This is a genomic window from Arthrobacter sp. 08Y14 (assembly GCF_002929455.1).
GTDB lineage: Bacteria > Actinomycetota > Actinomycetes > Actinomycetales > Micrococcaceae > Arthrobacter_B > Arthrobacter_B sunyaminii.
This window is the reverse complement of the sequence record NZ_PJIX01000002.1, coordinates 574,282-631,952: the sequence shown is the minus strand read 5'-3', so window position 1 is coordinate 631,952 and position 57,671 is coordinate 574,282. Positions and strand designations below refer to the sequence as shown.

50 protein-coding genes (2 of these 50 only partly in view) are annotated in these 57,671 nt (G+C 63.8%); 27 read left to right on the top strand and 23 right to left on the bottom strand.

The annotated features are described in order from the left end of the window. Together CXR03_RS09495 and CXR03_RS09485 are read left to right on the top strand one after the other, a co-directional pair. A protein-coding gene (locus CXR03_RS09495) for a trypsin-like serine protease (protein WP_104054282.1) crosses the window boundary here: on the top strand, window positions 1-540 show its 3' portion. 291 nt of this gene lie to the left of the window's left edge; 540 of the gene's 831 nt are visible here — the last part of the coding sequence; its start codon lies beyond the left edge, outside the window; its stop codon occupies window positions 538-540. Between the two features lie 279 nt (window positions 541-819). Continuing rightward, window positions 820-1,716: a DUF3626 domain-containing protein gene (locus CXR03_RS09485; protein ID WP_104054284.1), complete on the top strand. Its 897-nt coding sequence runs from the start codon at window positions 820-822 to the stop codon at window positions 1,714-1,716. Window positions 1,717-1,740: 24 nt separating this feature from the next. On the opposite strand, the gene CXR03_RS09480 is transcribed toward CXR03_RS09485, so the two are convergent. Genes CXR03_RS09480 through CXR03_RS09450 form a run of 7 tightly spaced genes read right to left on the bottom strand, consistent with a single transcriptional unit; the run spans window position 1,741 to window position 9,005 of the window. Beyond that, window positions 1,741-2,841: a Gfo/Idh/MocA family protein gene (locus tag CXR03_RS09480; RefSeq protein ID WP_104103573.1), complete on the bottom strand. Its 1,101-nt coding sequence runs from the start codon at window positions 2,839-2,841 to the stop codon at window positions 1,741-1,743. Between the two features lie 26 nt (window positions 2,842-2,867). Beyond that, on the bottom strand, window positions 2,868-3,566 hold the full coding sequence (locus CXR03_RS09475; RefSeq protein ID WP_104054286.1) for a ThuA domain-containing protein: 699 nt from the start codon (window positions 3,564-3,566) through the stop codon (window positions 2,868-2,870). A gap of 13 nt (window positions 3,567-3,579) precedes the next feature. Then, window positions 3,580-4,584 carry a sugar phosphate isomerase/epimerase gene (locus CXR03_RS09470; protein ID WP_104103571.1) on the bottom strand — a complete coding sequence of 335 codons (1,005 nt, stop codon included), beginning with the start codon at window positions 4,582-4,584 and terminating at the stop codon, window positions 3,580-3,582. Continuing rightward, window positions 4,581-5,828, bottom strand: coding sequence for a Gfo/Idh/MocA family protein (locus tag CXR03_RS09465; RefSeq protein ID WP_104103570.1), 1,248 nt, complete (start codon window positions 5,826-5,828; stop codon window positions 4,581-4,583). Before CXR03_RS09465 ends, CXR03_RS09470 begins: the two co-directional genes overlap by 4 nt. Window positions 5,829-5,843: 15 nt before the next feature. Next, window positions 5,844-6,734, bottom strand: coding sequence for a carbohydrate ABC transporter permease (locus tag CXR03_RS09460; protein ID WP_104103569.1), 891 nt, complete (start codon window positions 6,732-6,734; stop codon window positions 5,844-5,846). A 1-nt stretch (window position 6,735) separates the two neighbouring features. Continuing rightward, complete coding sequence (locus CXR03_RS09455; protein WP_104103567.1) at window positions 6,736-7,683, bottom strand: carbohydrate ABC transporter permease; 948 nt, start codon at window positions 7,681-7,683, stop codon at window positions 6,736-6,738. Further along, entirely contained in the window at window positions 7,680-9,005 is a 1,326-nt protein-coding gene (locus CXR03_RS09450; protein ID WP_104103566.1) for an ABC transporter substrate-binding protein, read from the bottom strand. Before CXR03_RS09450 ends, CXR03_RS09455 begins: the two co-directional genes overlap by 4 nt. A 234-nt stretch (window positions 9,006-9,239) precedes the next feature. On the opposite strand from CXR03_RS09450, the gene CXR03_RS09445 reads away from it, so the two are divergent. From CXR03_RS09445 to CXR03_RS09425, 5 genes are all read left to right on the top strand, one after another. Beyond that, window positions 9,240-10,283, top strand: coding sequence for a LacI family DNA-binding transcriptional regulator (locus CXR03_RS09445; RefSeq protein WP_104054292.1), 1,044 nt, complete (start codon window positions 9,240-9,242; stop codon window positions 10,281-10,283). 61 nt (window positions 10,284-10,344) lie between these two features. Beyond that, entirely contained in the window at window positions 10,345-11,493 is a 1,149-nt protein-coding gene (locus CXR03_RS09440) for a zinc-dependent alcohol dehydrogenase (protein WP_104103564.1), read from the top strand. Window positions 11,494-11,507: 14 nt separating this feature from the next. Then, on the top strand, window positions 11,508-12,095 hold the full coding sequence (locus CXR03_RS09435) for a hypothetical protein (RefSeq protein WP_104103563.1): 588 nt from the start codon (window positions 11,508-11,510) through the stop codon (window positions 12,093-12,095). Between the two features lie 32 nt (window positions 12,096-12,127). Further along, entirely contained in the window at window positions 12,128-12,862 is a 735-nt protein-coding gene (locus tag CXR03_RS09430; protein ID WP_104103561.1) for an AAA family ATPase, read from the top strand. A gap of 83 nt (window positions 12,863-12,945) precedes the next feature. After that, a complete protein-coding gene (locus CXR03_RS09425) occupies window positions 12,946-14,010 on the top strand; it encodes a tartrate dehydrogenase (RefSeq protein ID WP_104104079.1) in 1,065 nt (354 codons plus the stop codon). Here CXR03_RS09425 and CXR03_RS09420 read toward each other — a convergent pair. Further along, window positions 14,007-15,140, bottom strand: a complete 1,134-nt coding sequence (locus CXR03_RS09420) for a tartrate dehydrogenase (RefSeq protein WP_104054296.1) — start codon at window positions 15,138-15,140, stop codon at window positions 14,007-14,009. The genes CXR03_RS09425 and CXR03_RS09420 overlap by 4 nt on opposite strands. Before the next feature lie 107 nt (window positions 15,141-15,247). Here CXR03_RS09420 and CXR03_RS09415 point away from each other — a divergent pair, with 107 nt between their 5' ends. Then, complete coding sequence (locus CXR03_RS09415) at window positions 15,248-16,876, top strand: DASS family sodium-coupled anion symporter (RefSeq protein WP_104054297.1); 1,629 nt, start codon at window positions 15,248-15,250, stop codon at window positions 16,874-16,876. Window positions 16,877-16,949: 73 nt separating this feature from the next. After that, window positions 16,950-17,792, top strand: coding sequence for an alpha/beta fold hydrolase (locus CXR03_RS09410; RefSeq protein WP_104103560.1), 843 nt, complete (start codon window positions 16,950-16,952; stop codon window positions 17,790-17,792). Between the two features lie 42 nt (window positions 17,793-17,834). On the opposite strand, the gene CXR03_RS09405 is transcribed toward CXR03_RS09410, so the two are convergent. Continuing rightward, complete coding sequence (locus CXR03_RS09405; protein WP_258073580.1) at window positions 17,835-18,644, bottom strand: 1-acyl-sn-glycerol-3-phosphate acyltransferase; 810 nt, start codon at window positions 18,642-18,644, stop codon at window positions 17,835-17,837. Between the two features lie 144 nt (window positions 18,645-18,788). Here CXR03_RS09405 and CXR03_RS09400 point away from each other — a divergent pair, with 144 nt between their 5' ends. Then, window positions 18,789-19,733 (top strand): alpha/beta fold hydrolase, encoded by a 945-nt coding sequence (locus tag CXR03_RS09400; RefSeq protein WP_104103557.1) that lies wholly within the window; start codon window positions 18,789-18,791, stop codon window positions 19,731-19,733. Here CXR03_RS09400 and CXR03_RS09395 read toward each other — a convergent pair. From CXR03_RS09395 to CXR03_RS09380, 4 genes are all read right to left on the bottom strand, one after another. Further along, entirely contained in the window at window positions 19,715-20,488 is a 774-nt protein-coding gene (locus CXR03_RS09395) for a glycosyltransferase family A protein (protein ID WP_104104078.1), read from the bottom strand. The two genes, CXR03_RS09400 and CXR03_RS09395, sit on opposite strands and share 19 nt — an antisense overlap. A 114-nt stretch (window positions 20,489-20,602) precedes the next feature. Next, the gene (nhaA, locus tag CXR03_RS09390; protein WP_104103555.1) at window positions 20,603-21,970 is read right to left on the bottom strand and encodes a Na+/H+ antiporter NhaA; all 1,368 of its coding nucleotides are present in this window, start codon (window positions 21,968-21,970) and stop codon (window positions 20,603-20,605) included. Between the two features lie 101 nt (window positions 21,971-22,071). After that, window positions 22,072-23,094: a non-homologous end-joining DNA ligase gene (ligD, locus tag CXR03_RS09385; protein WP_181034547.1), complete on the bottom strand. Its 1,023-nt coding sequence runs from the start codon at window positions 23,092-23,094 to the stop codon at window positions 22,072-22,074. 91 nt (window positions 23,095-23,185) lie between these two features. After that, window positions 23,186-24,409: an MFS transporter gene (locus tag CXR03_RS09380; protein WP_258073579.1), complete on the bottom strand. Its 1,224-nt coding sequence runs from the start codon at window positions 24,407-24,409 to the stop codon at window positions 23,186-23,188. A 273-nt stretch (window positions 24,410-24,682) separates the two neighbouring features. On the opposite strand from CXR03_RS09380, the gene CXR03_RS09375 reads away from it, so the two are divergent. Continuing rightward, a complete protein-coding gene (locus CXR03_RS09375) occupies window positions 24,683-26,416 on the top strand; it encodes an alpha-glucosidase (RefSeq protein WP_104103554.1) in 1,734 nt (577 codons plus the stop codon). Here CXR03_RS09375 and CXR03_RS09370 read toward each other — a convergent pair. Both CXR03_RS09370 and CXR03_RS09365 read right to left on the bottom strand, forming a co-directional pair. Then, complete coding sequence (locus CXR03_RS09370; RefSeq protein WP_104103552.1) at window positions 26,413-27,054, bottom strand: response regulator transcription factor; 642 nt, start codon at window positions 27,052-27,054, stop codon at window positions 26,413-26,415. The genes CXR03_RS09375 and CXR03_RS09370 overlap by 4 nt on opposite strands. After that, a complete protein-coding gene (locus CXR03_RS09365) occupies window positions 27,051-28,343 on the bottom strand; it encodes a sensor histidine kinase (protein WP_104103551.1) in 1,293 nt (430 codons plus the stop codon). Before CXR03_RS09365 ends, CXR03_RS09370 begins: the two co-directional genes overlap by 4 nt. A 180-nt stretch (window positions 28,344-28,523) precedes the next feature. On the opposite strand from CXR03_RS09365, the gene CXR03_RS09360 reads away from it, so the two are divergent. From CXR03_RS09360 to CXR03_RS09325, 8 genes are all read left to right on the top strand, one after another. Further along, window positions 28,524-29,612 carry an ABC transporter permease gene (locus CXR03_RS09360; protein WP_104104075.1) on the top strand — a complete coding sequence of 363 codons (1,089 nt, stop codon included), beginning with the start codon at window positions 28,524-28,526 and terminating at the stop codon, window positions 29,610-29,612. Window positions 29,613-29,614: 2 nt separating this feature from the next. After that, the gene (locus CXR03_RS09355) at window positions 29,615-30,364 is read left to right on the top strand and encodes an ABC transporter ATP-binding protein (RefSeq protein ID WP_104103550.1); all 750 of its coding nucleotides are present in this window, start codon (window positions 29,615-29,617) and stop codon (window positions 30,362-30,364) included. Between the two features lie 80 nt (window positions 30,365-30,444). After that, entirely contained in the window at window positions 30,445-31,356 is a 912-nt protein-coding gene (locus CXR03_RS09350) for an aldose-1-epimerase (RefSeq protein ID WP_181034546.1), read from the top strand. Between the two features lie 83 nt (window positions 31,357-31,439). Continuing rightward, window positions 31,440-32,465 carry a LacI family DNA-binding transcriptional regulator gene (locus tag CXR03_RS09345; protein WP_258073578.1) on the top strand — a complete coding sequence of 342 codons (1,026 nt, stop codon included), beginning with the start codon at window positions 31,440-31,442 and terminating at the stop codon, window positions 32,463-32,465. A gap of 115 nt (window positions 32,466-32,580) precedes the next feature. Continuing rightward, window positions 32,581-34,293, top strand: coding sequence for a ribulokinase (araB, locus tag CXR03_RS09340; protein ID WP_104103547.1), 1,713 nt, complete (start codon window positions 32,581-32,583; stop codon window positions 34,291-34,293). Further along, window positions 34,290-34,967, top strand: a complete 678-nt coding sequence (locus CXR03_RS09335; RefSeq protein WP_104103545.1) for an L-ribulose-5-phosphate 4-epimerase — start codon at window positions 34,290-34,292, stop codon at window positions 34,965-34,967. Before araB ends, CXR03_RS09335 begins: the two co-directional genes overlap by 4 nt. A 35-nt stretch (window positions 34,968-35,002) precedes the next feature. Then, a complete protein-coding gene (araA, locus tag CXR03_RS09330; RefSeq protein WP_104103544.1) occupies window positions 35,003-36,514 on the top strand; it encodes an L-arabinose isomerase in 1,512 nt (503 codons plus the stop codon). An 82-nt stretch (window positions 36,515-36,596) separates the two neighbouring features. Then, on the top strand, window positions 36,597-37,853 hold the full coding sequence (locus tag CXR03_RS09325) for an FAD-binding protein (protein ID WP_104103542.1): 1,257 nt from the start codon (window positions 36,597-36,599) through the stop codon (window positions 37,851-37,853). A 3-nt stretch (window positions 37,854-37,856) separates the two neighbouring features. On the opposite strand, the gene CXR03_RS09320 is transcribed toward CXR03_RS09325, so the two are convergent. The 3 genes from CXR03_RS09320 to CXR03_RS09310 all read right to left on the bottom strand — a co-directional run bounded on the left by CXR03_RS09320 (window position 37,857) and on the right by CXR03_RS09310 (window position 40,977). Further along, complete coding sequence (locus CXR03_RS09320) at window positions 37,857-38,123, bottom strand: GlsB/YeaQ/YmgE family stress response membrane protein (RefSeq protein WP_104103541.1); 267 nt, start codon at window positions 38,121-38,123, stop codon at window positions 37,857-37,859. 135 nt (window positions 38,124-38,258) lie between these two features. Then, entirely contained in the window at window positions 38,259-38,519 is a 261-nt protein-coding gene (locus CXR03_RS09315) for a hypothetical protein (protein ID WP_219816219.1), read from the bottom strand. 124 nt (window positions 38,520-38,643) lie between these two features. Further along, a complete protein-coding gene (locus CXR03_RS09310) occupies window positions 38,644-40,977 on the bottom strand; it encodes a transglycosylase domain-containing protein (RefSeq protein WP_258073577.1) in 2,334 nt (777 codons plus the stop codon). A 201-nt stretch (window positions 40,978-41,178) separates the two neighbouring features. On the opposite strand from CXR03_RS09310, the gene CXR03_RS09305 reads away from it, so the two are divergent. The 8 genes from CXR03_RS09305 (at window position 41,179) to CXR03_RS09270 (ending at window position 50,658) form a co-directional block, all read left to right on the top strand. Then, on the top strand, window positions 41,179-41,904 hold the full coding sequence (locus CXR03_RS09305; RefSeq protein WP_181034545.1) for a TetR/AcrR family transcriptional regulator: 726 nt from the start codon (window positions 41,179-41,181) through the stop codon (window positions 41,902-41,904). After that, entirely contained in the window at window positions 41,901-42,650 is a 750-nt protein-coding gene (locus CXR03_RS09300; protein WP_104103538.1) for an SDR family NAD(P)-dependent oxidoreductase, read from the top strand. Before CXR03_RS09305 ends, CXR03_RS09300 begins: the two co-directional genes overlap by 4 nt. 221 nt (window positions 42,651-42,871) lie before the next feature. After that, on the top strand, window positions 42,872-44,461 hold the full coding sequence (locus CXR03_RS09295) for an HNH endonuclease signature motif containing protein (protein ID WP_104103536.1): 1,590 nt from the start codon (window positions 42,872-42,874) through the stop codon (window positions 44,459-44,461). Between the two features lie 80 nt (window positions 44,462-44,541). Further along, window positions 44,542-45,162 carry an L-threonylcarbamoyladenylate synthase gene (locus tag CXR03_RS09290; protein ID WP_104103535.1) on the top strand — a complete coding sequence of 207 codons (621 nt, stop codon included), beginning with the start codon at window positions 44,542-44,544 and terminating at the stop codon, window positions 45,160-45,162. A gap of 51 nt (window positions 45,163-45,213) precedes the next feature. Further along, window positions 45,214-45,942 carry a DUF72 domain-containing protein gene (locus CXR03_RS09285; protein WP_104103533.1) on the top strand — a complete coding sequence of 243 codons (729 nt, stop codon included), beginning with the start codon at window positions 45,214-45,216 and terminating at the stop codon, window positions 45,940-45,942. 227 nt (window positions 45,943-46,169) lie between these two features. Next, a complete protein-coding gene (locus tag CXR03_RS09280; RefSeq protein WP_104103532.1) occupies window positions 46,170-46,454 on the top strand; it encodes a hypothetical protein in 285 nt (94 codons plus the stop codon). A 174-nt stretch (window positions 46,455-46,628) separates the two neighbouring features. Continuing rightward, a complete protein-coding gene (locus CXR03_RS18795; RefSeq protein WP_308470579.1) occupies window positions 46,629-48,971 on the top strand; it encodes an alkaline phosphatase in 2,343 nt (780 codons plus the stop codon). A gap of 40 nt (window positions 48,972-49,011) precedes the next feature. Continuing rightward, the gene (locus tag CXR03_RS09270) at window positions 49,012-50,658 is read left to right on the top strand and encodes a bifunctional aspartate transaminase/aspartate 4-decarboxylase (protein ID WP_104103530.1); all 1,647 of its coding nucleotides are present in this window, start codon (window positions 49,012-49,014) and stop codon (window positions 50,656-50,658) included. Here the strand turns inward: CXR03_RS09270 and CXR03_RS09265 are convergent. The 5 genes in view from CXR03_RS09265 to kdpA are tightly spaced (at most 43 nt apart) and all read right to left on the bottom strand, a layout consistent with a single transcriptional unit that may run on beyond the window. Next, window positions 50,655-51,344 carry a response regulator transcription factor gene (locus tag CXR03_RS09265; RefSeq protein WP_104054321.1) on the bottom strand — a complete coding sequence of 230 codons (690 nt, stop codon included), beginning with the start codon at window positions 51,342-51,344 and terminating at the stop codon, window positions 50,655-50,657. The genes CXR03_RS09270 and CXR03_RS09265 overlap by 4 nt on opposite strands. Further along, entirely contained in the window at window positions 51,341-53,866 is a 2,526-nt protein-coding gene (locus tag CXR03_RS09260) for a DUF4118 domain-containing protein (protein ID WP_104103529.1), read from the bottom strand. Before CXR03_RS09260 ends, CXR03_RS09265 begins: the two co-directional genes overlap by 4 nt. A gap of 3 nt (window positions 53,867-53,869) precedes the next feature. Further along, window positions 53,870-54,478: a potassium-transporting ATPase subunit KdpC gene (gene kdpC, locus CXR03_RS09255; RefSeq protein ID WP_104103527.1), complete on the bottom strand. Its 609-nt coding sequence runs from the start codon at window positions 54,476-54,478 to the stop codon at window positions 53,870-53,872. 43 nt (window positions 54,479-54,521) lie between these two features. Next, on the bottom strand, window positions 54,522-56,732 hold the full coding sequence (gene kdpB / locus CXR03_RS09250; protein WP_258073576.1) for a potassium-transporting ATPase subunit KdpB: 2,211 nt from the start codon (window positions 56,730-56,732) through the stop codon (window positions 54,522-54,524). An 11-nt stretch (window positions 56,733-56,743) separates the two neighbouring features. Then, window positions 56,744-57,671, bottom strand: partial view of a potassium-transporting ATPase subunit KdpA gene (gene kdpA / locus CXR03_RS09245; protein WP_104103524.1) — the 3' portion only. 734 nt of this gene lie beyond the right edge of the window; the window shows 928 of its 1,662 coding nt (coding positions 735-1,662); the start codon falls outside the window, past its right edge — the gene reads right to left on this strand; it ends in the stop codon at window positions 56,744-56,746.

Genomic DNA, 57,671 nt, shown 5'->3' with positions numbered 1-57,671 from the left:
GGAAAAGACGCCTCCATTATTGATGCAGTTATCGGTGCCGGCAACCTGTGTAAAGGATCGCAGATACCAGGGGAGCGGCTGCGGGTCACATCCATACGTGTACCTGCACCGCCGCATCAGGAGATAGCCTTTCTGCGTCTCGCTTCAGCTTCTTCGGCACAGCCCGTGGCCTTGACCGCGGCACAACCCGTGCGTGGGATATCAGTCGGATGGGGCAGCCTGTCGGACGGAGGCACTCCGCCCTGCGAAGTGAAGTCAACGGAGCAGCAGACTGTGAGCAGCGCTGAATGCGACCAATACGCGGAAGCCGTGGGTTCGTATTCCGCGGGCGGTGACACCTATCTGTGTGCGCTGCCATCTGCAGGCACCAGACTAAATACGTGTCAGGGCGACAGCGGCGGCCCGCTCATTACAGCCGTGGCCGGACAGGAGTTAGTGTACGCGCTGACGCTCGGCGGCGGCTCCTGCAGGGTAGATTCTCCAGGCCTGTATGTCACAGCAGCGGCAGTGGCGGCCGCGGCGCTGCCGCCCGGCAACTAGCGCGCCCGGCACAAACCAGCCGCTCCCCCAGGTTGCAGAAACCAGGACGGCGTCTCGTCGCCCTGGTCGCCACACGGTGGTCACCACGACGCCAACGGGGCATTCATATAGTTCAACCGCACCACCATTGTGCTGACCTGCACCAACGGGGCCCCGTTGCAAGCATCCGACAGAACGCAGGCATCCGATAAAACGCAGGCATCCGGACAGTACGCGAGCGCCGAACGCCGGCAGTCTGAGTCCTCGCCCGCTCTCCGTGTTCTGGGTAGGGTGTGACCCATGGCAGAATCAACGACCGTTCTTCGGCGCCCATGGGAGCAGGCCGTCGACTATGTCAACAGCCGAACAGCAGGACCTCCGCTTGATCTATCCCTGGATGTAACCATTCATTTCCATCCTGATTCTCCGGTCAATGACGTCTCCCTGCTGGAACGCCTGGTGAAGGATGGTCTCTACCGGTCGCAGTTTGAAACCGGCACGGGAAACGGCGGGCTCACGGCATGGCCAGGCGGCGAGCGCTGGCGCTGGGAACAGCGTATGTTCGGCGGAGCTTATGACAGCGCCCCGGCAGCCGAGCGGCCCAAATACGGTTCGCTCAATTACCGCAGGCTCCCTGTGGGTGGATCCGTTCGGTTCGGCTCCTCCCATTTCCGGCTCAAGCACTCGGAATATGAGCGGCTGACCTTCTGCTTCCCGGACAGCAGCACCGAGCCGGAGCATTTTGGAACGATGAACCGGATGCCGTTGGTTGGTGTGGCGGCAGAGTACTCAGGGGAGTCCGGGCTTGATGTGCTGGACGACCACATCGAAGCGCACATCCACGGCCCGCTGCAGCTCAACAGTCATATTGCAGCGCTGGTGCTGGACCCCTCCTACCGCGGCACGGAGGTCGAGGCGGCTGCCCGCCGGCTGCCGTGCCCCGTCGAGTGGCACGAGGGCTTCCGCCTCAGTGCCGATGAACTGGAACAGCACGCGGAGTATCGCGGCCGGACTATCGTCTCCGCCGGCCAAAGCATCGCTGAAGACGGATGGCTTGATCCCCGCACTGTCGGGCGGGCCGTCAGGGACCAGCGTTTCGACCGGCAGACGCTGAAGCAGATCTGGCACTGCGTAGCGAGGTTCGGGTACAACTGGGGTGCCGCAGGCATACCCTCGCCCCCTCGACACAACAACTAGAACATATGTTCGAATCATCCTTTACTAGGAACCGGAGACTGCCTCCACTCCTCCGGACAGGGAAAGCGCGACGGCGGGTGGACGCTCACATGTGCTGCTGATCGGCAGTGCGGTTCCCGCTTCTGCGGAAGCAAGGACCGCTTCCATGACCTCGAGAACGTGGAAGCCCATTTCCCCGCTGGCCCGAGGCAGTTCCCCGGCCGGTGTTTGGGCCAGGTCCTGGAGGCCAATCCCCCGCGACGCGTCCTGGTAACCGGCGGATACGGGCACCACCTCCCATTCCTCGCCGTCGAGCCGGCGCAGTTGGACTTCCCCGTCGAACCGGTTGGGATCAGGCACCACCAGTGATCCGGTTTCCCCGTGGACCTCAATGTTGGCGGCACGGGTCGCCACCGCGTCGAAACTCATGACCAGCGTGGACAGTGCACCGGAAGCATGGATCAGCACCCCCGTTACGTGCGTGGGAGTGCTGACCGGAATCTCTTCCCCCGTGCGCGGGCCGGAACCAATGACCCGGGTATTGCGGGTGTTGCTCGATGCGCCGACGACGGAGGTCACCGGACCGAGCAGCGTCACCAGTGCGGAGACATAGTAGGGGCCCATGTCCAGCAAGGGTCCTCCACCGGGAACGTAGTAGAAGTCAGGGTTCGGGTGCCACCGCTCATGCCCCGGTGTCACCATGGTGGCGGTCGCCGAGATCGGCTTGCCGATCAGCCCGTCGTCAATGGCCTTGCGTGCGGTCTGGGTTCCCGTGCCGAGCACAGTATCAGGGGCTGATCCCAGGATCACGCCGGCTGCTTCCGCCGCCGCCAGCATCGACTGCCCCTCTGCGGTGCCCGCTGCCAACGGCTTCTCGCCATACACGTGTTTGCCCGCCGCAATGGCTTTGAGCGCAACTTCTGCATGGGCTGCCGGAATGGTGAGGTTCAAGACCAGGTCAACGGCGTCGTCGGACAGCAGTTCGTCCACGGTCAGAGCCCGGACCCCGGGGTGGGCTGCGGCTACGGCCTGCGCGCGGTCCATGTCGAGGTCCGCAACAGCCGTCAGGGTGACAGCGTCCAGCCGCGGAAAGGTCTCCAGGTAAGCTGCGCTGATATTTCCGCAACCCACCATGCCAATCCTCATCGGAGCTGCACCTGTTGAATCGTTGGTTAGCGGCTGGCCCACAGCATGCCCCTCTCAATGATGGTTGAGACGCTCGGATCCCGCAGGACCTCCACCGAGTGCCCCGGAGTCGCCACGAAGATCCTGCCCTCGCCCCACTGCCGCGTCCACACTGCCGGGCAGGTCACCGGGCGATGCCAGGCATCCCATTCCCGTGCCGGAAGCGTGGTGGTGGCGAGGACATCGATGTAGTCGTCGGTAAGCACCCAGTACTGCTCCGTGCGCAGGCTGAAATCGGAGAGCCCGGCGGTAATGGGATGGTCAGCTGCTGCCGGCAGCATGTTCACCGTGTAGTCGATGAAGTTGTCCGACGCCTCCCCTATGCGCTCGTCCGGATGCTTGCCGGGGTGGCAGGCGAACTGTCCGCCGATCAGGTGCAGGTAATCCGAGCTGTTGCGGTAGGAATCAGCAATGCCGCCGTGCCAGCCGGACATCCCCGTCCCGGCCTCGATGGCGGCGCGCAACCCCTCGAACTCCTCCCGCTCAATGGTGTTCATGGTGTTGCATTGGACGATCAGGTCCACCCCGGCCATGTAAGAGGCGTCGGCGTAGATCTTGGGGGATTCCTCAATCCGGATGTCGAATCCGCTTTGCCTTAGGTGCGGCAGGAAAAGCTCGGTGGCTTCAACGGGCTGATGGCCGTCCCAGCCGCCCCGGACAACCAGGGCCTGACGTGTGGTGCTCATGGCAGATCGTCCTTTACTTGGTTGCAAAAGCTGAATCGAAGGCGGCGTCCGGCGGAATGATCTGTGCGAGGGATTTCACCAGTGCCAGGGCGGATGGGCCGCCCACCAAACGGTCCATGCCGGCGTCCTCCCATTCCACGCTCGTCGGGCCGTTATAACCGATGGCGTTCAGCATGCGGAAAATGCGCTCCCACGGAACATCACCGTGTCCTGCCGTGACAAAATCCCAGCCGCGGCGCGGATCACCCCACTGCAGATGTGATCCCAGCCGGCCGTTGCGGCCATCCAGCTGTTTCACCGATTCCTTGACGTGGACGTGGTAGATCCGGTCACTGAAGTCGTAGAGGAACGCCGCGGGATCAAGGTCCTGCCAGATGAAATGGGAGGGATCGAAGTTCAGCCCGAAGCCTTCCCGGTGGCCGATCGCTTCCAGGGTCCGGTGTGCCGTCCAGTAGTCGTAAGCAATCTCGGACGGGTGGACCTCGAGGGCAAAGCGGACGCCCACCTCGTCAAAAACGTCAATGATGGGATTCCAGCGGTCGGCAAAATCCTGATAACCGCGATCGATCATGCCCTCGGGCACCGGCGGGAACATTGCCACCGTCTTCCAGATGGCTGATCCGGTGAAGCCCGTCACCGTCTTTACTCCGAGGCGGGCTGCGGCCCGTGCGGTCATCTTGAGTTCTTCAGCGGCGCGGATGCGCACGCCTTCCGGCTCCCCGTCGCCCCAGACCCGGGCTGAAACAATTCCCTGGTGCCGTTCGTCAATCGGATCGTCGCAGACGGCCTGTCCGTTGAGGTGGTTCGAGATGGCATGGACACTCAGATTGTTGCGCTTGAGGATGTCGAGCCGGTCCTGCAGGTATTCGTCATCCTCCACCGCCCGCCAAACATCCAGGTGGTCCCCCCAACAGGCGATTTCAAGGCCGTCAAAACCCCACTCGCCCGCCAGCCGGGCAACTTCTTCGAACGGAAGGTCGGCCCACTGGCCGGTGAACAGCGTGATAGGGCGGGTCATCGGATCTCCTCAGTCGTAGTTTTCAGGGCGGCTCCGGCGGCGGAGTGCGCGTTTGCGTCCACCGCTGTCCAGCGGCTGTCATCAGCCGCACTTTCTTCGACGGCTGCGAGTACGCGCTGCACCTGGAGGGCATCGGCGAACGACGGCGCGGGCTGTGTACCGGCGGCGAGCGCCGCCACCAGGTCCGCCGCCTGATGTGTGAAACCGTGCTCATAACCCAGCCCATGGCCGGTGGGCCACCAATTGCCGACGTAGGGGTGCTCCGGCTCCGTGACCATGATGCGGTGGAAGCCCTGTTCTCCCGGGCGGTCAGTTCCGTCGTAGAACTGAAGGAAGTTCATGTCCTCAAAATCGAAGGCCAGGGATCCCTGCGATCCGTTCACTTCCAGGCGCATGGCATTCTTGCGGCCCAGGGCCGCGCGGGTGGCCTCGAAGACGCCGATTGGCCCGCCGTCGAAACGGGCGGTGAAGATGGCGGCGTCATCCACGCTCACGTCCCCCATGGGCTGGTCCTCTCCGGCGGCACCGTGCCCGCCAAGCCCAACGAAGTCCCCGCCAACCGGACGGCGCCGGGTGAAAGTCTCCAGCAGGGCGGAGACCCCGGTGATCTGCTGTCCGGTGACAAACTGCACTGCGTCAATGATGTGCGCGCCAATGTCGCCCAGCGCGCCGGATCCCGACACCTCCCGGTCCAGCCGCCAGGTCAGCGGCGCGTTTTCATCGGCGAGCCAGTCCTGGAGGTACTGCGCCCGCACCTGGCGGATCTTCCCCAGCCGGCCGTCGTCGACCATCCGCTTCGCCAGTGCCAGTGCCGGCGTACGCCGGTACGAATACCCGCACATGGCAAAGACCCCGTTGCGTGCCGCCTCCTGTGCGGCAGCCGCCATCCCCTCGGCTTCTGCGACCGTGTTGGCGAGCGGTTTTTCGCACAATACGTGTTTCCCCGCGCGCAGGGCGGCAACCGCAATCTCGGCATGGGTGTTTCCGGGCGAGCAGATGTCGATCAGGTCGATGTCATTCCGTTCAATGAGCACCCGCCAATCAGTTTCCGTGGAGGCCCAGCCCATGCGTGCTGCGGCCTCCTCCACAGCTGCGGCGTTGCGTCCGGCCACAGCCGTGAGCTGCGGTGTCAGCGGCAGATCGAAGAAACGGTGGGCAGTGCGCCATGCGTGTGAATGGGCAGCACCCATAAAGGCGTAGCCAACCATTCCGATCCGGAGCGGTGGAGGTTCTGCCTTGGGCATAGAGGTTCCCTTCAGTTACTTGCTGAACCCTGCGGTCAGCCCGCTCAGCAGCTGTCGGCGTCCAACAATGTAGAGCACCAGGATGGGTAGGGTGGTCAGGACCACTGAAGCCAGCACCGCCGGAATATTGACGCTGTATTGGCCCTGGAAACTCCACAGGGCCAGAGGCAGGACGCGCAGGTCCGGACTCTGGGTGAGGATCAGCGGCAGCAGGAAACCGTTCCAGACTCCCAGCGCGTTGTAGATGCTCACCGTGACGATGGCGGGTTTGGTCAGCGGCAGGGCCAGGCGCCACATGGTTTGCCACTCGCTGCACCCGTCCAGGCGCATTGACTCGAACAACTCGTTTGGCACGTCGCGGATGAAGTTCGACAGGATGAGGACCGTCAGCGGAATGGAAAAGGCGATGGATGGCAGGACCAGGGCGAGCAGCGTGTCATAGAGGTTCAGCCGGATGATCATCAGGTAGATCGGGATGATCGTCGCCTGCAGGGGGATCGCCAGACCCAGGAGGAACAAGCCGTTTGAGAACCGGAGGAATCTGCTGTTGCCCCGCACAATGGCGAAGGATGCCATGAACGATACGGCCACCGCCGGAACGACTGCGCCGATGGTGATGATGGCGCTGTTCATGAAGTACTTGGCGAAATCCGCCTCAAGCACCATCCGGTAGTTTTCCAGTGTGGGCGAGGACGGCACGGCCAGGGGATTCTGCGAGAAGTATCCGGCAGAGGTTTTCAGGCTGGTGATCACCACGTAGTAGACCGGGATGATAATAATGGCCAGCCAGATCCAGCCGGCCAGTCCGCCGGCGTAGTTCAGCTTTCTCCAGCGGTGTCCCCTGCGCGGGGGTGAAGGGACACGGGCGGGTACGGGAGACTCCGGCTTGGTTGCTGTTGCTGTCATCTCACATGCCTTCCAGTTGGCTGCCGCTGGAACCCTTGCCGCCGAGCCGCTGCAGCGCCAGCGCCAGGGCCAGCCCGATGAGCACCAGGATCACGGCCAGGACGCTGGCCGGGCCCATGAGGTTGGCCCGGAAGCCCGTGAGGTACATGTCCAGTGCCAGGATGCGGGTGGAGTTGCCCGGCCCGCCCGCCGTCAGAACAAAGATGAGGTCGAAGTACGTGAGGGATCCCACCACCATCAGGGTGGAGGAGGTGATGATGGTGTACTTCAGCTGCGGAAGGGTGATGTGGAAGAACTGCTTCACCTTGCCGGCGCCGTCAATCTCCGCTGCCTCGTAAAGGGATTTGGGTATCTGCCGCACCCCGCCCTGGTAAATCAGCGTGTGGAAGGGAACGAATTGCCAGGCGATGACGAAGATCACCACAAAAAGCACCAGCTGCGGCCGCCCCAGCCAGTCCTGTGCAAGGAATGGCAGCCCCAAGCCTTCGGCCAGGCCAAAGTTGGGATCGAGCAACGCCTTGAACGCAATGGCGATGGCCGCCGAGGACAACAGCAGCGGCAAGAAGTACAGGACGGCGAGCAGTGCCCTGTACCGCTGGCTTCCGGCGGTGAAAACCCCCAGCAGCAGGCTCAGCGGAGTTTGGACCAGCCAGGAGATGATCATGATCAGGAAGGTCAGCCGCAGGGCATTGTGCATCACGGGGTCGCCCAGCACTGAAAACCAGTTGCCGACGCCGGCCAGGGAGATGGCACCGATGCCGTCCCAGTTGGCAAAGCTCAGGACAAAGACGCCAATGAGGGGAACGACGGCGAAGACCACAAAGAAGAACAGGGCGGGCAGGACCAGCCACCACAGGCGTCCGGTCTTGCCGCGGCTGACGCCCTGCCGCTGCACCTTTGAGCCGCGGCCCGCCGCCGGCAGCGCAGCAGGGGGAACGGCGGCGATCATGTACCCAGCGTCGCATTCATGTTGGACGCGAACTGCTCGGGGGTGATCGAAAGCAGGAACAGCTGGTCGATGTTGCTCAGAAGCGCTTCAGCTGCAGTGGGGCTCAGTGCCTGGTCCCATGACTGCTGGAAGTTCGGTGCATTTTTCGTCAGCTCGTATTGGAAGCTCAGGAAATCCTTGTCCTCGGACTGTGCCAGCTTGTCCTCGATGTCCTTCACGATAGGAACGGAACCGGTTTCAATGTAGGCATCGATTTCGGTGTCGGTGAGCAGGCCTTCCTTGAAGTACTTTTTGGCTGCTTCCTTTTCGCTGTCACTGGCTTTGGAGGAGATGGACTGGTAGCCGGCGGGGTTGCCCACGGTGTTCGCCGGATCGCCGGTTCCCCCGTCGACGGTGGGGAAATTGATCCAGCCGAGCTTTCCGTCCTCAACGAAACCGGCGCCGTCGTTCTTCATTCCGCCGTAGGTCCATCCGCCGTGAAGCATCATGGCCGCCTTGTTGGTGTACAGCAGTGCCTGATCCGCGTTGCTGTCGGCAGTGATGGAGGTGAAGCCCTTGATAAACCCGTTGGCCTTGACCAGGTCCTGGATCATGGTGGTGGCCTGTATGGCGGCCGGATGTGACCAGGCGTCGGGCTCGCCGTCGTAAATGGCGGTAAAGACCTCGGGGCCACCCACCCGGTCGTACAGGTATTCGAGCCACATCATGGAGGTCCAGCGGGACTGGCCGCCCAGGGACAGCGGGGCTACGCCCATGTCATTGAACGTCTTGGTCAGGGCCATCAGGTCATCCCAGGTGGCGGGCGGCTCGGCGCCGGCCTGATCGAACAATTCCTTGTTGTAGTAGAAGATGATGGGCGTGACGGTCTGTGTGGGAATGGCGTAAATCTTGCCGTCAACCGTGGCTGCACCGAACGTTGAGTCGAGCAACCGGTTTTTGACGTCCGGATTCTCCTCGAACCAGGACGAAAGATCCTCCACCTGACCGGCCTCGGCATAAGTGCGCAGCGTGCCGCCGCCCCAGCCGTAAATAATGGTGGGTGCCTGGCCCGCGCCGATGGCCGTCTTGATCTTGGTCTTGTAGGCATCGTTCTGGAAGTACGTGATCTTGATGGGGCTGTCTGAATTAGCCTCGTTGAAGGCGTCCACGGTGGCCTGCCGGATCCCCTCGTCAGGCTGTCCGCTCAGCGACCAGATGCTGGCTCCGCCCGAGGACGTGTCCCCGGGTCCGGATGAACCGCAGGCCGTGAGCGTGTAGGCGGCGATGGGCACCAGCGCCGCCAGCGAAAGGAAGGACCGGCGTGATGCTAGCTTCTGTTCCATTCTTATCTCCATTGAAAAGAGCCGCGTCGCTGCGGCGGCGGATTAGTCCTGCACGCACCGCGAGCGAAAACTTTCGACACTTTCGTAGGTTCTCTCTGCGCGTTGCCGAGTAAGCTACTGTGATCTTTATCACTCGTCAAGCGGTTTTTTATCCCCAAATCCTGCGCTCTTGACACATATGAGGACTTTCACTCAGTCTTCTGACGTCGAAAACTTTCGCAAAGGAGCGCCACAGTGAATCGGGTCCATGCCGAGAAACCCACACTGGCCCAGGTGGCCGAACTGGCCGGGGTCTCCGTTCCGACCGTTTCCAAGGTCATTTACGGCCGCGATGACGTAGCCGGGCCCACCCGGGAACGGGTGCAGGCAGCGCTGGGCAGGCTGGGCTATGAGTCGCCCGTCCAGCGCCGGCTGCGCAGCAGTGCTCCGGGCCTGGTGGACCTGGTCTTTGACGGGCTCAATACGTCCTACTCGCTCGCCGTCCTGACGGGCATCACCAGCGCAGCTTCAACCGAGAACGTCGAGGTGGTTCTCAGCACGGTCACCCCGGGGAAGCTCAAAAGCACCGACCACCGTCAGTGGTCCTCCCGAATGGCTGACTCGGGGCGCCGCGGACTCATTCTCGTGACGTCCGAGGTCACCACTGGCCAGTTGGAAGCCTTTGCGAGGCGCAACATTCCCGTGGTGGTGATAGATCCCCTGAATCCGCCGCCGTCCGGATTCGTCAGCATCGGAGCTACCAACTGGGCGGGAGGAAAAGCGGCCGCCGAACACCTGATTGAACTTGGACACCGGCGCATCGCCTATGTGGGTGGCCCCGACGCTGCCGAGTGCAGCGTTGCCCGGCTGCACGGTTATTTGGCCGCACTGCGAGCGCAAGGGGTCGACGTCCCGGACGAGTACATTGTCAGCGGCACCTTCAACCGCGAATCCGGTGTCAGTGGTGCCGCCCAACTGCTGTCGCTTCCCGAACCGCCCACCGCCATTTTTGCCGCCAGCGACCTCACGGCCCTGGGTGTGCTGGACGAGGCGCGCCGTCGCGGCATCAGGGTTCCGGAGGATCTCAGCCTGGTGGGGTTTGACGGAACCGACCTCACCGAGCAGTCCGTTCCGCGGTTGACATCAGTGAGCCAACCGCTGCAGGAGATGGGGCGATCTGCGCTGCGCAGCGTTCTGCGCCTGGCCAACGGCGAAGAGCTGGAATCGTCCCACGTTGAACTTGCCACCTCACTGGTGGTGCGGGATTCCACCGCTCCCCCGGCCCGGAGCAACCCTTGACGGCTGTAAGCGCAAGCAGGCAGGGTGGGAAATCCATCAGCATGCTTGCGAAGGGGAAACGATGCGCTCCATGGTGTACCGCGGGCCGTACAAGGTCCGTGTCGAAGAAAAGGACATTCCTGCCATTGAGCACCCGAACGATGCCATTGTCCGGGTAACGGCCGCGGCCATTTGCGGGTCCGACCTGCACCTTTACCACGGGATGATGCCCGATACCCGGGTGGGAACCACGTTTGGGCACGAGTTTGTGGGGGTGGTGCATGCGGTTGGCCCCTCCGTGCGGAACCTGAGTGTGGGTGACCGCGTCATGGTCCCGTTCAACATCTACTGCGGCACCTGCTATTTCTGTTCGCGGGGCCTGTACTCCAACTGCCACAATGTGAATCCCAACGCGACGGCGGTGGGCGGCATCTACGGTTACTCCCACACCTGCGGCGGGTACGACGGCGGACAGGCCGAGTTTGTCCGTGTTCCGTTTGCCGATGTCGGTCCCAGCATCATTCCGGAATGGATGGACGAGGAAGACGCAGTACTGCTGACCGATGCCCTGGCCACAGGCTACTTCGGTGCACAGCTGGGCGGGATCGGCGAAGGTGACACCGTCATCGTGTTCGGTGCCGGACCGGTGGGGCTGTTCGCCGCCCAGTCCTCCTGGCTGATGGGAGCCGGCCGCGTCATCGTCGTCGACCACCTCGAGTACCGGCTGGAGAAGGCCCGTTCTTTTGCACACGCCGAAACCTACAACTTTGCCGAGTATGACGACATTGTGGTGGAGATGAAGAAGGCGACGGACTACCTTGGCGCAGACGTGGTGATTGACGCCGCCGGTGCGGAGGCGGACGGAAGTTTCCTGCAGAACGTCACCGCCTCCCAGCTGAAGCTGCAGGGCGGTTCTCCGGTGGCACTGAACTGGGCCATTGACTCCGTGCGGAAGGCCGGCACCGTGTCAGTCGTGGGAGCCTACGGTCCGATATTCAGTGCCGTAAAGTTCGGGGACGCCCTGAACAAGGGACTCACCCTGAGGATGAACCAGTGTCCGGCCAAGAGGCAGTGGCCGCGCCTGTTTGAGCACATCCGCAACGGTTACCTCAAGCCCAGTGACATCATCACGCACCGCATACCCCTGGAACACATAGCCGAGGGCTACCACATGTTCTCGGCCAAGCTGGATAACTGCATCAAACCGCTCATCATTCCCAGCGCATCCTGAAGGCGAGGAACACCATGTCGAAAACACCAGGCACCCCGTACGTTGGGGGCGTGCCAAAACGGAAGTTCTCCAACGAGGAGCTGCGGGCGCGTATTCCCGGCTGGGGTGCGGACCTGGATCCAGGTGACCGACCCTCGGTGCCGAAAGAACGCACGGACCTGGTGACCGGTGCGCACTGGGACTTTCCGGAGCGGCAGCCGGAGAAACAGCCGAGGGAACGCTCCATCGAACATCAGTTCGTGACTCCCGTGTTCGGGACCGCCGTGCCGCTCAAGGGAGTTTCCGGCGCGATGCGGCGGTATGCCTACCGCTACGGTGAAGCCCGCGCAGCCCACTGGCTCATCCTTATCGCCGCCGACCGCGTGGACGCCGGCGGAAGTCACCTGCGTTCCTTCCTGACGCTGCATCCGGACAACCCGGTGACCGAGTCGGGTGTGCGAAGTGAATTCACTGCCCACGGATTTTCCTCCCGGTTCGGGAGGAACCGGGCGGATTTGAAAGAACAGGCAGTGGTTCCCTTTGTCGCTGCAGGACCCTGGATTCTGGGCGGCGCGGCGGCCTTCGCCGGTCTTCGAGCCCTCGTCCGCGCCGTCAGAAGCTGAGGTTCGTGCGGGACTGATGTCAGACTGGGGGGATGCGAGAATCCCGGGGGCTTGATGATGCGCGGCTGGTCCGAGAAGTACGGGTTCGGCAAGACGCAGACATCCCGAAGGACCGCTGGCCGGCGAACATTCCCGCAGTGGCCGCCGTCGTGGACTCCGGTTTGGAACTGCCCCCGGGGGTAACCTTCCTGGTGGGCGAGAACGGAAGCGGAAAATCCACCCTTGTGGAGGCAGTGGCGGCAGCCTACGGACTCGGGCCCGAGGGCGGCAGCGTTCATTCGGCCCACTCGACGCACGGAACCGAATCACCGCTGAGCAGCTGGATTTCACTGGTCCGGCAGGCGGGTGCGCCCAGGTGGGGGTTCTTCCTCCGGGCCGAGACCATGCACGGTTTCTACACCTTCCAGGACCAGCTTGAGGGCGGCCACGATTTCCACACCATGAGCCATGGAGAGTCCTTCCTCGCCGTAGCCGAGACCTACTTGGATTCCCCCGGCTTCTACTGCCTGGACGAGCCGGAGGCAGCGCTGTCCTTCAGCTCCACGCTGGCCATGATCGGCGTCTTGGACGATCTGGCGGCCAATGGCTCCCAGATCCTGTGCGCAACCCACTCCCCCGTGCTGGCTTCCCTGCCGGGAGCCACCATCTATGAAACGGGCGAGCATGGAATTGCCCGGCGGAACTGGGAGGACCTGGACCTGGTTTCGAACTGGAAGTCCTACCTGAACGAGCCACGCCGGTACCTGCGGCATATTCTGGACCGATGACGGAGCACCGGGCAGTTCACGCCTGGACCGCGTTCTGTTCCGGACTTTGACATTACGGGTATGTTCCCGATGTGATGGGGCTCATGACTGACCGCTACCGCATTGCACTCATTCCCGGCGACGGCATTGGCCACGAGGTGCTGCCGCCTGCCCGCGCGGTGCTCGACGCCGTCGCGCGCCGCCACGGCATCGACCTCACCTACGACGAATTCGACTGGTCCTGCCAGCGCTATCTGGAGCAGGGCGCCATGATGCCCGCAGACGGACTGGACCAGATCCGCGGGCACGACTCGATTCTGCTCGGCGCGGTCGGCTGGCCCGGGGTGCCGGACCATATCAGCCTGTGGGGGCTGCTCATTCCCATCCGCCGCGAGTTCCGGCAGTACGTGAACCTGCGCCCTATCCGGGTCCTGGACGGTGTTCCCAGCCCGCTGCGAAGTGAGCTGACGGACCCCGGCGTCGATTTTGTGGTGGTGCGTGAAAACAGTGAAGGCGAGTACTCGGAGATCGGCGGTCGGCTGAACCGCGGGCTTCCTTCCGAAATGGCCATCCAGGAATCGGTCTTCACCCGCGAGGGTGTCACCCGCATCCTTGATTATGCCTTTGACCTTGCGGGCCAGAGGCGGGGTGTACTGACCTCCGCCACCAAATCGAACGGCATCATCCACACCATGCCTTTCTGGGACGAACTGCTGCAGGAACGCGCGGCGGACTACCCCGGGGTGCAGTGGAACCAGGAGCACATTGACGCGCTCGCCGCGAAGGTGGTGCTGAACCCGTCCCGCTTCGACGTAATTGTTGGCTCCAACCTGTTCGGGGACATCCTCAGCGACCTGGCGGCGGCCATTGCCGGCAGCATCGGCATCGCCCCCTCCGCCAACCTCAACCCCGAGCGCGAGTTCCCCTCCATGTTCGAGCCCGTGCACGGCTCCGCCCCTGACATTTACGGCCAGGGCGTGGCAAATCCGCTGGGGGCCATCTGGTCCGCATCCATGATGCTGGACCACCTCGGGCATCCGGAGGCCGGAGCCGAGGTGCTCGAAGCCGTGTTCGGTGTGCTGGCGGATTCGCCGGTGCGGACCAGGGACCTGGGCGGCACCGCCGGCACCGAGGAATTCACCCGCGAAATCCTGGGCCGGATCGGTTAGCCGGAAACCGAACCGGACAGCTCGGTGAGTCGCAGCGCCTCGATGACGGCGTTGGTGACCTCTTCGGTGTCCGCGGATCCGCCGACGTCGCGGGTACGGATGCCGGCGGCCGTGACTGCTGCCACCGCGGCCTCCAGCCTCCGGGCCGCGGCGGGCAGGCCCAGATGGTCCAGCATCAGCGCGGCACTCAGGATGGCTCCCACGGGGTTGCAGATCCCGCGTCCGGCAATATCGGGAGCCGATCCGTGCACCGGCTCAAACATGGACGGGAACCTGCGCTCCGGGTTGAGGTTTGCGCTCGCCGCCAGGCCCAGGCTGCCTGCGAGCGCCGAGCCAAGGTCTGAGAGGATGTCGGCGAAGAGGTTGGATGCCACCACCACTGACAGGTCCTCCGGATGCAGGACAAACTTGGCGCTCATCGCATCCACCAGGACGCTCTCGGTTCTCACATCCGGATAGTCGGCAGCCACGCGCTTAAAGACATCGTCCCAGAGCACTGAACCGTACTGCTGGGCATTGGACTTGGTGACACTGGAAACCTTGCGCACCGGGCGGGTTCGGGCCAGGTCAAAGGCGAAACGGATAATGCGCTCGCAGCCCTTTTCCGTGAACAGCGCGGTTTGTACAGCCACTTCGTTGCCCGGTCCCCTGCCCGAGAGATTGCGCCCTCCCAGACCGGCGTATTCGCCTTCGCTGTTTTCCCGGACCACCACCCAGTCCAGCGGCACCCGGTCGGCCTTGCGCAGCGGGGACTCGATGCCCGGCAGGAATGTCACCGGGCGCACATTGGCCCACTGGTCAAAGTTCTGCGTGATGTTCAGCCGCAGCCCCCACAGGCTCACATGGTCCGGAACGTTCTCCCACCCCACGGCTCCGAAGTAAATGGCGTCGAAGCCGCGCAGCACATCAAGCCCCTCCGGATCCATCATGCGGCCGTGCTCGGCGTAATACTCGGAGCCCCAGGGGAACTCCTGCCACTCAAACCCGAAGGAGCCTTCCGCGCTCCCGTCCGGATTTCCCCCGGACTGATCAGCCAGGGCATCCAGGACCCGCCGGCCTGCGGCAATCACTTCCTTACCCACTCCGTCGGCCGGAATGGCGGCTATTCGAAAGCATTTTTGTACCCGCATAATTTGCTCCTTTTGGCTCTTTCTTCAAGAAAGTGCATAACAGGTTCTGGACGCAGCACAAGGTACTACGCCATAGTGAACGCATTCAACGAGGAAGGACCCCGATTGTGTATACGCAACAGCCGGCTCCAACCGAGGATTCGGGCGCCCCGCAACGCACAGATGTTCGCGCAGCGCTTTTGGGAGGCACCACCTTCCGCAGTCTCAGCGAACAGACGCTCTCGCCCCGGGAGGAGAAGTTTGAACGCGTCCGCCAAACCATCGGCCTGTTCCTGGCCCCCGTCGTCGCCGTCGTTTTCGCACTGCTCCCCCTAAACCTGGATTTACAGCAGCACATGCTCGCCGCAATCCTGCTGGGGGTCATTGTCCTGTGGATCTGCGAGCCCGTGCCCATCCCGATCGGCGGGCTCATCGGCGTCGCGGCCATCGTGATCCTGGGGGTGGCCCCGGCCAGTGCCGTCCTGGCTCCGTTCGGATCAACCACCATCTTCACCTTCATCGGCGCCTTCATCCTGGCGCAGGCCATGCTCAAGCACGGCATAGCACAGCGCCTGGCCTTTGCCGTGCTCTCCGCGCCCGGGGTAGGGAAATCCACCTATCGGGTGGTGATCGCCTTCGGTGTGATTACCTGCCTGCTGTCGGCCTTCGTTTCAAACACCGCCACCGTCGCCATGCTGATGCCCACCGCGCTGGGTGTGCTGGTGGTCATCGCCAAACTGATGCAGGACCGGGGCATCGTCAAAGCTGATTTCGATCCGCTGCGGATGCGCGTCGGTGCCGCCCTGCTCCTGATGCTGGCCTATGGCGCCAGCGTGGGCGGACTGCTCACGCCTGTCGGTTCGCCTCCGAACCTCATTGGCCGCGGACTGATCGAAGAAGCAACCGGTGTCCGCATTTCCTTCGCCCAGTGGATGGCCATTGCCGCCCCCGTGTGCCTGGCGATGTTTGTGGTGCTGTCCCTGGTGATGCTGCTGCTGAACAAGCCGGAAATCCGCCGCTTGGAGGGCGTGGAAGACTATGTGCGCGAGCAGCGAGAGGCCCAGGGAAAAATGTCACGGGCGGAGGTCAACACGCTCATAGCCTTCGGCGTGACCGTCACCCTGTGGCTGGCCCCCGCCGTCGCGAGCCTGATCGGTGGCACGGAATCCGAAGCGTACATCTTCTTGGACGACCGCCTGGATGAAGGAATTGTGGCCGTCCTCGGTGCCTCCCTGCTGTTTATCCTGCCCGTGAACTGGAAGCAGCGGCAGGCCACCCTGACCTGGTCCGACGCAGCCAAGATCGACTGGGGCACCATCCTGCTCTTCGGAACCGGCATTATCTTCGGTGCGCTGCTCGCCTCCACCGGCCTTGCCGAGACGATCGGCAAGGGCGCCTCGGAGAACCTGAACATCACCAACATCGTGGCCATCACAGCGTTCTCCGCAATCCTGGCCATCCTGATCTCGGAAACCACGTCCAACACCGCTTCCGCCGCGGTGATCGTGCCGATCGTGATCCCCCTGTGCCAGGCCATTGGCGTCGACCCCTTTGTGCCGGCTCTGGCAGCCACCTTCGCCGCGTCCTTCGGGTTCATGCTGCCGGTGTCCACACCGCAGAATGCCATTGTCTACGGAACCGGCGCCGTACCCATCACGCGGATGATCCGCACCGGACTGTTCTTCGACATTCTTGGAGCCGTCCTCATTATTGCCCTCGTGCCCGTGATGATTGCCGTCGTAGGAATTGGCGGTTAGCTCCCGCAGCGCAAAGTCAGGACGCTGCAGTCTTCACCAGCCCGAAATGACGTCGCCCTCGAAAGGAACAGCCATGCCCCATGTCACTGTAGGGACCGAGAACACCGGAGACATCAACCTCCATTACCAGGACCAGGGGTCCGGCCGGCCGGTGCTGCTGATCCACGGCTATCCGCTGGACGGAGATTCCTGGGAGCGGCAAACCCGTGCCCTGCTGGGCGGGGGCTACCGGGTGATTACTTATGACCGGCGCGGATTCGGACGGTCCAGCCACCCGAACTCCGGCTATGACTACGACACTTTCGCCGATGATCTCTCCACGATCATCAATGAACTGGACCTGCGGGACGTGGTACTGGTGGGCTTCTCCATGGGCACCGGGGAACTCGCCCGCTACGTTGGCCGGCACGGCACCGAGAGAATCGGCGGCCTGGCCTTCCTCGCCTCGCTGGAACCGTTCCTGCTGCAGACCGATGACAATCCAACCGGCGTGCCGACCGAGGTCTTTGAAGGTATCGCCACGGCCGCCCAGGTAGACCGGTTTGCCTGGTTCAACAGCTTCTTTTCCGACTTCTACAACCTGCCGGAAAACCTGGGCACCCGCATCAGCGAAGAGGCCGTCCGGGGCAGCTGGAACGTGGCTGCGGGAAGCGCGCCGCGGGCGGCGTACGCCGTGGTGCCGTCCTGGCTTACGGATTTCCGGGACGACGTCGTTAAGGTCCGGGAATCAGGGCTTCCGGTCCTCATCCTGCACGGTACTGCCGACAACATCCTGCCCATCGACGCAACCGGCCGTCCGTTTTCACAGGCGCTTCCCGACGCCCGGTACGTGGAGGTGGAGGATGCGCCGCACGGCCTGCTCTGGACCCACGCCGACGAGGTCAACGCCGCCCTGCTGGACTTCCTGGACAGCTGAAACAGGAAGCGCACCTGAACAGGAACTGCAGCTGCCGGACGGCTAGCCGGTGATCTTGTACTTCTCGCGGTCCTCTTCATCCAGGACGAGCTGCTCTTCCACGGTCATGGCGCTGCCGCCGCGGCTGACGGGCATCCACCAGGCGCCCGGTTCAGGTTTCACCGGATAGGTGTCGATGCAGTGGTCCATGCCGGCCTGGAGGGTTTTCTGCAGCAGCTCGGTCGCTTCGGGTACCGACGCATCAGGGGCAACCTGCATCATCGGACTGACATGGATCCGCACCGGGTTCTTCCACACGGATTTCAGGCTAAGTCCGTGTCCGCCGCGGGTGAGCATGCGGTGGCTGCCCCAGACCGAGACGGGAATGATGGGTACGCCGGCTTCGGCTGCCATCCGGACCGCGCCCGTCTTGAGCTTACGTACGCTGAAGCTGCGGCTGACGCCGGCTTCCGGGAGCACGGCAAGATACTCGCCGCGGCGCAGGGCCTCCACTGACTCCGTGTAAGCGGCGGCGCCGTTGGACCGGTCCACAATGATGTGCTCACACATCTCACAGACGGCTTTGACGAAGGGTTTACGTGCCGCTTTCTTGGTGACCAGGAAGCGCATGTGTGCCCGGAGCTTCTTCCACACCAGATACTCGGCGAAAACAAAATCCAGATAACCGAAATGAGTGATGGCCACCACCGCGCCCTTGCCGGGAACAGCTGTCCGGGTCAGCCCGTGGATCTCTTCATTACGGGGAAGGTTTTCGAGGCCGGAGGGCAGGACGGGGATCCGGAAGATCTTGGTCGAGGCGATCCCGGTCAAAACGATGCTGCGGTAGACGTACTTGTTGGGGGGAAACTTCAACGTCATCTCCTCGTGGATTATCCGGGCAGGACAATGATTCTATCTGCTTCGGGGCCGCATTCCCGCACGGAAGTACCGGCAGTCACAGCCGGCTTTTGGCCGTCCTCCCTGCCCCCGGGCCATGCTCCGTGGTTACTGTGGCGTATGGCATGGCGAAACCTGGCACGGGTGCGCGGAGGCCGGGGAGCTCTCAAAGCACATCCGGTCCTTCTCGACGACGCTCAGCGGCTCGATGCCCAACTGGGAGAGATCAACTGGGCAATGCCCCCGGCAGGATCTGTTGACCGCCCCTTTTCAGCGCCCAGCGGAACACTGGCCATGCGGACCATGGGAGCGCCGGCCGATCCACCCGTGGTCCTGGTGCCCGGAGCAATGGGATCCAAGGAAGACTTTTCCCTCATGATGCCGATACTGGCTGCTGCGGGATACTACGTCATCAGCTTCGACCTGGCCGGGCAATATGAGTCAGCCGGGGCAGGACCGGAGAGATTGACGCCGCCGCAGAGCCACTACGAGTATGACCTGTTCGTGAATGACGTCCTAACCGTCCTGGATTCCCTCAGCGGGCCGGCGCACGTGCTGGGCTACTCCTTTGCCGGCATCGTGTCCCAGATTGCCCTCACCCGCCGTCCTGACCTTTTCCGTTCCCTGTGCCTGCTCAGCTGTCCGCCGGTTCCGGGCCAGAGCTTCCGCACCGTCAGCCGGGTGGGCAGGTTTAGCCCCCTGGTCAATGACAAGATGCAGGCCGGACTCATCGTCTGGGGCATCCGCAAGAACTTTGTCGGGGTGCCGGCATCCCGCATGGACTTCATCAGTCACCGCTTTGACTACACGCGGAATGACTCGCTCCGGGACATTGTGGGATTGATGAAGCGGTCACCGGACCTGCGTGCCGCCCTCAAGGCGGCTCCTCAGCCCAAGCTGGTGGCTGTGGGCCGCGCGGATGTGTGGCCGCAATACCTGCATTACTCGTTCGCTGAATCCATTGGCGCCCGCTTTGCCGCCTACGGCGCGGGTCACGGACCCTGTGAGGACGCGCCGCACCAGCTCAGCCGTGACCTTCTGGCGCTCTACGCTTCTGCCGGCTGATCCGGCGGAACGATCCCTCCAGCCTGCAGGCGGGCGCGACGCCGGGCACGACGCCGGACCCGAGGAGATTCGCTGCGGAAATCCAGGTCAAAGGTCTGCCAGGCCATGATCAACCGGCGCTTCAGTCCGCTCCAGTTGTCGAAGGGACGGGCTGACACTCCCACCCTCAGGGTCGGGTCGTACAGCACGGACATCCAGGGCCGGATCTGGTAGCTCAGGTCCAGATCGTCATGGACCTCGTGCAGGTCCCTGTGGACCAGCGGCCGCAGCTGGGCCCACATCGATGCGGACATGCCAAAGTTGGACCCGAAAAGCGGCGGGTGGCCCAGGAGCGCTCCGACCACATGGATGTAGCCGGCAATGTAGATGTTCTGGCCGATCCAGCGGGTGAGCCGGTTGCCGCCGTAGAAGTCTCCGGGACCGGTCACCGCAGTCATCGGCCCCTGGGCAATGAGGATTCGCTCCACGCGTGCCACCCAATCGGCCGGCGGAACCGAATCGGCGTCCAGCCGGGCCAGCAGGTCCCCGGAGGCTGCGTCAAATCCCGCCGCCGTTGCCCCGGCGATTCCGGGAACCGAGAGGAACAGGCGCCGAACTCCGGCAGCGGCACAGACGGCGGCGGTGTCATCGGTACTGCCGTTGTCCACCACCACCACCTCGTCGGGCAGCCGGGTTTGCCGCTGCAGGGCGGCGAGGCAGGCAGCGAGCATGGGAGCGTCGTTGCGGGACGGAATAACCACAGAGAGTGTCGTCATGGTGCTCCGACTGTAGCGGCGTCCGTCCCGGGCGGATATGCCCCGTCCCTTCATCAGCGGCCGCAGCCGCAATTTTCCTGCCGCCGAGGAGTCCGGCCGGCGCGGGGCTCAGTCCTACCGGTCCTGCTGGTAGACGTCGGGAACGCCGTCGGCATCGGCGTCGACGTTTTCCTCCGCCTCGACAGCACGGTAGTGGCGGTTGCGCGGGGTCAGCACCAGGGACGCGAGCAATGCGGCAACAATCGATGCCGTCAGGATGCCCACCTTGGCGTGGTCGTTGGGGATGGTGCCGTGGCCGAAGCTCAGGTCCGCGACCAGCAGCGAGACGGTGAAACCGATGCCGGCCAGCACTGCCACACCGAACAGATCGATCCAGTTGAAGGACGTATCAAGCTTGGCGCGGGTGAGCTTGGTGAGCAGCCAGGTGGTGCCCAGGATCCCGATGGGCTTGCCCAGTACCAGGCCGGCAATGATGCCCAGCGAGATGGGATCGGTCAGCGAGGACATGAAGCCGTCCCAGCCGCCCACTGCGACGCCGGCGGAGAAGAACGCGAAAACCGGTACCGCAAATCCGGCCGAGAGCGGGCGGAAGCGGTGTTCGAAGATCTCCGAGAGGCCGGGGCCTGCCTCAGGCCCGCCGCTGGCCTGGCTGCGGATCACGGGTACCGCGAAGCCCAGCAGCACCCCGGCCACCGTGGCGTGGATGCCGGAGGCATGCACCAGTGCCCAGACGACGACGCCGATCGGCAGCAGGATGAACCACGCAGCGGAGGCTTTCAGCCCGAAGAAACGGCGGTACTTTTGCGCCAGGAAGGTGTAGAGGGCAAGACCGGCGACGGCGAGGAGCAGCGGCGTGATTTCGAGGTCTTCGGTGTAGAAGACGGCAATGATGGTGATGGCGAGCAGGTCGTCAACCACGGCGAGGGTCAGCAGGAAGATCCGCAGGGCGGACGGCAGGTGGGAGCCGATGATAGCGAGCACGGCAACGGCGAAGGCAATGTCAGTGGCGGTGGGAATGGCCCAGCCGTTCAGCCTTTCGGGGTGACCCCAGTTGATGGCGGCATAGATCGCGGCCGGGACCGCCACGCCTCCCACGGCAGCCGCCACCGGCACGATGGCCTTGCTGATGTTCCGCAGGTCGCCGGCGACGAACTCCCGCTTGAGTTCCAGCCCCACGAGGAAGAAGAAGACGGCCAAAAGTCCGTCTGCAGCCCAAGCCCCCAGACTCAGCTGCAGATGCCACGGCTCGTAGCCTATTTCAAAGTCACGCAGCGCAAAGTAGCTGTCCGAAAGCGGTGAGTTGGCCCAGACGATGGCGATCAGTGCGGCCGCCACCAGCAGCATGCCGCCGACGGTTTCCTTTCGCAGGATCTCGCCGATGCGGACCTTTTCGCTGTAGCTGCCGCGGCTCAGGACGCCGGGGCGGTCAGCGGAGGTCTTGGATCCGGGCGACTGAGGCTCCGGTGAGGTGTTGGACGGCATGGAAGCTCCTGAAAAAGCGGTCGACAATGTTGTTGCCGACCAGACTTCCCGGCGCACCTTCGCTCCACTTTACGGGAAACTAAGCCTTCTTGCGTGCACGGCTAGTCCTTTTTGCGCGCACGGCTGGGCTGGACCCGCATCGGTTCACCGGGCATCTTGGGATAATCCGGCGGGAACGGCATCTCTCCCAGACCGGCGTCCACGTCCCGCTGCCACCACTGCAGCAGCACGTCAATGCTGCCGGGATTGGCGCCCATGTCTGCCCATGGGTCCCCCACCGTTCGCAGGCGTTCCGGGACTGTGAGGACGGTGAACTTCCGGGGATCAGCCTTCTCCAGTTCGTCCCAGCGGAGCGGAGTGGACACCGGTGCATGCGGCAGCGCCCGCGGGCTGTAGGCACCGGCAATGGTGCGGTCCCGGTTGGCCTGGTTGAAATCCACAAAGATCTTCTGGCCGCGCTCTTCCTTCCACCAGGCCGTGGTGACGTGCTCCGGCATGCGGCGTTCAAGCTCACGTGCCGCCGCGATGACTGCGTGCCGGACGTCGAGGAACTCGTGGTCTGCGGTGATTGGGGCATAGACGTGAAGGCCGCGGTTCCCCGACGTCTTGATGAATGCTTCCAGACCGGCTTCGGCCAGGACCGCACGCAGCTCAAGCGCGGCGGGAACGGCGTCGTCGAAGTCGGTGCCGGGCTGCGGATCCAGATCTATGCGCAGCTGGTCCGGATTGTCGGTGTTCTCGGCCCGGGACGGCCAGGGGTGGAAAACCACAGTGTTCATCTGCACGGCCCACACGGCAGCCGCAGGCTCGTCGAGCACCAGTTGCGGGTGGGACCGGGCGCTCGGGTAGGTCACGGTGACGGCGCGGATGAAGTCCGGCGCTCCCTTTGGCGGGTTCTTCGAGAAGAACTGTTCGCCGTCGATCCCTTCCGGGAATCTCTGCAGTGACACCGGGCGGTCCCCGTTGGCGGTGATGAAGGCGTTACCAACCTCCGCCACATAATGCGCGAGGTCAAGCTTGGTTAGCCCCTGTTCGGTCCACAGCACGCGGTCCGGGCTGGAGATGCGCATCTCGCGCTCGCCGTGGGGGCCAGGGACAGTCAGGGTGGTTGCTTTGCCAGCCATGGCCATAACCTACTCGGAAATGCCGGTGCCGTCACCGTTCGGCGCCGGTGGGTACGCGCCGGTTGCGCGCCGGTTGCCTGCCGGGGGGCGGTCAGGCGGGTACATCAACCGGTGCTTCAGCGCTGCGGCGGTAGCGCTTGTGGCCGTGGACAAAATGGTAGAGCACCGTGGCCGCTAAGATGCACCCGGCCAGCAGCCAGTACATGCCGTGGAACCCGGTGACGGACACTAATGCACCCAGGGCAAGCGGGCCGAGGCCGACGCCGGCGTCCATCATGATGAAGTAGGTGGAGGTTGCCAGGCCAATGCGGTGCGGCGGCGCCATGGTCACGGCGATGGCCTGGGCGGTGGGAACCAGGGCGCCGAAGCCGATGCCCACAAACACTCCTGCCGCCGCCAGCACCAGGCCGTTGGGCGCCCAGGCCAGCATGGCCAGGCCGGCGGCGAAGGAGACGAGCGTTGGATAAATGACGGCGTTGTCCCCGTACTTGTCCTGCAGCCGTCCCATGAACAGCCGCGAAAGCAGCACCACGGCGGCATACACCAGGAAGAAGGCGCTGGCTGCGCTCACCAAATTCTCCTCCTTGGCATAGGAGTTCAGGAACGTCAGGATGCCGGCGTATGAGGCACCTGCCACAAACATCACGGTGGCAATGGGCAAGGCTGCAGGATCCAGAATGTCCGCAAAGCGAAGATGCCACTTACGCGCCTGTTCCGCCGGCGTGGGCGTGCGTTCGGGCAGCCGAAGCATCAGGGCAACAACCAGGGCCAGGGCTGCGCAGGCGGCGCTGGTCAGGAACAGGAAATCGTAGGTCATGGTGTCCACAATCAGCACGGCCAGAAAGGGGCCGACGGCGGTGGCCAGTGTGGTGGAGATGCCGAAGTACCCGGTGCCTTCCCCTCGGCGCCGGACCGGAATCAGTCCCATGACGGACGCGGAAATGGAAGTGCTGGCCGCACCGAAGGCAGCACCGTGGAACAGCCGGATGGCCAGCAACACGGCCAGGCTGTCCGCCAGTGGATAGAGCAGGGCAGCCGCCGTGAAAACCGCCAGGCCGCCCAGCAGCAGGCGTCTCCGTCCGATGAAGTCCAGGAACTTTCCGCTGAAAACGCGGGCCACGAGAGCCCCGATAACGAAGGAACCGGAGGCAAAACCGGAAGCGCTGTCCGAGGCGGAGAACTGCTCAACGGCATAAAGCGCCATGGTGGTCATCAACAGGTAGAACACCAGCGAGAGGAAAAAGTTGGTGATGATGGCCAGGACGAACCCCTTGGTCCACAGTCTTTGGCCGGATTCCGAAACGCCGCGCGTCACCGCATACTCCTGTTGTCTTGTCCCGGGGTCATGGTGAGAAGGATATTGTGCCGGGCCAGGCCCCTGATGAACCGGCGGAACAACGTTACGCCTCCCGAAAATCGAGAGTGAAACAAAGACCGGTAAGTGTGGCTCTTCTCTCATGCCTGCGGCAAGGACCGGCCCCAGGTTTTCTCCGGGCAGCAGACGCGGCAAGACTCCCCTTCCCTGTTCGGGTGAGCTGCCGCGGACATAAACTTCTACCCATCCGGCCTGCGAAAGGACCGCTGCCCCATGAGGAACCCGTATCTGCCGGCATGGTGGACCAGCGCCGTCGTCTACCAGATCTACACGCGGAGTTTTTCGGACAGTACGGGGGACGGCATCGGCGATATCACGGGTGTCATCGAGCGTCTGGACTACCTCAGCGAGCTGGGGGTGGACGTCATCTGGCTCTCCCCCATCCACCAGTCTCCCCAGCATGACAACGGTTATGACATCTCCAACTACCGGCGCATCGACCACCTGTACGGCACCGAAGAGGAGTTCGACCATCTGCTGGCCGAAGTGCACCGGCGCGGCATGAAACTGATCATGGACCTGGTGGTGAACCACACCTCCGACCAGCACTCGGCCTTTGTGGTCTCATCGTCATCCCGCAGCAACGTGTCGCGGGACTCCTACTATTGGCGGGATCCGCGGCGGGGATTTTCTCCCGATAACCCGGGCGCCGAACCGAACAACTGGGGATCCATCTTTGGCGGCAGCGCATGGGAATACGACCCCCGAACGGAGCAGTACTACCTGCACCTGTTCAGTCCCCACCAGCCGGACCTGAACTGGGAAAGCACCCGCGTCCGTACCCGTGTCTACGCAATGATGAACTGGTGGCTGGACCGGGGCATTGACGGGTTCCGCATGGACGCCATCAACTTCATTTCCAAACGGCCCGCCCTGCCGGACAGCCCGGTGGGAAGCGGCGGGATGTACGCGAACGGGGCTCCTTTCTACGTCTCCGGTCCCCGGGTGCACGAGTTCATCCAGGAGATGATGCGGGCGGTCTTCGATTTCCGGACCAGTGAGTATCTGGTGGTGGGAGAGACCGACGGCGTGACGGTGGAGGAGGCGGTGCTGTTCACCGATTCCCTGCGCGGGGAGCTGGACATGGTCTTCCAGTTCGAGCACATGCGCCTGGATCACGGGCCGGGCGGCAAGTGGGACCACCTGCCCATGAAGCTGCGCGACTTCAAGACGATCGCGAACCGGTGGCAGCGCTCGCTGGCAGACCGCGGCTGGAACAGCCTTTACCTGGGAAACCACGACCAGCCCCGGTCGGTGTCGCGTTTCGGCGATGACGTCAAGTACCGATATGAATCAGCCACCCTGTGGGCAACGGTGATCCATCTGCAGCGCGGCACGCCGTTCATTTACCAGGGCGACGAAATCGGAATGACCAATGCCGGCTTCACGTCACTGGACCAGTACCGGGATGTGGAATCGCTCGCCTACTATGACTACGCGGTCACCAGGGGCATAAACGAGGAACATGTGCTGGACATGCTGGGAAAGGTCAGCCGTGACAACGCACGAACTCCCATGCAGTGGGATGACTCCCCCAATGCGGGGTTTAGTGCAAGCAAACCCTGGATAGACGTCAATCCCAATTACCGGTCCGTTAACGCCGCGGCGGACAGGACCTCCGAGAAGTCAATTTTTCGTTACTATCAGCGGCTGATCCAGCTCCGTCACGAATCCTTGGTGGTATCCCTGGGGGACTTTGAAATGCTGGAACCCAACGACCCGCAGCTTTTTGCCTTCCGGCGCCGCCTGGGCAACGAGGAGCTGATCATCATGTGCAACGTCTCCGCCGGTTTGCTTCCCGTGCCCGCCTATCTGCGCGGTCCGGAACTGGTGCTGGGTAACTACAGGGCGCCCGGCGACCCCAAGGTGCTGCGGCCGTGGGAAGCCCGAGTGCACCGCCTAACGCCGGTTTCCCCACCGCCCGGGTCTGAGCCGCAGGGCTCCTAGCGCCGGATGATCCTCCGCTTCCGCGCCTCATTGACGGCAGCCGTACGGTTGTCCACGCCGAGCTTTTCGTAGATGTGCACCAAATGCGTCTTGACCGTGGCCTCGGAAATGAAGAGCTGCCGGGCCATCGCACGGTTGGCCATGCCGTCGGCCAGCAGCTGAAGCAGTTCCAGTTCACGCGGACTCAGCGTAGTTTCCGGACTGCGCAGCTGACCGAGCAGGCGTCCGGCCACCTGGGGAGCAAGCGCCGTCCGACCCTGCGCAGCGGCTGCGACAGCAGCACGGATCTCTTCCGGCGCCGCGTCCTTCAGCATGTAACCGGCGGCGCCGGCGTCGACGGCGGCAAGAATGTCCGCGTCGCTGTCATACGTGGTGAGAATAAGGACCGGCGGACCGCCCGCTGCCCTGATCCGCCGCGTCGCCTCCGCGCCGTCCAGCCCGGATCCCATCTGCAGATCCATCAGCACCACATCAAACGGCGTACCCAGGGCTTCCTGGCGGGCCACCTCTGCGATGGCTGCAGCTCCGTCAGCGGCTTCTGCCGCTACCTCCAGCCCGTCGAAATCACCGAGCATGGCCCGCAGCCCGGCCCGGACCACCGGGTGGTCATCCACCAGCAGGACGCGGAGGCCGGTCATGCGTTAGCCCCGGGAACCGCGGCGGAGTCCGTGGCTGCATCCAGCGGAAGCCGCAACGCCACCACAGTTCCCTCGCCCGGCGCCGACTCCACGCTCAGGGAGCCGTGCAGGTCGGCTATCCGCTCGCGCAGGGAGAGCAGGCCAAAGCCCGAGCCGTCGGCCCGGGGGCCGGTGGGGAGCGCCTCCGGATCAAAGCCCCCGCCGTCGTCGAACACATCCAGCGCCACGGAGTCCGGTGAGTATTCCAGGGTAACCACCGCGTTGGACGCGCCGGCGTGGGCCTCAATATTGGCCAGCAGCGACTGAGCTGCCCGCAGCAGAGTGGCCTCATAAGCAGGATGCAGGGGAACCGGGGTCCCGTCCACCCGGAACATGCACCGCAGCGACCCGACGCCGGCAGCGGCCCGCCGCGCAGTATCCGAACACAATGCAGCGAGGCGCGCGTCGAGGGAACCCCGTTCCAGCGGCGCCGCAGCAAGGCCGCGGACAAACCTCCGGGCCTCGGCGAGGTTCTCTGCGGCGGTGCCCTGGACCAGCCCGATTCGTTCCTTGGCCAGTGCCGGGTCACCTGCATCAAGGGCGCTTCCGGCCGCACGGGAGAGCAGGACGATGCTGGACAGGCCCTGGGCCAGGGTGTCGTGGATTTCCCGGGCCAATCGTTCGCGCTCGGTCAGTACTCCGGCATAGTGCTGGGACGCGGCCAGCTCGCCGCGCGTGCGGTGCAGCTCCGCGAGCGCAAGGCGCTGGTTGACGCTTTCACGGTGAAGGGATGAATACGCGCTGCCCATGACGACCGCAAACAGTGCACCGATCACCGGGCCGAGGAAGGCGGCTGCACTCGGCTGACCGGTGCGCGCCCACTGCGCCAGAATCACGGCGGCAGTGGTGACCAGAACGGCTCCGAGCGCCGGGACGGTCCGCAGCAGCTGAAGGTCCAGGAAGAACAACGGGAAGGCCAGCCAGGAGAACTCCGGGCTGATGACCAGCAGGCACAGCCACAGCACTGTCACCACAGCGAGCCAGGCTGCGCCGTAGCGGCGGGGATCCGGTCCCCTGCCGGTGGAGGCGTGCCGGCTCTCAATTACGGTGCCTGCGACGTACACCGCGGCCAGCACTGCACTTCCCGCATAGGCGCACGCGCGCACCGGCCAGGCCTGCGCAGTCATGCTCATCTGGATCACCGCCAGCAGGAGCAGGCCGGCAAACGCGGTGTGCAGGGCGATGCGCAGTGCCCGCAGCACCACGTCGCCGGGGGAAGCGCCGTCGGTCCGTGGGTAGGCAGCACTCATATGGTCCAGCCTAGGCTCCGCCGATCCCGGGCACATCAACCGTTTGGTGGAGCGTAGGCTCAGCCCAACAATCGGTGCGGATCGACCGCTCGTCCGATGGATCGTTGCCGGTTTAGCGGGACGGTGGAAGACAAGGACAACAGGCCGGACATACCGGCCGACGATCTGGAAGGAACTGCCGTGTATCTCGCACTTCGTGACATCCGCTTCGCCAAGGGGCGTTTCGCTCTGATGGGAAGCGTCGTGGCGTTGATTTCGCTGTTGTTGGTTTTGCTTTCCGGGCTGACTGCCGGGCTGGGCAACCAAAACACCGGTGCGGTGGCCGGACTGGAGGACCACGGAATCAACTCCGTTGCCTTTGGCGCTCCCGGCAACACCGAGGCCAAGGCCTCCTACACCGAATCTGTGGTCACTGCCGGGCAACTGCGGGACTGGCGGAACACCGAAGGGGTTCAGGGAGCTGAGCCCCTCGGCATTACCCAGACCCGGGCGGTGGCACAATCCACCGCGAACGTGGCTGTCTTCGGCGTCGAGCCCGGTTCCGCGCTGGCTCCCCAAAGCGTGGACGACGGCGGAGTCATCCTCGGGGCCTCCACCGCGCAGGACCTGGGTGTGGAGGTGGGCGGAACCGTAGCCCTGGGCGGTCGCAGCCTGACCGTAAGTGCCGTCGCCGAAGACTCCTGGTACAGCCACACCCCCGTGGCCTGGGCGTCCCTGGAGACCTGGCAGCAGGTGGCCCACACCGATGATGCGTCCCTGCCGGAAGCCCCCGTTGCCACGGTCATCGTCTCCACCGCCACGTCCGATGCCGCAGAGGCCGCCAACGCCTCGGCCGGGACCGTCTCCACCGACGTTCGCGGTTCCTTCAATGCACTCGGATCCTATCGCTCAGAAAACGGATCACTGCTCCTGATGCAGGCGTTTCTCTACGGCATCTCCGCACTGGTGATTGTCGCGTTCCTGACCGTCTGGACCGTGCAGCGAACCCGGGACATCGCAGTGCTGAAGGCTCTGGGCGGTTCATCGTCCTATCTGCTCCGGGATGCACTCGCCCAAGCCGCGATCGTACTGGTCAGCGGTGCCCTCCTGGGCGGCCTGGCCGGCGTCGGCATCGGCGCTGTCGCGGCTCAGCTGGCCCCGTTCAGCGTCACCGCAGCCACCACGGTCCTGCCCGTCCTGGGAATTGTCCTGCTTGGACTGGCCGGAGCTGCGCTCGCCGTCCGCAGCGTGACCAAGGTGGACCCGCTCACCGCCCTGGGCGGGAACTAACGATGGCCGCCTCAGTAAACCCCTCTCGAAAGGACTCAACATTGTCTGTTTCCCCTGCCCTGTCACTGACCAGCGTCACCCTGGAATACCCTGACGGCGGGGGAACGCTCAAGGCTCTGGACAATGTCACCCTGAACGTTCCGGCCGGCCGGATACTCTCCCTGGTGGGACCCTCAGGCTCCGGCAAGTCCTCCCTCCTGGCCGTGGCCGCTACCCTGATCCGTCCCACAGCCGGCCGGGTCGAAGTGGCCGGCGTGGATACTTCAACCCTGGACGACGCCGGCCGCACCACCCTGCGCCGCGGCCGGGTGGGACTGATTTTCCAGCAACCCAATCTGCTGCCCTCGCTCACGGCGGTGGAGCAGCTGATCATCACTGATCGGTTGCGCGGACAACGCACTTCAGCATCCGGACCGCGGGCACTGGACCTGTTGGATCTGGTGGGCCTAACCGCCGCGGCAAACAAGCGCCCGCACCAGCTTTCCGGCGGCCAGCGGCAGCGGGTCAACATCGCCCGTGCCCTCATGGGAAGCCCGGCGCTGATGCTGGTGGATGAGCCCACAGCGGCACTGGACCATGAACGCTCCGAGAGCATCGTGAAGCTGCTGGTTCACCTGACCCGGGAGTTTGGCTTCGGAACGGTCATGGTCACCCATGACATGGACTTTGTGCCGCTGACCGATGCTGTGGCCAGCATGCGTGACGGCCGCCTCAGCTCCGCTGTGATGACGTCCGCAGCGGCGCAGGAGTAGGGTCTCCACAGGTAAACTCCAAGGTGCCTGAAGAATGCGTTCCTTCCGCACCTTCAAACCCCGCCCCGACAGGAATCGCCTTGAATCGTGCAATCAGCCCCAATGGCCGGATCATTTCGCTGGAGGCCGGTGCCTACACGGCTGGAATAGCCACGGTGGGTGCCGGGATCCAAAGCCTGTCCTACGGGGAGCAATCCCTGGTGCTGCCCTTTGACCCCGACAAAGTGCCGCATGCCTATGCCGGAAAGACGCTCGCTCCGTGGCCCAACCGGATTGATAGCGGCAAGTATGTTTTCCGGGGCCGGAGCTACGAGGTCCCCGTCAACGAGGCATCCACAGGCACCGCGCTCCACGGCCTGGTGGTGTGGGACGAGTGGCAGGTTGCCGGGGAGTCTGCCGGTTCAGTGATCCTGACAAATATGCTGCACGGGCAGCCCGGTTATCCGCACCAGCTGCACCTTTGGGCGGAGTTCTCGCTTGCTGCGGACAGCGGCCTCACAGTGACGATCCAGGCCACCAACGCGGGCCGCACAGCCGCCCCCTACGGAGTCTCCTCGCATCCGTATCTCGTAGCGGGAGGCAAAGCCGTGGATGAGTGCGAGGTCAGCTTCACAGCAGCACAGGTCCTGATGACCGATGACCGGCTCCTGCCGCTGGAGCTGAAGGAAACCGCTGGGTCGGAGTTTGATTTTTCACGGCCCCGGCTCCTGGGCGGGATGAGCCTGGACCACGCGTTCACGGGATTGCCCGACGACGGCTGGCAGGTCACCCTGCGCGACCCCGCCACCGGCGCGGCGACGGTTCTCTCAACTCCGGCCGGCCGCGAGGGATCCGTTTGGCTGCAGATTTATTCCGGTGAAGAACTCGGCCGGCGCGGCATGGCTGTTGAGCCGATGACGTGCCCGCCGGACGCGTTCAACACCGGTACGGATCTGATCGTGCTGGAGCCAGGCGACGAACATAGGTTCTCCTATTCGATCAGCGCCGGATAATTTCACGGCAGACAGCCACCGCAATCCGCAGCAGCTGATGACAGCCCCAGGCTGATTCCAGCTGTGCCTACTGGAAGATATCAATGCCACCGTCACGCCGCGCCCCGTCCCGACCCGTCCCGACCATGGAAGACGTTGCCCGGGTTGCCGGTGTCTCCCACCAGACGGTTTCCCGGGTGCTGAACGATCACCCCAATGTCAGACCGGACACCAAGGAGCGGGTATCAGCTGCCATAGATGAATTGGGTTACCGGCGGAATGCTGCGGCCAGGTCACTTGTTACCCGCTCCTCCAAGGTTATTGGCGTGATCATCACGGAACTGGAGCAGTACGGACCGGCGAGTACTCTGCTCGGCCTGCAGGAGGCGGCTTTCCGGAACGGATACTTCGTCAGCGTGGCAGGGCTTCGTGAGATGACCCGCACCGCCATGGTGGAATCAGTCAATCACCTGCTGAATCAGGCCCCGGACGGCATTGTGGTGGTGGCTCCCGTCCAGGCCGGGGTGGATCTCTTCCGCACCCTGGAACTGAAAATCCCGCTTGAGATTGTAGCCAGCGGTTTGGCGCCCGAGGGCAGCCAGGAGCACGCCGCTCGGATGGCCGTGGCCCACCTGGCCGATCTGGGGCATCGCTCGATTGCCCATTTAGCCGGACCTGCACAGTGGATGGACGCCCAGCGGCGGGCCGCGGGCTGGCGGGACGAATTGGAGGAACGGGGGCTGGCTGCTGCCACGCCCATTGCCGGCGACTGGGGGGCGGAATCCGGCTACCGGATCGGCCTCGAGTTTGATGCGGAAACCTACACGGCTGTGTTCGTGGCCAATGACCAGATGGCACTGGGCTTCATGCGTGCCCTGCACGAGCGCGGCATCAGCGTACCCGGCGACATCAGCGTGGTGGGTTTCGATGACCAGCCCGAGGCAGCGTACTTTTTGCCGCCGCTGACCACCATCCGCCAGGACTACCGCCGTATGGGCAGCTACTGCATCGATCTGCTGCTTGAGGAGATCGCCGGGGCCGGAGATCCAGGGGTGCAGAATCAGGAGGGTCCCGGCATACCGCTACCGGAGCTTGTCATCCGGACCAGTACTGCTCCCCCTCGCTCCTAGGGAGGAATAGGCCCACCGTCTGCCCTTGACATCGTGACGCAGCACACGTCTAATTGTTAGCGCTAACACGACCTGATCAATGACGATTTCTGCGGACCCCGCGCCAGGAGGCACCATGAGTAACCCCCAACCGGACGAGAAGTACGTGCTGGGGGTCGATTACGGCACCTTGTCGGGACGGGCCGTGGTGGTGCGGGTCTCGGACGGGGCGGAACTGGGATCCGCTGTTCATGAGTATCCGCACGCCGTCATCACGCAGACCCTTCCCGGCTCGGACGTCCGGCTGCCTCCGGACTGGGCCCTTCAGGTACCGCAGGATTACGTGGAAGTGCTGCAGAGCGCTGTTCCGGCCGCACTGCGCAGTGCCGGCGTCGATGCCGCGGACGTCATTGGCATCGCGACCGATTTCACTGCCTGCACCATGGTTCCCGTCATCGAAGACGGAACACCCCTGAATGAGCTCCCCGAATTTGCCACACGCCCGCACGCATTCGTCAAGCTCTGGCGCCACCACGCTGCCCAGAGCCAGGCCGTTAGGATCAGCACCCTCGCAGCCGGGCGCGGTGAGTCCTGGCTGGGACGCTACGGCGGCCTGATCTCCTCGGAGTGGGAGTTCGCGAAGGGCCTGCAGGTTCTTGAAGAGGACCCCGAAGTGTACGCCGCCATGGACCACTGGGTTGAGGCTGCGGACTGGATTGTCTGGCAGCTCACCGACACCTACGTCCGCAACGCGTGCACCGCCGGTTACAAGGGCATTTACCAGGACGGCCAGTATCCGTCGGAGGATTACCTCGCCGCCCTTAATCCGGGATTTGCCGGATTCGTCCGGGACAAGCTGGAGCACACCATCGGCCAGCTCGGCTCCCCCGCCGGCACGCTGTCGGCCCGTGCGGCGGCCTGGACAGGGCTCCCCGAGGGCATCGCCGTCGCCGTCGGAAACGTGGACGCCCACGTCACAGCTCCCGCAGCCAACGCCGTGCAGCCCGGTCAGATGGTGGCCATCATGGGCACCTCCACCTGCCATGTGATGAACGCCGGGGAACTCGCTGAAGTCCCGGGCATGTGCGGAGCTGTGCAGGGCGGCATCGTGGAAGGTCTTTGGGGCTACGAAGCAGGACAGAGCGGAGTAGGTGACATCTTCGGTTGGTTCGTGAACAACTGCGTTCCGCCGCGGTACGTGGACGCGGCCGTCGCAGCAGGGATCGGAGTCCACGAGTACCTGACTGGACTCGCCTCCGAGCAGGCCATAGGCCAGCACGGTTTGGTGGCCTTGGACTGGCACAGCGGGAACCGCTCGGTCCTTGTGGACCATGAACTGTCCGGCGTCTTTGTGGGACAAACCCTGGCCACCCGGCCTGAGGACATGTACCGGGCGCTGTTGGAAGCCACGGCCTTCGGCACCCGCACCATCATTGAGGCGTTCAACGCCAGCGGTGTTCCGGTCACGGAATTTGTGGTGGCCGGCGGACTCTTAAAGAACCCGCTGCTAATGCAGATCTACGCTGACGTCATCAACCTGCCGCTGTCCGTGATCGATTCGCAGCAGGGCCCCGCGCTGGGTTCCGCCATCCATGCCGCAGTTGCCGCCGGCGCGTACCCGGACGTCCGCACAGCCGCTGCCGCCATGGGACGGGTTCGCCGCGGCGTGTACCGTCCCATTCCGGAGAATGTTCGCGCCTACGACGAGCTCTTCGCCGAATACACCACCCTCCATGACTACTTTGGCCGCGGCGCCAATGAAGTCATGCACCGGCTCAAGGCCATCCAGCGCACAGCTGCCGGCCATGCCCCAACAACCGCCTCAGAAGAAATGGAACCCGCGCTGTGACGGCCACTCAGGACGTATTAGGCACTGTTGACCGGCTCCGCAGGCAGGTCAGTGATCTGCACGGCGAACTGACCCGCAACGAACTGGTGGTGTGGACCGCAGGCAACATCTCCGCCCGCGTACCGGGCCGGGATCTGATGGTCATCAAGCCCTCCGGGGTCTCCTACGACGAGCTCACTCCCGAGAACATGGTCCTCACCGATCTGTTCGGCACAGCGGTCGACGGCGGGGGCTCGCCGTCGTCGGACACTGACGCCCATGCCTACGTCTACCGGCACATGCCGGCTGTCCACGGCGTCGTGCACACCCACTCCACCTACGCCACCGCCTGGGCCGCCCGAGGCGAAGCCATCCCCTGCGTCCTGACCATGATGGCCGACGAATTCGGCGGGGAAATCCCCGTGGGCCCGTTTGCCCTGATCGGTGACGACTCCATTGGCCGCGGCATCGTGGACATCCTGGACGGGCACCGTTCCACCGCCATCCTCATGAAGAACCACGGGGTATTCACGATCGGTAAGGACGCCCGGTCCGCCGTGAAATCCGCAGTCCTGTGCGAAGAGGTGGCCCGTACCGTTCACATCAGCCGCCAGCTCGGCGAGCTGCTGCCGATCCCGCAGACGGACATTGACCATCTGTACCAGCGCTACCAGAACGTATACGGCCAAAAATAGCGCTCCTCCCCACCCCGCTCACGAAAGACACCATCATGACCATTGACACCATTCCTGCCCGCGAAATCTGGTTCCTCACCGGAAGCCAGGGACTCTACGGCGAAGACACCCTGGCCCAGGTCCGCGAACAGGCCTCCGACATTGCCCGTCAGCTGGACGACGCCGACGCCGTCCCGTACCGCATTGTCTTCAAGCCTGTCCTCAAGGACTCCGACGTCATTCAGGAGACCATCCTTGAGGCGAACTCCTCGGAGGCCTGCATTGGGCTCATCGCGTGGATGCACACTTTCTCCCCCGCCAAGATGTGGATCCGCGGACTGACCAAGCTGCAGCGTCCACTGCTGCACCTGCACACCCAGCACAACGTTGAGCTGCCGTGGGCGGACATTGATATGGACTTCATGAACCTGAACCAGGCTGCACACGGCGACCGCGAGTTCGCCTACATGGCCTCCCGCCTGGGCATCAGCCGCAAGACCGTGGTTGGACACGTCTCCAGCCCCCGCGTTCAGGCCAAGATCGATTCCTGGGCACGCGCCGCAGCCGGCTGGCATGAAATCCGCAACCTAAAACTGGCCCGTTTCGGCGACAACATGCGCAACGTCGCCGTCACCGAGGGTGACAAGACCGAGGCCGAGGTGAAGTTCGGGGTCTCCGTGAACACCTGGTCCGTGAACGAGCTCGCCGAGGCCATGGACCAGGTGACCGAAGAGGCCATCGACGCCCTGGTTACCGAATACGAAGAGAAGTACGACGTCGTTCCCGAACTGCGGCGCGACGGCGGACGACACAAGTCCCTGCGCTACGGCGCCCGGCAGGAGCTGGGGCTGCGCTCCTTCCTGGAGAGCGGCAACTTCGGTGCCTTCACCACCAACTTCGAGGATCTGGGCGCCCTGCAGCAGCTCCCCGGCCTGGCCGTACAGCGGCTGATGGCCGACGGTTACGGATTCGGCGCCGAGGGCGACTGGAAGACCGCTGTCCTGGTCCGTATTGCCAAGGTCATGGGTGAAGGCCTGCCCGGCGGCGCGTCCCTGATGGAGGACTACACCTACAACCTGGTTCCCGGCAGCGAGGTCATCCTCGGCGCCCACATGCTGGAAATCTGCCCGTCCCTGACCACCTCCAAGCCCGCGCTGGAAATCCACCCGCTGGGCATCGGCGGCAAGGATGACCCGGTTCGCCTGGTGTTCACCGCTGACCCGGGCCCCGCCGTCGTCGTTTCCCTGGCGGATATGCGCGAGCGGTTCCGGCTCACCGCCAACCTCGTGGAGAATGTGGTGCCCGAGCAGGACCTGCCCAACCTTCCGGTGGCCCGCGCCGTCTGGAAGCCCGCCCCGGACCTCGAGACCTCTGCCGAGTGCTGGCTCTCCGCCGGCGGCGCGCACCACACCGTCATGTCCACGGCTCTGGGACGAGAAGTGTGGGAGGATTTCGCGCAGATCGCCGATGTGGAACTGGCTATGATCGATGGCTCCACCACAACGTCCGCGTTCGTCAACGAATTGAAAATGAACCAGGCGTACTATCGCCTGGCACAGGGGTTCTAAGGCCTGCGGCACTGTTTGCGGCACTGTTTATCGCGGCAAATTCAGTCCGGGTTGCCGGCCTACATATGGAAGGCATCAACAAATGCTTGAGGAATACAACTGGGCCGGCAACCTGAGCTACTCCGCGGCTGAAATTGCACAGCCCGCCACCGTGGAGGAACTGCAGGCCCTTGTGGCTTCGGCGCCGTCCGTTCGGGCTGTCGGCACCCGGCACTCGTTCAACGACATAGCGGATTCGGCCGGACTGATGGTGAATCTGGAGAAGCTGACCGGTACACCGGTGCTGGATGAGGCTGCTCTAACGGTGACGGTGCCCGCGGGCATCCGCTACGGAGATCTGGCCGGCTTTCTCGTGGAACGCGGTTATGCCCTGCATAACCTGGCCTCGCTGCCGCACATTTCCGTAGCAGGGGCAGTAGCGACGGCGACGCACGGGTCCGGCAACCGGAACGGGAACCTGGCCACCGCCGTGGCCGCGCTGGAACTGGTGACCGCCGACGGCGAGCTCCTGCAGGCGGATAGGTCGAGTCCCATTTTCAACGGCATGGCGGTCTCCCTTGGGGCGCTGGGCATCGTCACCCGGATAACGCTCGATATTGAACCGGCGTACGAGGTCCGCCAGGACGTCTTTACCGACCTGCCCTGGAGCTCGGTGGCAGAGAACTTCGATGAGATCACGTCTGCGGCCTACAGCGTGAGCATCTTCAGCTCCCTGGCCGGACCAAACGCTTCACAGGTGTGGCTCAAGAGCCGCACGGATGCCGAACAGCCGTACGCCGGGAAACCGGAGTTCTTCGGCGGGCCTGCCGCGACGGAACCGATGCATCCGCTGCCCGGCATCAGCGCCGTGAACTGCTCGCAGCAGATGGGCGTGCCCGGTCCCTGGTCGGACCGCCTGTCACACTTCCGGCTCGCCTTCACGCCCAGCAACGGCGACGAGCTGCAGAGCGAGTACCTCATGGACCGCCGCTTTGCCGTGGAAGGGATCGAAATCCTGCGTGGAATGGCTGCGCAGATCGCTCCCCTGCTGCAGGTCTGCGAGATCCGGACCATGGCCGGTGATGACCTGTGGCTGAGCACGAATTACGGACCGGACTCAGTGGGGTTCCACTTCACGTGGAAGCCGATGCAGGCGGAAGTCGAGGCCCTGCTGCGGCGCATGGAGGCTGCTCTTGCTCCCCTTCGGCCGCGGCCGCACTGGGGGAAACTGTTCACCCTCCAGCGGCCGCAGCTGCAGGAACTCTATCCGCGGTTTGGAGACTTCTCCGATCTTGCCCGGCGCTTGGATCCCCAGGGCAAGTTCGTTAATTCGTTCCTGACGCGGACTGTTCTCGGCTAAGTACTAGCGTCGAACCTGTCCCTTGCCGCGTCCGGACATAGTTTCGGCGACGCCGACCAGCAGGACGGAAGCAATCACGGCAACAATGAAGCCGAAAAAGTTGAGCTCGAAGATGTCTCCGGTGCCCACCAGATTCGCGATTACACCGCCAATGACGGAGCCGGCGAGACCGAGCAGCAGTGTTGCCAGCAGGCTTAGGTTCTGCTTTCCGGGCTTGAACAGACGGGCGAGTGCGCCGATGATGAGTCCTGCAACAATGAAACCGATCATCTTGAATTCCTTTACTGTTGGGTCCGAACCCAGCCGGTAAACTCCGGAGGGCGCTAAGTGCCCCTGCCATCCTAGGTGCAGACGGGCTGTGGCCACGAACGGGGGCGGCGTCTCTGACCGGCCAAGGGGAAGCTGTTACAGTCCCAGCTCGGGGCCGGTGGACTCCACCACCACGAGCTCGTCCACCTGGAGCCGCCCAACGTAAAGCTCCTTGATGTCGGCCCGGCCGACGGAGGCTTTGCCGATGGCCAGGGCCCCTACCGCCACCGCGCCCATGGCAACAGCTCCCAGCGAAAACGCACCGATGGCCAGTGTCTTGGCACTGACTGCGGGCAGGACGAGCTCGCGGCGCTGGGACGGGACCGGGACGTTGCCGTGGTGCTGCATGAGTTTCATGCATCCAGAGTGCGGGGAGTTCCACTGCGGCACAAGGCACTGCTTTCCACCGGTGGCGTCCGGAACAGCAAAATGCTCCGCAGCCTGAAGGCTGCGGAGCATTTTGCTGCGATGACTGGCGCCGTTAAGGACCATCCGTAGGCGCGGCCGCCGGTGCGGGGTCGACGGGAGGCTGCACCGGCGCCGGACTAAGCGTGGGCGCAGGCGCGGCGGGCACAGACGGTTCCGGCGTCTCCGGGGCCGCCGGCGCAGGTTCGCTGGTCGGGACCGGGGCAGGTTCGGTTTCCGGCGAGGCTTCCGGGGAAGGCGCCGGATTCTCCTGTTGTTCTTCCTGCGGTGCCTGCTGCTGTTCCGGCTGCGGGGACAGAACCGGAACCCGGTTGGGATCTGTCAGCTCACCGGTGGAATAAAGAGGAGCCACGGCCCGCATGTATTCAGTCCACTGCGCGCCTGCGATGGTGGAGCCGTCCACGTAGCTGCGTGCGACGCCGTTGATGGGCAGATTGTTCAGCGACGAATAGGACGTCCAGTTGCCCACCCAAGAGGCGGTCGAGATGCCCTGGGTGTAGCCCACGGTCCAGGTCTGCTCGGAGACGTCGGTGGTGCCGGTCTTGGCAGCCGCGGGAACACCCAGCGGTTCCAGGGCGCCGGGACCGCTGTTCACCAGGTTCTGCAGTGGCTCGGACACTTCCTTGGCAATCTCCTCGGAAATGGCACGCTCGCACTGTTCCTCGGGGACTTTGTAGGCATTGCCCCGGGAATCGCTGACCTGGGTGAGGGCGATGGGTTCGCAGTACTCGCCGCCGCTGGCGAAGGTCGCGTAAGCAGCCGCCATGGTCAGCGGCGTTACCTCCTGACTGCCCAGGACGAAGGAAGGATTATTCACTTCCAGGGGTTCGCCGTCGACGGCGCGGTGCACGCCCATGCGGGTGGCGGCGTCACGGATGTCGCACAGGTCCAGCTGCGAGGCCTGGGCCACGGTGGCCGTGTTAGCGGACCAGGTCAGCCCGTCACCCACGGTCATGGAGCGTTCGTAGCCTTCCTGCGCGTTCTTGAACTTCCATTCGTCGAAGTATGCATCTTCCGGCAGGCAGCTGGCAGTCCAGTCATAACCGGCCGGGTATGTGGTGCGGGAAGCATCAACAACGTCGTCGATGCTTCCACCGGCCTCAAGGTAAGCAACAGTGGTGAACGGCTTCATCGTGGATCCGGGCTGGAAACCATTGGCGGTGCCGCCCATTGTCTTGTCGACGTTGAAGTTCAGCTGCGTGTTTCCGGCGCCTTCTTCAGGCGTGTAATTGGTGTTCTGGGCCATGGCCAGGATTTTTCCCGTTCCCGGTTCCACAGAAACCATGGCCGAGCCTGCTCCGGATTCATCACCAACGGGCACCTGGGCCTCAATTTGGGTCTGGGCCTGCTCCTGGAGCCGCGAATCAAGCGTGGTGGTAATCGTCAGGCCGCCGCGGGCCAGCAGCTTGGCACGAGCTGTTTCATCCACGCCAAACTCATCGGACGAGAGGATGACCTGCTCCACGTAGCTGCAGAAGTACTCGGCCATGTCGGCACCCACGCAGCCGGAGTGGGCTGCGGGCTGGGGGTTCAGCTGCAGATCGGAGGCAACCGCGGCGTCGTACTCCTGCTGCGTGATCTTGTCGTAGCGCAGCATCGCAGCGAGCACCGCGTCGCGGCGGTCCCGGGTGCCCTCCGGGTTGGTGAACGGGTTGAAGTTATTCGGCGACTGCACCATGCCTGCGAGCATGGCCGACTGGGCAACGTTCAAGTTGGCGGCGGGAATACCGAAGAAGTTCTGGGCTGCTGCTTCAATGCCGTAGGTGCGGCCGCTGAAGAGCACGATGTTCAGGTAGCCCTCCAGGATCTCGTCCTTGGAGTACTCCTTCTCTACGGCGAGGGAGAGTTTTGCTTCACGGATCTTATCGGTGAAGTTCTTGGTTCCGCTGATGGTGAGGTCTTCGCCGCTCTTGCCTTCAGCAACACCCTGATCGATGAGTACGTTGTTCACGTACTGCATGGTCAGCGTGGAGGCACCCTGTGTGCTGTCCTTGGTCAGGTTGGAGGCCAGTGCGCGTGCAACGCCCTTGGCATCAACTCCCCCGTGTTCGTAGAACCGGTTGTCCTCGATAGCGATGATCGCGTCCTGCATGGACGGGGAGATCTGGTCCAGCGTCACCGGGATCCGGTTCTGGGCGTAGAACGAGGCAAGCAGCACGCCGTCTGCCGAATAGATCTTGGAGCCCTCATCCAGCGGTCCGGTTTGGAACTCGTCGGGAAGGTCTTCCATGGCATCGAGGACGATGTTTGCACCCGTGGCACCGACGGCAGCCGTGGGGATGAAGATCCCGGCCACCAGTGCGCCGCAGAAAGCACTTACCAGCAGGAACAACACCAGCCGGCCGGAGGTGCCGAGTCTGCCCAGCATGGAGGAGTTGTTTTGTCGCATCCGCCCAAGATACAACGGGTTTCTGTGATCTGTCTTGACGGCGGCACTGTTACAGATGTAGAAGCCGGCCCGCATTTGGCTGACCCGCGCGCATTTCCATCTGCTGGACCCAACATGAGCGCAAAGTTCCGTGAGAATAAGATCACATCACCGGAGGTGCGCCGAACACGATGGGGACCGCCTCGGGTATACGCTGTATACATGTCGACGCCCCCTGGAGCACAGCACCGCCCCGAGCTGTCCGCCCGTGCCATTGCGGCGTGCGGCGTCTCCCTGGCTGACCAGGAGGGGCTGGAGTCCGTCTCCATGCGGCGCATCGCCGAGACACTCGGCGTGTCTCCCATGGCCTTGTACCGGCACATAGGAAACAGGGAGTCCCTGCTGCTGGCAATGGCAGGCCTGGCTGCCCGCCGCACTGAGCTCATCCCGCCTCCCCCGGCGTCCTGGCAGGTAATGCTTCGGACCATGGCGGAGTCGCTTTGGGAGGGATTCGTACAGCATCCCTGGCTGCTGCAGATTGTCCTTGGTCCAAGCCGTCTTCTGGATATGGCCCCGACCGGTGAGCTGGAGCATCTGCTTCGTGCACTGCAGGACGCCGGATTGTCCGATGAGGAGTGCTTCGACTGCGTGGTGGGGATCTCCGCCGTCGTGATAGGAACGTCAACCCTTGCCCTTGCTGCCAACCCGGGACCCGGCGTGCACCGCCCGTCCCGGCCCAACGCCGTCGTCCGCCTCAACGACGACGACGGTGCGGGACATGAAAGCATGGCCAGCGCTTTCCGGAGGCGCGGCATCACCTATGACGCTTCCCGAAGGAGTCTGGACTATGCCGTGGACAGTTTTTTGCGCGGCATACAGGCTCGTACCCATGAAAACCTCCGGACAGTGCAAAATACGCCGTCCGGCCCGGAGAAGGAGCAACAATGAAACTCAGCAACAAAACGGCCATCGTCACCGGCGGTGCAGGCGGGATTGGCCAGGGAATTGTCCGCCACTTCCTATCCGAAGGTGCCAAGGTGGCAATTGTGGACATCAACCAGGAACAGGGCGACAAGCTGGTGGCGGACCTGGCCGATCTGGGTGAAGCCATCTTCATCTGCAAGGACATCTCGCTGCCCGAAAGCGCTGCGGAAATCGTCGCTGAAACCGTGGGGCGCTTCGGCAAGCTGGACATTCTGGTCAACAACGCGCATGCCTCAAAGCAGGCTCCCATTCTGGAAACGACCCCGGAAATCTGGAACCTTTCCTTCGGCACCGGAACCATGGCAACCCTGTACCTGATGCAGGCCGCGCACCCTGAACTGAAGAAGACTCACGGCAGCATCATCAACTTCGGGTCCGGTGCCGGCATCAAGGGTCTGCCAAACCAGGTTGCCTATGCCGCGGCCAAGGAAGCCATCCGTGCGATCACCCGTACGGCAGCGAACGAGTGGGCGGCGGACGGTATCCGCGTGAATGTTGTCAGCCCGGTGGCGCTGACTCCCGGCATCGTCCAGTGGAGCAAGGCCTACCCCGAGGCGTACCAGGAAGTTGTGAATGGTGTTCCGCTGGGGCGCCTGGGTGATCCGGAGACTGACATTGCTCCGATCGTGGCTTTCCTAGCCAGCGACGAATCGCGCTACCTGACCGGACAGACGCTGATGGCTGACGGCGGCAGCATCAAGCTCTACTAAAACAGCGTCATGCTCTACTGACGTGCACCATTCAGCGGATGCGCCGGATCCAGAAGATCCGGCGCATCCGCTGCCATTCTGCTTAGTTCCCTGTTCCACCGTGGGAGTAGGTAGTTGCAGATAAAAGACGGGTATTTTCAAAGCTCGGAAGACACCTGTTTTCCGGCTTTTGGGGCTGTTTTCGGGACGGAAATGTCGGTGGCGGGTGAAAGCCTGAAGGCATGGATCAGAACGGATCTTTTCGACGCAGCGGCACCGGTGAAGCATTCGGTGCCGGCAAGCATGGTGTGTCCAGCCGGTCGGTCTTTGATGCCGCGCCCGGTGCCGTTCAATCCGGTACCGCTCAAACCGGGGTTGTTCAGTCCGGTGCCGCGGATCCTGGCACTGTTCAGAGCCTTGAGGGTTTGACCGGTTCGTTGGTCCTGCAGGGTGTGGAGGCCCTGACCCAGGACGAGTCATCAGTGGTGTTGTCCCGGTTGGATGCTTTGGTGCGGTGGGCTCAAGCCCAGCAGGCCAAAGTGCTGCACCGGATGGAAACAGTCTTCCGCGACGACTTACTCGAAGACATCGGTAGGGAGGATCCGGGATTGACGTTCAGTCTTGCTGCGGAGGAAGCTGCCGCGATCCTGTGCTTGCCCACCAACACCGCGAAGATGCTGATGAGCGACGCCGGACAGTTGTGTTCCACCCACACTGCAACGCTGGCCGGCCTGGAAGCGGGCACCCTCAGTTACGGGCATGTGCAGACGGTGCTGGACCAGTCCCGGAATGTCCCCGAGGCTGATCTGGCTGGCTTTGAAAAGGATCTGCTGGCGGTTGCGGCCGCGGGTCAGACGCCGAGCCAGTTCCGGGTGAAGGCCCGCCGGATGCGGGAGAAGGCGTATCCGGAAACAATTAGCGTCCGGCATAAGACAGCGTTTGAGCGGCGAAGGGTTTGTCTGGCGCCGGATGAGGACGGCATGTCGTGGTTGTCGGCGTTATTACCGGCAGCGAGGGCGCAGTTGGTTTATACGCAGCTGACGACGGCGGCGCGGGGTGAGCAGGGTGCGGGGGATCCGCGGGGAGTGGATCAGTTGCGGGCGGACATCCTGGCTGACCTGCTCGACGGTGACGAGGATGCGGACCGGAATGTGAACGACAGCGGTGGGAGCAATGCTCAGGGTGCCAGAGCTGGCAGTGAACCTGCCACCGGTAACAAGTCCCGGGCCCGCACCGAGATCTTGGTCCTGATCACTGCCGAGACCCTGTTCGGTGCTGATGAACAGCCTGCCGAACTGCACGGGTACGGGCCGATCAGCCCGGAAACTGCCCGTCGTTTGGCCCGGCAGGCGGCGCACTGGACGCCGGTGGAACGGCACCCGGACACTGAGGAGATTCTGCGGGTCGGGCGGCGGCGGAAAGTCCCGGCCGGGCTGCAGCGCTGGCTGCGGGCCCGGGACGGAACCTGCCGGTTCCCGGGGTGCCGGACCAACGCCGTCATCGCCGAGATAGACCACACCAAACCGTGGTCCCACGGCGGGAGCACCGATCATGACAACCTGGAGCACTTGTGCCGGCGGCATCACATGTTCAAGTCCCGGGGCTTTTGGAAAGCCCACCAGCGCATCCCGGGAATTATTGAGTGGACGTCACCGGGAGGCCGGACCTACCGCACGGATCCGCACCTCACCCTGGCCACAGGACCAGACACAGGACCAGACACAGGACCAACGGCGGGGGCCGGGAACTCCGCTCCGCCCGGCCGGTCTTTTGCCCGGTCGGCCGCCGATCCGGACCCGGCCGACTACGGCGATGATCCGCCGCCCTATTGATGGGCAACAGGGAGGCTGACCCCAGTACTGCCGTGGTCACCTTGAGCCGACCCCGTAAGCCCCGGCGGTAAGCTCATGATATGGCACGATATTTCGACATTCACCCTGAAAATCCGCAGCAACGCACCATCGGACAAGTGGTCGCCATCCTGCGCTCCGGCGGGCTGATCGCCTACCCCACAGATTCCTGTTACGCGCTTGGCGCCCAGCTGAGCAATAAGGACGCACTGGAACGCATCCGCTCCATCCGCAATCTGAACGACAAGCACCACTTCACCCTGATGTGCCGTGACTTCGCGCAACTCGGCCAGTTCGTAAAGATGGACAATGACATTTTCCGCAGCATCAAGGCCGTCACACCAGGCAGCTACACCTTCATTCTGCCGGCGGTAAAAGAAGTTCCGCGCTGGCTGTCACAGCCCAAGAAGAAGACAGTGGGTGTGCGCATTCCGGACAACAAAGTTGTTTTGGCGTTGCTGGAAGAACTCGGCGAGCCGCTGATCTCCAGCACCCTCCTGCTGCCCGGCGAGGAGGATCCGTTGACCGAGGGCTGGGAAATCAAGGAACGGCTGGACCACCAGGTGGACGCTGTCCTGGATGCTGGGTTCTGCCCGCCGGAACTCACCACCGTCATCGACTTTTCGAGCGGTGAACCGGAAATTGTGCGCTACGGCACCGGCGACCCCACACGTTTCGAGTAGGACACAGCGCGGGTAAACGGTAAACGGCGAAGAGGCAGGCAGGCTAGGGGCATGGTTCTATACATCGGCACTTCCGGGTGGAGTTACACCGATTGGCGGAACGTCCTGTACCCGCCTGGACTGCCAAACCGTCTTTGGCTGGAGACCTACGCCGCTGAGTTCGACACCGTCGAGTTCAACGGGAGCTTCTACCGGTGGCCGCGCGAGCCCGCCTTTGCTGCCTATCGGGACAGATTGCCCGAAGACTACCGTTTCTCCGTCAAGGCACCCAGAGGCCTGACCCATGCGCGAAAGCTGCGTGAACCTGAAGAATGGATTGGCAGAATCAGCCGATGCTGGAATGAGCTGGGGAAAAAAGCCGGCGTCCTGATTGTCCAGTTGCCTCCCAACATGGAACGCGACGATGCCCGCTTGGACTACTTCCTCAGCTCCCTGCCCGACGGGATAAGGACTGCGGTCGAATTTCGGCATCCGAGTTGGGAAACCGAAGACGTCTACAGCCTTCTTGAACTCCACGATGCCGCATATACCGTTATGAGTGGAGCCAACCTGCCCTGCAACCTGCGTGCCACGGCGTCGTTCGTTTATTTGCGTATGCACGGGCCTGATCGTGAGCACCTCTACGCAGGCTCCTACAGCGAAGATGACCTGCATTGGTGGGCCGACCGGATCCGGGAGTGGGAGTCCATGGACAAGGATGTCTACGTCTATTTCAATAACGACGGCGAGGGTCACGCCGTCCGCAACGCCAGGACGCTCCGCTCGTTTCTGGCTACCTAGGCCTGACACTGGGACAGGGAAGTTCGTTCCCGGAACTCGTAGGCGACGGCACCAACTGAGGGTACCCTCGAGAGTGAAGAGTGACCGTTGAGAACACTGCGGACCACAACTCTCCTTATTCAGGTTCCATCGTCTTGGGCTGCCTTGTCAGTCCAAGAAGCAATCTCCGGATTCTCCTTCACAGACGCCGGCCGTTATCTTCGGCGCGTCCTACCTTGGATAGTGCCATGACTTTTTCCAGCAGAATTTCCTCCCGTGATCCGTTCCCCGAGCATCTGGAAGCCCTCTCCACTGACGCCCTGGAAATCCTCAACAGCAAGCTCCACCGCCAGGCCGAACTCGAATACCAGCAAGAGGGGGAGCCGGAACTGGAAACCCGGTTCCGGCTGGAGTTCCTCGCGGAAGAACTCGACAAGCGCGATTCTTCGGGAACTGGCTCCGCACAGGATGCCGGCTCTAATGTTACGCAGGCGCCGGCAAGCCCGGAGTCTGACCGCATGGCAAACGCTTAGCGTTCTTCCGGCACAACCAAACTGAGCGCTATTGCCGCTCGGCCGCCTGCCAATCTGTGCCATTTCCCTTGACACTTCTTCACTGCATACAGACTGTTGACGCCACAGGGCATCGGGGGGCGCCCAACGGCCGGGACACTGCCGGCCGCCGTCGCATTCTGGGAGGTCGTCGCTGTGAAGTATTCAAACGCAGGAAAGAGTATGGTCCGGGCGGTGACGACGGCGGCCGTAGCCGCCGTCGTTTTGTCCGGAACGGCTCCGCTAACCGGACTTCAGCTGCCCGGCCAACAACCGGCAGCAACAACGGTTGACGGTAAGGGCCCCGGCAAGGGCAACGGGCACGGAGGCGGGAACGGGCACGGAGGCGGGAACGAATCCCCCTCGGCCCAGAATGTCATCCTGATGGTCGGTGACGGGATGGGACCAGGCCAACGGGAGGCCATCCGGCTGGCGCTCGTGGGCCTAACCGGAGAACTCGAGATGGATTCCATGCCGGCGGCAGGCCGAGTGCACACCAACTCCGCTGACCCGGGCACATTCGTCACCGATTCAGCCGCGGCCGCCACCGCGATGGCCACCGGAGTGAAGACATATAACGGTGCCATCGGGGTCGACATCGATCAGCGCCCTGTTACCACCGCACTTGAGGTGGCTGAGGAACTGGGCAAGTCGACCGGCCTTGTCACCACCAGCAACGTCACCGATGCAACCCCGGCTGCATTTGGTTCGCACGTCCTGGACCGGGATGAACAAAGCGCCATTGCCCGGCAGTTCCTGGAAAGCAGCCGCCCCGAAGTGATCCTTGGCGGAGGCGAGGACTACTGGTATCCGGAAGGTCATCCGGGCCGTTACCCGGACAACCCGGCCGAAGACCCGTCCGAGGAAAGCGCCGGCACCGAAGGAAACCTGGTGGAGCAGGCTCAGTCGATGGGGTACGAATATGTCTGGGATCTGGCCGGCCTGCAGGCAGCGGATTCCTCGATGGTCCTGGGCCTCTTCGCCAATGAAGAGATGTTTCAGTACGGGGACGGCGTCGATGCCCGGTACCAGCCCACGGTGCCGCTTACGGACATGACCGCCAAAGCCCTGGAGCTACTCAACTCAGGCGACGAGGGCTTTTTCCTGATGGTGGAGGAGGAAGGAATTGATGCCTTCAGCCACGTCAACAACGCCGAGCTCACCATCGAATCGGGCATCGAGTTTGACCGTTCGGTGGCGTTGGCCAAGGACTTCGCGGAGCAGGACGGAGAAACCCTGCTGATTGTGGTGGGCGACCACCAGACCGGTGGAATGACCATTGAATCAGTGGACGTCCCGGAGCCCGGAGAGGAACCCGATGAGCCGGGAGACGGTCCTTCCGCCGAAGACGGCCCACTGCCCGTTGCCGGAGCGGAGCAGGAATTCATGGTGGATTGGAGCACCGGAGGTCACACCGCACTGGATGTTCCGCTCACAGCCATGGGACCGGGGTCTGATCTGCTGACCGGAGTCTATGAGAACACCCGCATCTTCGACATCATGGTCCAAATGATGCGTGCAGGAAATGAAACTGACGATGACGACGGAGACGGCAACAATCCACCGGCTTGGCATCATGGAAAGACCCGCTTTGACCTGCAGGCGCACCGCGGCGGACGCGGTGAATATACAGAAGAATCCCTGACCGGCTTTGCTCATGCATTGGAGTTGGGGGTCAGCACCCTGGAACTGGATCTCCACCTCAGCAAAGACGGCAAGGTGGTGGTCTGGCACGACGACACCATTGATGCCGAAAAGTGCCGGGACACTGCACCTGTGCAACAGGGAGATCCTCAGTTCCCGTACGTCGGCACCCGTGTGGCAGATCTGACCCTGGCGCAGTTGAAGACCCTGGACTGCGGCTACCAGCAGCTTCCCGGGTTCCCCGAACAGGAAGTGGTGCAAGGCAACCGCATTGCCGAACTGCGCGATGTCTATGAATTGGCCGACGCCTACGGCGCCCGGAAAATTCGGTTCAACGTGGAGACCAAGGTTGAGGACGGCCAGGCCGGCGGCCCGGGCATGGAAGCCCTGACGCGGGCGGTAGTGGCTGAGGTCCAGGCATCGGGGCGGGAGCGGTACACCACCATCCAGTCCTTTGACTGGGCTTCCCTGAACCGGGTGAAACAAATCGCACCGCGGCTGACGCTGGTTGCCCTGGCCGGAGATGCCGCCGAACTCGGGGTGGGCCAGCCGGGAGCCGCACCCCAGCTGGGCGGCATCGACATTGACGACTATGACGGATCGGTTGCCCGGGCAGCCGCTGCTGCCGGATATGACGTCCTCTCCCCCATCGCCACCACCGTTACCGCCGAAATGATCCGGGACGCCCACCGGGCGGGCCTTCCTGTTATCCCCTGGACCGTAAACACTGCCGAGGACATGAATGCCCTGATTGACGCGGGCGTGGACGGCATCATCACCGACTACCCCACTCTGCTGCGCGCAGTCATGGAGGAACGAGGCATGAAACTGCCGAAGGCTTACAGCATCTCTTGACCGGTACCGCCTGAGCGAACCAGCGATCTCCAGGAGCACGATGGACAAGAAACCTTCCCACCAGGAGCAGAGTCGTCACCAGGAGCAGAACCGGGAGCAGGAGCAGGACTTGGCCGCCCTGGCTTCGCTGAGTCCGTTTGAGCTCAAGGACCGGCTGATCGCTGCCGCCTCCGGAACCGAGCGGTTAATGCTGAACGCCGGGCGCGGCAATCCCAACTTCCTCGCCACTCTTCCGCGACGGGCGTTCCTGGCGCTCGGAGATTTCGCCGTGTCGAAGTCCGAACGTTCATATTCATACCTGGACAGCGGTTTCGGCGGGCTGCCGGAGCAGAAGGGGATGCTGGGACGGTTCAACGCGTTTGTGGTGCATGATCCGCAGCGGGAGGGTCTGCACTTCCTGCGGTCCGCAGTGAGCTACGTGCACGATCAGCTGGGCTTGGACCGGGAGGCGTTTCTTGAGGAGATGGTGACAGCCTTCCTGGGCTGCATCTATCCAACACCGCCACGGGTGCTGCCCCAGACCCAGGAGGTTCTGCGCGCGTATCTGGGGCAGGAACTGTTCGGCGGGCAGATCCCTGCAGGCGCCGTCGACGTGTTCCCCACCGAAGGCGGAACGGCGGCGATGACCTACATTTTTTCTTCGCTTGCCCTTAACGGACTCATCACCCCCGGTGACCGGATTGCCCTGGCCACTCCGATCTTCTCCCCGTACCTGGAAATCCCGCTGCTGCCGGATTACGGCCTGGACGTGGTGCAGGTTGTCATGGACGAGTCAGCGGACTGGCAACTGCCGAACACCGAACTGGAGAAACTGCTGGATCCGGCCATTAAGGTGTTCTGCCTGGTCAATCCGAGCAATCCGCCCTCTGCCAAACAGCCGCAGGCGGTCCTCGAGCGGCTTGCACGACTGGTGGCGGATCAGCGGCCGGACCTGATCATCATCACCGATGACGTGTATGCCACCTTCGCCGATGACTTTGTCTCCGTCTTTGCCGTTTGTCCGCGGAACACGCTGTGCGTTTATTCCTTTTCCAAGTACTTCGGAGCCACAGGCTGGCGGTTGGGTACCATCGCGCTGCACCAGGAAAACGTGATCGATGATCTGCTGGATGCCTTGCCTGCCGGCGAGAAGCAACGGCTGAACGCACGGTACTCCTCCCTGACCACTGACGTGCCCGGCTTGAAGTTCATTGACCGGCTGGTGGCCGACAGCCGTTCCGTGGCCCTGAACCACACCGCCGGGATTTCGGGTCCGCAGCAGTTGCAGATGGTGCTCTTTGCCCTGCACGGCCTCATGGATCGGCTGGACCGCTACCAGGACGCAGCAAAAGCCCTGATTCGGGGGCGGTACAACACCCTGTTCCGGAACATGGGTGTGGCGCCCACTCCGGCGCCCGACGACGTGGGGTACTACAGCCTGATAGACCTGCGGAAACTGGGGTCGCGTCTCTATGGTGAGGAGTTTGCCGCCTGGCTGGTCTCCCGGGAGGACCTCGGGCTCCGGTTCCTGCTGCGGCTTGCCTCGGAGACCGGCGTGGTGCTGCTCCCGGGCAAGGGGTTCGACGTCGTCGTTCCCTCGGTCCGGGTGTCACTGGCGAATTTGACCGATTTTGAGTACCGCGCCATTGGCGCAGCAACGCGGCGAATCCTCGAGGATTACCACCGGTCGTTTACGGAGGGCGGCTAGCCTGCCGCCGAGTCCGGTACAAACCGGCAGCCCAATCCATGCTCGGTGATCAGATGGACCGGAGCCGCAGGATCTGCTTCCAGTTTCCGCCGCAGCTGCCCCATGTACAGGCGCAGGTAACCGGTGTCGGTGGTACCGGGACCCCACACCGCGGACAGCAGGGAGGATTGGCTGATCAGCCGACCCGGGTATTGCACCAGTGCCTCCAGCAACCGCCACTCGGTGGGAGTCAGGCGGATTGCGGACCCGTCGGAGATGCGGACCACAGCCTTGGCGGCCAGGTCCACCCGTACCCCGCCGAAGACCACTTCGGACTGCTCAGGAGCCGCCGGGCCGCGGCGGGTCAGAGCACGGATCCGCGCCATCAGCTCCTCGGTGGCGAATGGCTTGGTGACGTAGTCGTCGGCACCCAGATCCAGGGCACGGACCTTGTCTGCGGAATCCGTGCGGCCGGAGATCACGAGGATCGGCGCGCGGCTCCAACCCCGAACGGCTTCGATAACCTCCATGCCGCTGAGCCGGGGCATGCCCAAATCCAGCACAATCAGTTCCGGATGTTCCTCGACTGCCTTGCGGACAGCAGCTGCGCCGTCGGCCGCCGTAACCACCTCGTATCCGTAAGCGGAAAGGGTAATGCGCAGCGCACGGAGGATTTGAACGTCGTCGTCGGCCACCAGAATCTTCACAGCGTGCCGCCCGCACTTCCGGCACTCTGCTCCGTTGTTTCCTCAACGGCGGCTGCAGGAAGCGAAAGCACCATGGTCAGTCCGCCTCCCGGGGTGTCCTCGGTTTCCAGCGTCCCCATCATTCCTTCCATAAAACCCTTGGCAAGTGCCAGGCCCAAGCCCAGACCAGTCAGATTGTCGGTATCCCCGAGCCGTTGAAAGGGCAGGAACACATCTTCCAGCCGTTCCGCTGAAATCCCGGGCCCACAGTCTATGACGCGAATTTCCACCCTGCCGGCAAACGCACTTGCAGCCAGCACCACTTTCGCCTCCGGCGGTGAGAAACGCACCGCGTTGGCCAGCAGGTTGACCAGCACCCGCTGCAGCAGCACCGTATCAGCCAACACCGGGGGCAGGGCGGGAGGTATCTCCAGCTCTACTTCCGCAGGACCCAGCCCCAGCTCCTCCAACGCCGGCAACACGACGTCGGCGGTATCCAGCGGAGCCAGGCTGACACCCAGCACTCCGGCCTGCAGGCGGCTCACGTCCAGCAGGGACGTCACCAGCTCCGAGAGTGTTGCCAATGATTCCTCGGCGGTGGCCAGCAGTTCGGCGCGGTCCTGTTCGCTCCACTGCACGTCCGGTGCCCGCAGACCGGTTACCGCTGCGGTGGCTGCTGTCAGCGGGCGGCGAAGATCGTGCCCGACGGCGGCCAGCAGCGCGGTGCGGACCTTGTCCGCAGCGGCCAGTGACCCCAACCCTTTGGCTGTTTCGGCAAGGTCGCCAAAGTCCAGTGCCGCCTCGAGCTGGGCGGTAATGACCGCCAGGAGGCGGCGGTCTGCCGCTTCCAGATCTCTGCCGTACAGTTCCAGTACCGCGTGTTCCCCCACCGGCAGGACCAGAGATGCGGCGCCCGACGGCGTGCGGGCTCCCGCTGCGGCGAGTTGAACGCCGTCGGCCATCAGGTGGACCGACTCCAGGCTGAAAGCTTCCCGGGTGCGGCTCACCAGGGCGGCGGTGGCATCCTCACCGCGCAGGACGTTTCCGGCCACCGATGCCAGCAGTTCGGACTCCGCCGCGGAACGGCGTGCCGCCCGGGAACGCCTGGCCGCGCGGTCCACTACGAAGCTGACCAGCATGGCATTGACGAGGTACAGCACCAGGGCCAGGATGTGCGCGGGCGTGGCGACGGAGACGGTGTACAGGGGCTGGATGAAGAAATAGTCCAGGGTAATGCCGGAGAGCAGCGCGGCGAACAGCGCCGGCCAGATTCCGCCAACGAGCGCAACGAGGATCACGAGCAGCTGGTAGCTGAGCACATCTCCGGTAATGGATTCCGGCGTGCTCATGAGCACCAGCGCCCAGGTCAGGAGCGGACCGCCGGCCAGCGCCAGAGCCAGCCCCCAGAGCCTGCGGCGCACCGTCAGGGCGCCGCCGAGCCGCGGCAGGACCGGCCGTCCGCCAGCAGAGGCATGGTTGACGATGTGCACGTCAATATCGCCGGATTCACGCACCGCTGTGGCACCGATTCCCGGACCGGTCAGCAGTGCCTGGATCCGCGGCCGGCGGCTGACACCTATGACCAGCTGGGTGGCGTTGACGCCGCGGGCAAAATCCACCAGTGCGTGCGGAATATCCGCACCCACCACTTGGTGGAAGGTGCCGCCCAGTTTCTCCACCAATGCCCGCTGGGAGGCGAGCTCGCCCGGATCTCCGCCGCGCAGGCCATCCGGGCTGGTCACATGAACCGCCAGGAGCTGCCCGCCGGCGGATCGGGCGGCAATCCGGGCTCCGCGGCGCAACAGGGTTTGCCCCTCCGGTCCGCCGGTCAGGGCCACCACCACCCGTTCGCGGGCTTCCCACTTATTGCGGATTCCGTTTTCGGCACGGTACTTGTTCAGTGCACTGTCCACCTCATCCGCCAGCCACAGCAATGCCAGCTCGCGCAGCGCCGTGAGGTTGCCCAGCCGGAAATAGTTGGACAGCGCGGCATCCACCCGGCCGGCAGGATAAATGATGCCCTGTGAAAGCCGGCCGCGCAGCAGCTGCGGCGCGATGTCCACCAGCTCCACCTGGTCCGCTGTCCGAAGCACCGAATCCGGCACCGTTTCGCGCTGCACGGTGCCGGTGATTTGTTCGATCACGTCGTTCAGGGACTCGATGTGCTGGATGTTGACGGTGGACAGGACGTTGATGCCGGCGTCCAGCAGTGTTTGGACATCCTGCCAGCGCTTGGCATGGGCCAATCCGGGAGCGTTCGTGTGGGCAAGTTCGTCCACCAGCGCATAGTCCGGCCGCCGGGCGAGGACTGTGTTCAGATCCAGTTCTGACAGGACCAGTCCGCGGTGGTTTACCTGGACCGGAGGAACCGTTTCCAGGCCTTCGGCCATGGCGGCCGTGGCGGCACGGCCGTGGGTCTCCACCACCGCCACCGCCACGTCCCTGCCTTCGTCCCGCAGGCGCCGCCCCTCCTCGAGCATGGTGTACGTCTTGCCGACTCCGGGCGCAGCGCCCAGGAATACCCGGAGTTGTCCTCGTGTCATCTCCTAAGTGTCCAACTCCAGGAGGGCAATATTGAGCTGCAACACGTTGACGGTCTGTTCTCCGAGCACTCCCCCGCGCCGCCCTTCCACAGCGGACTCCACCAGCGCCCGGACATCGACCGGGTCCAGTTCGCGCTCGGCCGCTACCCGATCCACCTGAAGCAGGGCATATTCCGGGCTGATGTGGGGATCCAGCCCCGACGACGACGCCGTCAGGGCGTCCGCGGGCACGTCTCCGGGATCCACGCCCTCCAGTTCGCTGACCGCGGCGCGGCGCTCATCGATCGCCGCAGCCAGATCCGGGTTTGTCGGGCCCAGGTTGGAACCGCTGGAGGCACCGCCGTCGTACCCGTCGCCGGCGGCAGAGGGCCGGGATTGGAACCACTCAGGCAGGGCGGCGCCGTCCGCATCGGTGAAGGACTGGCCGATCAGGGCGGACCCCGCGTCCTCCCCGTTCACGGAGACCACCGACCCGTTTGCCTGGTGGTTGGCCACCACCTGCCCCACACCCGTAACCGCCAGCGGATAAACGATTCCCAGTGCCGCTGTCAGGACCAGGACGCTGCGGACCGCCACTCCCATCTGGCGCGCCGACGTTCGTGCAGTACTCATGATGCTTCCTGTTCGTTGTGTTTGGAGATGTTAGGGCCGGTCATCAGAACCCCGGGATCAGGGCCACGGCGAGGTCGATGAGCTTGATGCCGATGAACGGCGCCACCACCCCGCCCACGCCGAAGACCAGCAGGTTCCGGGTCAGTACCCCGGAGGCACCGGCTGCCCGGTACTTCACGCCGCGCAGCGCCAGCGGAATCAGCGCAATGATCACCACGGCATTGAAGATCACCGCGGAGAGGATTGCCGACGCCGGAGAATGCAGGCCCATGACGTTCAGGACGGCCAGTCCCGGGAACACGCCCATGAACATGGCGGGAATGATCGCGAAGTACTTGGCCACGTCATTGGCGATCGAGAACGTGGTCAGTGCTCCGCGGGTGATCAGCAGCTGCTTGCCGATCCGAACAATATCGATCAGCTTGGTGGGGTCCGAGTCCAGGTCCACCATGTTGCCGGCTTCCTTCGCTGCCGACGTTCCGGTGTTCATGGCCACGCCCACATCGGCCTGGGCCAGGGCGGGGGCATCGTTGGTGCCGTCCCCGGTCATTGCCACCAGCTGGCCGCTGGCCTGTTCCCTGCGGATCAGGGCCATCTTGTCCTCCGGAGTGGCTTCGGCCAGGAAGTCATCCACCCCGGCTTCCGCGGCAATCGCCTTGGCGGTGCGCGGATTGTCTCCCGTGATCATGACGGTGCGGATACCCATCCGCCGCAGCTCGGCGAAGCGGTCCTTCAGCCCGTCCTTGACCACGTCCTTCAGGTGCACGACGCCGAGAATCCGGGCACTGCTGCCGGACTGTCCGCCATCGGCCTCCCGGATGGCCACCACCAGAGGCGTGCCGCCGGCGGCGGAGATTTTGTCCACCTGGTAGGTCAGGTCGGACAGTACGTCGACGTCGATTCCGCCGGACTCGGCCACCCAGTCCATGACGGCCGAGCCGGCACCCTTCCGGATCTGTGTTCCATTTGCATAGTCCAGCCCACTCATGCGCGTCTGGGCCGTAAACGGAACGCTGACGGCGTCTGCGTCCTTCACCGGTGTGATCCCCATGCCGGCGGCAAGGTCCACAATAGATTTGCCCTCGGGAGTGGGGTCCTCCGCCGAGGACAGCACTGCGGCGAGGATCAGCTTGTTGCGGTCCGCTCCTGCCACCGGGATGAAGGCGGCAGCCTGCCGGTTGCCGTAAGTGATGGTGCCGGTCTTATCCAGCAGCAGCGTGGTGACGTCACCGGCGGCTTCAACGGCGCGGCCGGACATCGCCAGCACGTTGTGCTGGACCAGCCGGTCCATGCCGGCAATGCCGATGGCTGAGAGCAGTGCCCCGATGGTCGTGGGGATAAGGCAGACCAGCAGTGCCACCAGCACCGGAATGCTGACCGCTGCGCCGGCGTATCCGGCCAGCGGATTCAGCGTCACCACCACCACCAGGAAGATCAGGGACAGGGTGGCCAGCAAGATGTCCAGGGCGATCTCGTTCGGCGTTTTTTGCCGGGCTGCTCCTTCCACCAAGCGGATCATCCGGTCCACGAAAGTCTCACCAGGCTTGCTGGTTATCCGCACCACAATGCGGTCCGAGAGCACCCGGGTTCCGCCGGTGACCGCAGACCTGTCGCCTCCGGATTCGCGGACCACGGGAGCGGATTCACCGGTAATCGCGGATTCATCCACGGAGGCAATGCCGTCGATGATGTCGCCGTCGCCGGGAATGATCCCGCCGGCGGTGACCACCACGACGTCGTCGAGCACCAGATCAGCGGACGCAACTTCTTCCACCGTGGCGCGGGACGCGGAAGGATCGCCGGCAGCGTCATAGCCGGTTACCCGCTGCGCGGGAGTGGTGGTCCGGGTTGCCCGCAGCGAGGCGGCCTGGGCCTTGCCGCGGCCTTCGGCAACGGATTCCGCCAGGTTGGCGAAGATGACGGTCAGCCAGAGCCATGCCGCAATCAGCCAGGTGAAAGCGCCGGGCACGGCGCTGCCGCCCGAGGTGCCCGCGTCGCCGGTGATGGACTCCGCCACTGCAATGACGGTAATCAGCGCGGCGCCCACCTCCACAATGAACATGACGGGGGTGTGCCACATGATGCGCGGATCAAGCTTGCGCAGGGCGCCGGGAAATGCCTTCCCCAGCTGGGCGGCGGAAAAGCCGCCGCGGGCCGGCGCCCGGTTTGCTGACGCCGCGTCCTGCCCGTCCGGTGCTTCCCCGGATTGTTGTGAGTCCGGCCGAAGCGGGGACTTGTCGGTTTTGCTTGTCACTGTGGACATGGTCAGAGCAACCCTTCCGCCAGGGGACCCAGCGCGAGTACGGGAAAGAAGGTCAGGGCGGTCACGATGACGGTGACGCCGCACAGCATGAACACGGCCTGGGGCCGGTGGGTGGGAAGTGTTCCCGCAGTGACCGGGACGCGGTCCTGTGCTGCCAGCGAACCGGCCAGGGCCAGCACAAAGATCATCGGCAGGAAGCGGCCCAGCAGCATGGCCAAACCCAGCGCGGTGTTCAGCCACGGCGTGTTCGCCGTCAAGCCGGCAAACGCCGATCCGTTGTTGTTGGCCGCCGAGGTGAAGGCGTACAGCACTTCGCTGAAGCCGTGCAGTCCGGGATTGTAGATGGAGGTCCCGGTGATGTCCTCGCGGATGCCGGGGACAGCGAAGCTCAGTGCCGTGCCGGCCAGGACGAGGGTGGGCATGGTCAGCAGGTAGAGGCTGGCCAGCTTGATCTCCCGGGGGCCGATCTTCTTGCCGAGGTATTCGGGCGTACGCCCCACCAGGAGGCCGGCGATGAAGGAGGCCACCAGGGCCAGGATCAGCATGCCGTACAGGCCTGATCCCACCCCGCCCGGGGCCACTTCGCCGAGCATCATGTTCAGCATGGCCATCATGCCGCCCAGCGGACTGAAGCTGTCATGCATCGAGTTCACGGCGCCGGTGGAGGTGGCTGTGCTGGTGGTGCCGAACAGAGTGGATCCGGCTATGCCGAACCGCTGCTCCTTGCCTTCCATGGAGCCGGCCAGGGCCGATGAAGCAGAGTATTCAAGGGCTGTCATGGCTGCGAGGGAAATGGTGAAGATAGTGGCCATGGCGGCCAGGATCGCGTATCCCTGCTTCCGGTCTCCGATCAGAGTTCCGAAGGTGCGCGGCAGGCTGAACGGAATGACCAGCATCAGTACCACCTGCAGCAGGTTGGTCCAGGCGGAC

What these genes read in the sequence shown, in the direction of transcription:
- CXR03_RS09290 (WP_104103535.1), top strand. Translation starts at nt 44,542, where the DNA reads ATGGCACGATATTTCGACATTCACCCTGAAAATCCGCAGCAACGCACC.
- CXR03_RS09280 (WP_104103532.1), top strand. Translation starts at nt 46,170, where the DNA reads ATGACTTTTTCCAGCAGAATTTCCTCCCGTGATCCGTTCCCCGAGCAT.
- CXR03_RS09285 (WP_104103533.1), top strand. Translation starts at nt 45,214, where the DNA reads ATGGTTCTATACATCGGCACTTCCGGGTGGAGTTACACCGATTGGCGG.
- araA (WP_104103544.1), top strand. Translation starts at nt 35,003, where the DNA reads ATGACCATTGACACCATTCCTGCCCGCGAAATCTGGTTCCTCACCGGA.
- kdpC (WP_104103527.1), bottom strand. Translation starts at nt 54,478, where the DNA reads ATGAGTACTGCACGAACGTCGGCGCGCCAGATGGGAGTGGCGGTCCGC.
- CXR03_RS09425 (WP_104104079.1), top strand. Translation starts at nt 12,946, where the DNA reads ATGACTGACCGCTACCGCATTGCACTCATTCCCGGCGACGGCATTGGC.
- CXR03_RS09395 (WP_104104078.1), bottom strand. Translation starts at nt 20,488, where the DNA reads ATGACGACACTCTCTGTGGTTATTCCGTCCCGCAACGACGCTCCCATG.
- CXR03_RS09355 (WP_104103550.1), top strand. Translation starts at nt 29,615, where the DNA reads ATGGCCGCCTCAGTAAACCCCTCTCGAAAGGACTCAACATTGTCTGTT.
- CXR03_RS09320 (WP_104103541.1), bottom strand. Translation starts at nt 38,123, where the DNA reads ATGATCGGTTTCATTGTTGCAGGACTCATCATCGGCGCACTCGCCCGT.
- nhaA (WP_104103555.1), bottom strand. Translation starts at nt 21,970, where the DNA reads ATGCCGTCCAACACCTCACCGGAGCCTCAGTCGCCCGGATCCAAGACC.
- CXR03_RS09270 (WP_104103530.1), top strand. Translation starts at nt 49,012, where the DNA reads ATGGACAAGAAACCTTCCCACCAGGAGCAGAGTCGTCACCAGGAGCAG.
- CXR03_RS09400 (WP_104103557.1), top strand. Translation starts at nt 18,789, where the DNA reads ATGGCATGGCGAAACCTGGCACGGGTGCGCGGAGGCCGGGGAGCTCTC.
- CXR03_RS09460 (WP_104103569.1), bottom strand. Translation starts at nt 6,734, where the DNA reads ATGACAGCAACAGCAACCAAGCCGGAGTCTCCCGTACCCGCCCGTGTC.
- CXR03_RS09310 (WP_258073577.1), bottom strand. Translation starts at nt 40,977, where the DNA reads ATGCGACAAAACAACTCCTCCATGCTGGGCAGACTCGGCACCTCCGGC.
- CXR03_RS09430 (WP_104103561.1), top strand. Translation starts at nt 12,128, where the DNA reads ATGCGAGAATCCCGGGGGCTTGATGATGCGCGGCTGGTCCGAGAAGTA.
- CXR03_RS09450 (WP_104103566.1), bottom strand. Translation starts at nt 9,005, where the DNA reads ATGGAACAGAAGCTAGCATCACGCCGGTCCTTCCTTTCGCTGGCGGCG.
- ligD (WP_181034547.1), bottom strand. Translation starts at nt 23,094, where the DNA reads ATGGCTGGCAAAGCAACCACCCTGACTGTCCCTGGCCCCCACGGCGAG.
- CXR03_RS09420 (WP_104054296.1), bottom strand. Translation starts at nt 15,140, where the DNA reads ATGCGGGTACAAAAATGCTTTCGAATAGCCGCCATTCCGGCCGACGGA.
- CXR03_RS09305 (WP_181034545.1), top strand. Translation starts at nt 41,179, where the DNA reads ATGTCGACGCCCCCTGGAGCACAGCACCGCCCCGAGCTGTCCGCCCGT.
- CXR03_RS09375 (WP_104103554.1), top strand. Translation starts at nt 24,683, where the DNA reads ATGAGGAACCCGTATCTGCCGGCATGGTGGACCAGCGCCGTCGTCTAC.
- CXR03_RS09470 (WP_104103571.1), bottom strand. Translation starts at nt 4,584, where the DNA reads ATGACCCGCCCTATCACGCTGTTCACCGGCCAGTGGGCCGACCTTCCG.
- CXR03_RS09480 (WP_104103573.1), bottom strand. Translation starts at nt 2,841, where the DNA reads ATGAGGATTGGCATGGTGGGTTGCGGAAATATCAGCGCAGCTTACCTG.
- CXR03_RS09485 (WP_104054284.1), top strand. Translation starts at nt 820, where the DNA reads ATGGCAGAATCAACGACCGTTCTTCGGCGCCCATGGGAGCAGGCCGTC.
- CXR03_RS09465 (WP_104103570.1), bottom strand. Translation starts at nt 5,828, where the DNA reads ATGCCCAAGGCAGAACCTCCACCGCTCCGGATCGGAATGGTTGGCTAC.
- CXR03_RS09440 (WP_104103564.1), top strand. Translation starts at nt 10,345, where the DNA reads ATGCGCTCCATGGTGTACCGCGGGCCGTACAAGGTCCGTGTCGAAGAA.
- CXR03_RS09345 (WP_258073578.1), top strand. Translation starts at nt 31,440, where the DNA reads ATGCCACCGTCACGCCGCGCCCCGTCCCGACCCGTCCCGACCATGGAA.
- CXR03_RS09475 (WP_104054286.1), bottom strand. Translation starts at nt 3,566, where the DNA reads ATGAGCACCACACGTCAGGCCCTGGTTGTCCGGGGCGGCTGGGACGGC.
- CXR03_RS09435 (WP_104103563.1), top strand. Translation starts at nt 11,508, where the DNA reads ATGTCGAAAACACCAGGCACCCCGTACGTTGGGGGCGTGCCAAAACGG.
- araB (WP_104103547.1), top strand. Translation starts at nt 32,581, where the DNA reads ATGAGTAACCCCCAACCGGACGAGAAGTACGTGCTGGGGGTCGATTAC.
- CXR03_RS09370 (WP_104103552.1), bottom strand. Translation starts at nt 27,054, where the DNA reads ATGACCGGCCTCCGCGTCCTGCTGGTGGATGACCACCCGGTGGTCCGG.
- CXR03_RS09300 (WP_104103538.1), top strand. Translation starts at nt 41,901, where the DNA reads ATGAAACTCAGCAACAAAACGGCCATCGTCACCGGCGGTGCAGGCGGG.
- CXR03_RS09410 (WP_104103560.1), top strand. Translation starts at nt 16,950, where the DNA reads ATGCCCCATGTCACTGTAGGGACCGAGAACACCGGAGACATCAACCTC.
- CXR03_RS09315 (WP_219816219.1), bottom strand. Translation starts at nt 38,519, where the DNA reads ATGAAACTCATGCAGCACCACGGCAACGTCCCGGTCCCGTCCCAGCGC.
- CXR03_RS09455 (WP_104103567.1), bottom strand. Translation starts at nt 7,683, where the DNA reads ATGATCGCCGCCGTTCCCCCTGCTGCGCTGCCGGCGGCGGGCCGCGGC.
- CXR03_RS09325 (WP_104103542.1), top strand. Translation starts at nt 36,597, where the DNA reads ATGCTTGAGGAATACAACTGGGCCGGCAACCTGAGCTACTCCGCGGCT.
- CXR03_RS09260 (WP_104103529.1), bottom strand. Translation starts at nt 53,866, where the DNA reads ATGACACGAGGACAACTCCGGGTATTCCTGGGCGCTGCGCCCGGAGTC.
- CXR03_RS09295 (WP_104103536.1), top strand. Translation starts at nt 42,872, where the DNA reads ATGGATCAGAACGGATCTTTTCGACGCAGCGGCACCGGTGAAGCATTC.
- CXR03_RS09365 (WP_104103551.1), bottom strand. Translation starts at nt 28,343, where the DNA reads ATGAGTGCTGCCTACCCACGGACCGACGGCGCTTCCCCCGGCGACGTG.